Below are 42,106 nucleotides of genomic sequence, written 5' to 3' on the forward strand. Positions count from 1 at the left end.
TCATCAGCAGGTCGGCGACGGAGAAGCCCTTTTCGATGAGCTTCTTGCGCTTCAACAGGGCAAAATCCTCGCAGTCGCCTGCCTTGTCGGGATAGGCCCAGACCTCGTCACGCCCGTAGAGTTCGAGGTCGGTGATCGGCTTGACGTCGCGGTTGACGGAAGCGTTGATCTCGCGAACCATCTGCCAGCCGAATTCGGTCACGCGCGGCGGCAGCGTCGACTTCGATTTGATCGCGCACTCCGCCTTGTACTGCTGGCAGAATTCGTAGTGGCCGATCGGCTGCGATGTCACACCGCCCGTCTGCATCCAGAGCGACGGGCCGGCGAGCGCCGGAATGGCCGCGTTGGCGGAAAGGACCACAACGCCCAAGGCGCCCAGAATCCCCGAAATCCCCGAAGAAAGAGCCATGCGATGTCCCCTGGCGCGCCGGCGACATCCATGATCGCAGTCCCCTCGCGCAAATCTGCCTGTCTTGCTCGCACGACGTTCAGGTCTTCTCGCCCCGCCGCTTGTCGTTAACGAAGAATTAACGATGTTGCGGGGAGGGAGTCAATCTGCAGATCTGGGGATGTTCATGAATGGTTAATACGTGTGGTATTTTTGTAGTCGCCTTGGTTTTGCCGTGAGAATCAGCCTGCGACCATGTCGTCGAGCGCCTGGCGCAGGCGTTTGAGGTCGGCGGGGCGCGACAGCCGGTGGTCGCCGTCACGGATCAGCGTCAGGGTGACGTTGTCGGCCGGAAGATGCTCGACGAGCTTCAGCGCAAGGGCATGGGGCACGTCGGGATCGGCCATGCCCTGGAGAATATGAACCGGGCAGCCGGTCACGATCGTTCCCGTGAGCACGCGATTGTCGCGCCCGTCCTCGATGAGGGCGCGGGTGAAGACGTTCGGCTCGGGGCCATAGGGCGTCGGCTCCTCGAAAAATCCCTGTTCGGCCAGGGCGATCCGCTCGCGCTCGGTCAGCTGCGGCTCGATCAGCTCGGCGGTGAAGTCCGGCGCGGGCGCGATCAGCACCAGCCCCGCGATCCGCGCGCTCTGGCCCCGACGCCGCAGGTCCTCGATCGCCCGAAGCGCGATCCATCCCCCCATCGACGAGCCGACCAGGATCATCGGCCCGGAGACGCAGCGCTCGATCACGGCGAGGCTCTCCTCCAGCCAGCGCGAAATCGTCCCGTCGCGAAAGGCGCCCCCCGAACGGCCGTGTCCGGAATAGTCGAAACGCACGCAGCCGAGGCCGGCGTCTGCGGCATGGGCCTCGATCGCCACGGCCTTGGTGCCGGCCATGTCGGAGCGGTAGCCGCCGAGCCAGACGAGGGTCGGCCGTGCGGGATCCGGGGCGGGGAGGTGGGCGACCGCGATCTCTCGCGCCGCCTCGCCGCTGCCGACCGTGAGGCGGGAAAGGTTCGGCTTCGGGGCTGTGCTGCTCATCTTTGCTCCTGACGGGCGGTTTCCTCGATCGATTTCCTGCTAAAACAGATTCGCCGGAGCCCCGACAGATGGTGATTTCCGTGCAAAGCTGTGCTATTGATCCTATATTCGATCTCCAGCCATCACAGGGCGCCTTTGCTGCCGCCGGGCGGCAGCCCGCCCGGGGACTGCTGGAAACCGTCCGATCCGAAACAGTTCTAGGAGAACACGACCATTCGCAGACCGTTCAAAGCGGACGCTCCCGTCAAAGACGGGCCACGCTCCAACAAGGAAATCCGGGTTCCCCGGGTTCAGCTGATCGACGCCGAGGGTACCAACCAGGGCGTCGTCCCGACAGACCAGGCGCTCCGCATGGCGGAGGAAGCCGGTCTCGACCTCGTCGAAATCTCGCCGAACGCCGAGCCGCCGGTCTGCAAGATCCTCGACCTCGGGAAGCTCAAATATTCCAACCAGAAGAAGGCCGCCGAGGCCCGCAAGAAGCAGAAGGTCATCGAGATCAAGGAGATCAAGATGCGCCCGAACATCGACACCCACGACTACGAGGTGAAGATGAAGGCGATGAACCGCTTCTTCGACGAAGGCGACAAGGTGAAGGTGACGCTGAAGTTCCGCGGCCGCGAGATGGCCCACCAGGAACTCGGCCTGAAACTGCTGCTGCAGGTCAAGGAAGACACGACCGCGATTGCCAAGGTCGAGGCCGAGCCGAAGCTCGAAGGCCGGCAGATGATGATGGTGCTCGCGCCGAAGTGACGCGAGCCCTGTCGGCCGTCAAGGCTGACCGGCCGGCATGACGCTGGCTCTTAACCTCCCGGAATCCTGCGCCTGACGCGAAGGGTTCCGGATGGTGGCAGGCCCCGATGCCGCGCTGCTTGTGTGTCCTTTTGCCATGGGCGACCGAGCGGAACGACACAACAGTCGAATCAGGCGCGGGCGTTGAACCGAACGACCCTTCAGCGGCGCTGCGCACCTGAGGCCGCCCGGACGATCGCGATCGCAAGCCGTACCCGATCATCTGCGAGATCGGCTCGAAAACGGGCATCGCCGGTCTTCGGCGTATGTTCCAGGGACGAACGCCGCGCGAAGACCTCTTCGGTTCAGTGTATCCCAGCCGAGCGCGAACGGGCGACGTTTCGCCTCTCCGGGGGTCTGTGCCGCGGTCGTGCTCCCGCCTTTCTGCTGTCGGGCGCGTTCAGCGCCTCGTCGCGGAAGCCTTCCCGGTTTCGCTCGAGGCCTCCTCCCAAGACATGACGGCGGCTTCACCGCGAGTTGAATTCCCGTCACCCGGTCCGCAGGCTAGCTTGACGCCGAAGGGTGAAGCGCCTCCGGCGCGCCCTGTTGCAACTGTCCGCCTCTTGCGTTTCCGGGACGGGAGTGCAGCGCGGCGCACGGCCCGGACTGCTTCAGGAGAGGAATTTCCATGCGACTTCAGCGCCTGCTTCCGCTTGTCTTCGTTGCCGTCGCGTTTCTGACCGCCGCCGCCGCTGCGAGGGAGGGGCGGCAGCCCGATGCGGCATCGCCGGGGCTTTTCGAGCTGATCCCGAAGGATGCGGTGACGGATCATGTCCTGTCCACCGATGCCGGTCCCTTGCCCTACACCGCGACCGCCGGCACGATCGATCTTTACGGGCAGGATGGCAAGGTGGGCGCCAGGCTGTTCTACACCGCCTATGTCGCGAAGGACGGCAAAGGTCGGCGGCCGCTGACCTTTGCCTTCAACGGCGGCCCCGGCGCGGCGTCCGCCTACCTCCATCTCGGCATGGCGGGGCCGCGTGTCGTGGCGCTCGGACCGGGCCGTAACGACGGCACGACGCCCGAGCTTTCCGACAATCCGGACAGCTGGCTTGCCTTCACCGATCTCGTCTTCGTCGATCCGGTCGGGGCCGGCTGGAGCCGCGCGGCCGGCAGCGACGTGGCCGCACGCTTCTACGGCGTGCGCCAGGATGCCGAGAGCCTGGCGAAGTTCATCGCGCTCTATGTCCAGGAGAACGACAGGCTCGCATCGCCGAAATACCTGCTCGGCGAAAGCTATGGCGGCTTCCGGGCGGCCAAGCTCGCCGCGGCCTTGAAGAGCCAGCAGGGCATTCTCGTCTCCGGCGTGCTGATGGTGTCGCCGATGATCGACGGCCGCTACCTTCTGAGCGCCGACGCGGATCCGCTGACCGCCGCCCTCGTGCTGCCGTCGCTGGCGGCGGCGACGCTGGAGCGCGCCGGCCGCTTCTCGCGGGAGAGGGTGGCGGAGACCGAACATTTCGCCATGACCGACTATCTCGTCGCGCTCGCCGGGGCGCCGCCCTCCGGTCCCGCAGCCGGTGCCTTTTATACGCGGGTGGCGGAGGCGACCGGCCTGCCTGTCGCTGCGGTCGCGCAGAGCCGCGGCTTTGTCGCCTCGCTCTACGCCAAGCAGGCAGCGGCGGGCGCGGTGCTCAGCCCCTACGATGCCGGCCATGCGGCGCCGGATGCCTATCCCGAGCAGACGGACGCCCGCAACGACGACCCGGTTCTCGACGGCTACACCCGTGCCTACGGTGCCGCCTTCGCCGCCTATGCCCGCAACGAACTCGGCTTCAGGACCGGCCTCACCTACACGCTGCTGAACGGCGAGGCGAACCGGCGCTGGGACTGGGGCGGCCGGCGCGCGGAAGCCGCAGCCTCCGGCGATCTGCACGACCTTTTGTCGGTCACCCCCTCCTTCCGGCTTGCCATCTTCCACGGCTACAGCGACATCCTGACCCCCTACGGCGTCAGCCGCTATATCCTCGACCATCTCCCGCAGGCGCTCGCCGAAGGCCGGGTGTCGCTGTCGCTCCATCGCGGCGGGCACATGTTCTACACCGATCCCGTCGCGCGCCGCGAGGCGGCGGACGCCGCGCGCGCGTTCTTCGCAGGCGCCGGGGCGGACTGAAGCGGGAATTCCGGGCCCTTCCCGCCGCATCAACCTCGTGCGGTCAGGTCGTGCCGCGGGAGGGCGCTTCGGCACCGACGGCGCTCTCGACAAACCTTCGCGATGTCGGACGCGAAAGGCATCTTCGACTGCCGCGGCAAGAGGGTGCATCGGCGAGAATAAGATTGCCTTCGACCGGGAACATGCTGTTTTCGTCTTCCATGTGCCCCATGAGGAAGGTTTCGTGCACCCAGCGCCTTTCCGCGACGGAAAACGCCACCCCATCGGGCGCGATGATTTCTGCGACCGCCGTATCGACCGGGATGCGCTCGACCAGCGGAATCAGCGCGGTAATGCAGAGTGGATCGATCAGTGCGCGCGTCTTCGCCCGCCTCGGATGCAGCCGCCTAGAGCAAAAGGTGCACGGGCCAGGAAAGGCTGCAGATCCGTCGCGCCCATCTAAACCCGACATCGACAGCGGATCGCAATCGAGAAAAATATCAAGGACTGTGATAATTTGGTGGAGCTAAGCGGGATCGAACCGCTGACCTCTTGCATGCCATGCAAGCGCTCTCCCAGCTGAGCTATAGCCCCATAAGGGTCCGACCAAGGCCGGTTCCGGGACCGTCGGGAGCGTCTCGTTCCCGGCGGGTGGCGGCTTATTACTTCTGCCCGATGACAATGGCAAGCCGAAACTTTCCGCAGCCTGCAATTATTTTTATCCGGCGCCGCCAAGCCCCGCGCCCGTTTCGACTTTTCCCGGGCACGGGGCTTTTTCGATATATTTAGAAACGGTTAAACCTCGTCGTCGTCGTCGTTGACGCCGATGATGCCGGTCATGTCGTCGTCGTCCTCGTCCTCGTCGGCGGCGAGGAAGGTGTCGTCATCGTCGTCGCCGGCGATCTCGACATCGTCGTCGCCGAGATCCGGCAGGTCGTCGCCGCCCGCCGCGTCGTCGTCGGCATCCTCGAGCGAGACGAGCTCGACCTCGGTGTTCTCGGTGTCGACCTCGACGACATCCTCCTCCTCGGCCTGCTTTTCCAGCACCTTCGCCGCCGAGGTTTCCTCGAAGAAGGAGAGGGGATAGGACTTGCCGGTATAGGGCGAGACGATCGGGTCCTTGTTGAGATCGTAGAACTTGCGGCCCGTTTCCGGGTCGATGCGTTTCGTGCCGAGTTCGGGTTTTGCCACTGTCGAAGCCTCATGTCAGGGTGCTGCCGCGCCCACGTCGAGCGCCGATGTCGCGAGGTGGGCCGGACTTGAAAACCAGCGAACCCCCATAATCGTCTTGCCCGCGTCTGTCAAAGCCGAACTGGCGCGCGCTTTTTCGACCGGCCGCTGATGACCGTCCGGGGAGTTTGTGTTAGGAGCCGCGCGACTGTCGGCGGGCGCCCGGCGACGCCTCCTCGCCGGAGGCGCCCGGCGTCCGGCCGATGCCGCTCTCCTGGCATGGAAGGAACCTCTCGATGTCCCACGGCGCCGCCGCCAAACCCGCCCGGGCCCGCCGCTCGGAAAACCTTTCCGGCACCGTCCGCATCCCCGGCGACAAGTCGATCTCGCACCGCTCCTTCATGTTCGGCGGGCTTGCCAGCGGCGAGACCCGGATAACCGGCCTGCTCGAGGGCGAGGACGTGATCAACACCGGGAAGGCCATGCAGGCGATGGGCGCGAAGATCCGCAAGGAGGGCGACACCTGGATCATCGACGGCGTCGGCAACGGCGCGCTGCTCGCCCCCGAAGCGCCGCTCGATTTCGGCAATGCCGGCACCGGCTGCCGGCTGACGATGGGCCTTGTCGGCGTCTATGATTTCGACGCGACCTTCGTCGGCGACGCCTCGTTGACCAAACGGCCGATGGGCCGGGTGCTCGATCCGCTGAGGCAGATGGGCGTGCAGGTGACGGCTGCGGCCGGCGACCGGCTTCCCGTCACGCTGCGCGGGCCGAAGGCGGCGAACCCGATCACCTACCGGGTGCCGATGGCCTCCGCGCAGGTAAAGTCGGCCGTGCTGCTCGCCGGGCTGAACACGCCCGGCATCACCACCGTGATCGAACCGGTGATGACGCGTGACCATACCGAGAAGATGCTCGCGGGCTTCGGCGCCAACCTCACCGTGGAAACGGAACGGGACGGAACGCGCGTCATCCGGCTCGAAGGCCAGGGCCGCCTGAAGGGCCAGACGATCGACGTGCCGGGCGACCCGTCCTCCACCGCCTTCCCGCTGGTGGCGGCGCTGATCGTGCCCGGTTCGGACGTGACCATCCTCAACGTGCTGATGAACCCGACGCGCACCGGCCTCATCCTGACGCTGCAGGAAATGGGCGCGCAGATCGAGGTCGTCAATCCGCGCCTTGCCGGCGGCGAGGACGTGGCGGACCTGCGCGTCCGGTCCTCGGCGCTGAAGGGCGTCAGCGTGCCGGAGGAGCGCGCGCCGTCGATGATCGACGAATATCCCGTGCTCGCCGTCGCCGCCGCCTTTGCCGAGGGCGAGACGGTGATGAAGGGGCTCGAGGAATTGCGGGTGAAGGAATCCGACCGGCTTTCCGCCGTCGCCGCAGGGCTGACGCTGAACGGCGTCGACTGCGACGAGGGCGAAACCTCCCTCGTCGTGCGCGGCCGCCCGGGCGGCAAGGGCCTCGGCCATGCGTCGGGCGCCGCGGTCGCCACCCATCTCGACCACCGCATCGCGATGAGCTTCCTCGTCATGGGCCTGGCGTCCGAACATCCGGTGACGGTCGACGACGCGACGATGATCGCGACGAGCTTTCCGGAATTCATGGCGATGATGACGGGGCTCGGGGCAAAGATCGAGGCGCCCTGATGTATCAGCCGGCGCATTTCCGCGAGGACGATCTTGCCACGCAGCATGCGCTGATCCGAGCCCATCCGCTCGGCCTTCTGATCTCGGCGGGCGCAGCGGGGCTGCTGGCCAATCCCGTGCCCTTCGATCTCGATGCGGAAGCCTCGGAGAAGGGCGTGCTGCGGCTGCATCTCGCCCGGGCGAACCCGCAGTGGCGGGCGATTGCCGAGGGCGCGGACACGCTTGCCGTCTTCCAGGGCGCCGACGCCTACATCACTCCCTCCTGGTACCGAACGAAACAGGAGACGGGCAAGGTGGTTCCCACCTGGAACTATGCCATCGTCCAGGTCCGCGGCACGGCGCGGGTGATCGAGGATGCGGGCTGGCTCATGGACCAGGTCAGCGCGCTCACGCGCCGGCATGAGGAACGGCGAAGCGCGCCATGGTCGCTCGACGATGCGCCGCCGGACTTTCTCCGGGCGCAGCTCAGGGGCATTGTCGGCATCGAGATCGACATTCGCCGGATCGACGGCAAATGGAAGGTAAGCCAGAACCGCCCCGCCGCCGACCGCAACGGCGTTGCCGAGGGCCTCGGGGACGGCCAGGACGACATGGCCGCGCTCGTGCGTGCCTATGGCGGGCGGGAGGGCCGGCCATGACGACCGTTTCAAGAACCAGGACCACTGCATGACCTTCATCATCGCCATCGACGGACCGGCGGCGGCCGGCAAGGGGACGCTGTCGCGCCGGATCGCCGGCGATTACGGCTTCCACCATCTCGACACGGGGCTCACCTACCGGGCCACCGCCAAGGCGCTGCTCGACGCCGGCCTGCCGCTCGACGACGAGGCGCTTGCCGCGCGGATGGCCGCGAACCTCGACCTTTCCGGCCTCGACCGCGATGTCCTGTCGCGCCACGAGATCGGCGAGGCGGCCTCGAAGGTCGCGGTCATGTCGCCGGTGCGTCGGGCGCTGGTCGAGGCGCAGCGCGCCTTCTCGCGGCGTGACCCCGGCACCGTGCTTGACGGGCGCGACATCGGCACCGTCGTCTGCCCGGACGCACCCGTCAAGCTCTACGTTACCGCCGCACCCGAGGTGCGGGCGCGGCGACGCTTTGACGAGATCGTCGGAAGGGGCGGCGAGGCGGATTTCGACGCGATCTTCAGGGACGTCCAGATCCGTGACGCGCGCGACGCGGGCCGTGCCGACAGCCCCTTGAGGCCCGCCGACGACGCGCACTTGCTCGATACGTCGGAAATGGGTATAGAGGCCGCGTTTCAAGCGGCCAGGTCGATCATCGACAGGGTCCTGGATCGCTAGAGTTTGTCAGGGATAAGTGGAATCCGGTTATCCCCAAAAGACAAATGACGACAAAAAAGCTGACGGTCTGTCTGGTTCAGAATGAACGAGACAGACCCTAGGCCCGCATCCGGGTGGCGTTTCGCCGCCTTCGGGCCGCGAGACTGCCGAAATGCCTGAGATCCCGCCCTCGCGCCGGAATGCTCCCGATGATGACGGGAGCGGGCGGGAGATCAGGTCTGTCCAACGCGAACCCCCGGCGCGCGTGCCTTCGATCAAGGCACATCAGGAGAATTCATGTCCCAAGCCAATCCCACCCGCGACGATTTCGCAGCGCTTCTGCAGGAATCCTTTGCGAGCAACGATCTCGCCGAAGGCTATGTCGCCAAGGGCATCGTCACCGCCATCGAGAAGGACGTCGCCATCGTCGATGTCGGCCTCAAGGTCGAAGGCCGCGTGCCGCTGAAGGAATTCGGCGCCAAGGCCAAGGACGGCACGCTGAAGGTCGGCGACGAAGTCGAGGTCTATGTCGAGCGCATCGAGAACGCGCTCGGCGAAGCCGTGCTGTCGCGCGAGAAGGCGCGCCGCGAGGAAAGCTGGATCCGTCTGGAAGTGAAGTTCAATGCCGGCGAACGCGTCGAAGGCGTGATCTTCAACCAGGTCAAGGGTGGCTTCACCGTCGATCTCGACGGCGCCGTCGCCTTCCTGCCGCGCTCCCAGGTCGACATCCGTCCGATCCGCGACGTGACGCCGCTGATGCACAACCCGCAGCCTTTCGAAATTCTCAAGATGGACAAGCGCCGCGGCAACATCGTCGTCTCGCGCCGCACCGTTCTTGAAGAGAGCCGCGCCGAACAGCGTTCGGAAATCGTGCAGAACCTCGAAGAAGGCCAGGTCGTCGACGGTGTCGTCAAGAACATCACCGATTACGGTGCGTTCGTCGACCTCGGCGGCATCGACGGCCTGCTGCACGTTACCGACATGGCCTGGCGCCGCGTCAACCATCCGTCGGAAATCCTGAACATCGGCCAGTCGGTCAAGGTCCAGATCATCCGCATCAACCAGGAAACCCACCGCATCTCGCTCGGCATGAAGCAGCTCGAGTCGGATCCGTGGGATGGCATCGGCACCAAGTACCCGACCGGCAAGAAGATTTCCGGTACGGTCACGAACATCACCGACTACGGTGCCTTCGTCGAGCTGGAGCCGGGCATCGAAGGCCTGATCCACATCTCGGAAATGTCCTGGACCAAGAAGAACGTCCATCCCGGCAAGATCCTGTCGACGACGCAGGATGTCGACGTGGTCGTCCTTGAAGTCGATCCCGGCAAGCGCCGCATCTCGCTCGGCCTCAAGCAGACGCTCGAGAACCCGTGGCAGGCCTTCGCGCATGGTCATCCGGCCGGCACGGAAGTGGAAGGCGAAGTCAAGAACAAGACCGAGTTCGGCCTGTTCATTGGCCTCGACGGCGATGTCGACGGCATGGTGCACCTGTCGGATCTCGACTGGAACCGTCCGGGCGAGCAGGTCATCGAGGAATACAACAAGGGCGACGTCGTCAAGGCGGTCGTTCTCGATGTGGACGTCGACAAGGAGCGCATCTCGCTCGGCATCAAGCAGCTCGGCCGCGATTCGGTCGGCGATGCGGCCGCCTCCGGCGAACTGCGCAAGAACGCCGTCGTCTCGGCCGTCGTCACCGCCGTCAACGACGGTGGCATCGAGGTGAAGCTCGTCAACCACGAGGATATCTCGTCGTTCATCCGCCGCGCCGATCTCTCGCGTGACCGCGACGAGCAGCGCCCCGAGCGTTTCTCGATCGGCCAGACGGTCGATGCCCGCGTCACCAACTTCTCGAAGAAGGATCGCAAGATCCAGCTCTCGATCAAGGCTCTGGAGATCGCGGAAGAGAAGGAAGCCGTCGCGCAGTTCGGGTCTTCCGACTCGGGCGCCTCGCTCGGCGACATCCTTGGCGCGGCTCTGAAGAACCGCAACAACGACTGAGATCGCCTGATCCGAGATATAAAAAGGCCCGCGGAGAGCGATCTCCGCGGGCCTTTTCATATGAGGCTACGGGGTCTGTGCCTGGTCGAGCCTATGCCGCGCGGATCACACGTCCATCCGCGCCAAAACGGTGGATGCTGGCCTTGTCCGGCGACGCATAGACGGTCTCGTCCTCGCCGTAGCGATGCTCGCCGAAGAGGCGCACGGTCACCAGCCCCGCCTGTTCCGTTTCCAGATAGAGGATCGTGTCGGCGCCGAGATGTTCGGCATGGGCGACCTTGCCCTTCCAGTCGCCGCTGTCGCGCGACAGGGTGATATGTTCGGGCCGGATGCCGAGCGTCTTCGCGGGATCGCCGAGGCGGGCGCCCTCGATGAAATTCATTTGCGGACTGCCGATGAAGCCGGCGACGAAGAGGTTGGCCGGGCGGTTGTAAAGCTCCATCGGCGAGCCGACCTGCTCGATCGCGCCGGCCGAGAGCACGACGATCTTGTCGGCGAGCGTCATCGCCTCGACCTGGTCATGGGTGACGTAGATCATCGTCGCCTTCAGCCGCTTGTGCAGCCGTGCGATCTCGAGGCGCGTCTGTACCCGCAAGGCCGCGTCGAGGTTCGACAGCGGCTCGTCGAACAGGAACAGCTTTGGCTCGCGCACGATGGCGCGGCCGATGGCGACGCGCTGGCGCTGGCCGCCCGAGAGTTCCGAAGGGCGACGCGCGAGATAGGGTTCCAGCGACAGCATCGCCGAAGCCTTGGCGATCTTTTCCTCGATGACGGATTTTTCGACGCCGGCCTGCTTCAGCCCGAGACCCATATTGTCCTTGACCGTCAGGTGCGGATAGAGCGCGTAGGACTGGAAGACCATAGCGATGCCGCGTTTTGCCGGCGGCACATGGGCGACCTCCTGCCCGTCGATGCTCACGCTGCCGGAGGTGGCATCCTCGAGGCCGGCGATGACGCGCAAAAGCGTGGACTTGCCGCAGCCGGACGGGCCGACGAAGATGACGAACTCGCCGTCCTTCACGTCGAGGTCGATGCCCTTCAGCACCTGATGGGGGCCGAAAGCCTTGCGGATGGCGGTGAGGTTCAGCGATCCCACGATATCGTCCTTCTCAAAGCTTGACAGGGTGGCCGCTGCGCACGCTCTCGTCGGCGGCCAGGCAGATTTTCAGCGACTGGACGGCGTCGTCCATATGGCGGGCGAGATCGATGTCCTCGCGGATCGCCTTCAGCACATAGGCCTGCTCGCGGTCGCAGAGCTGCTGGTGGCCGGGCTCGCCGTCCATCGTCCTGTCCTCGTCCGGTGTGGTGAAACGGCCGTCCGGGCCGGTCGCGGCCCGATGGATGCGGATCACCGACGTCTTCGTGTGGGTGTCGATGTCGTCGGACTTGGCGTTCGCGTCCATGACGATCGAGACGGAGCCGTTCGGCGACATCACGTCCTTCACGAAGAAGGCGGTCTCCGACATCATCGGCCCCCAGCCGGCCTCGTACCAGCCGACCGAACCGTCGTCGAAGATCACCTGCAGGTGGCCGTAATTGTACATGTCCGGGGCGATCTCATTCGACAGGCGTAGGCCCATGCCGCGCACCTCGACCGGCTTCGCATCGGTGATCTGGCACATGACGTCGACATAATGCACGCCGCAATCGACGATCGGCGGCGTCGTGTTCATCAGCGATTTGTGCGTTTCCCAGGTCGGACCGCTCGACTGCTGGTTCAGGTTCATGCGGAAGACGTAGGGGCCGCCGAGCGCGCGGGCTTCCTCGATCAGCGTGATCCAGGACGGGTGGTGGCGGAGAATATAGCCGACGACGAGCTTGCGGTTGTTCGCCCTCGCGCAGGCGACGACGCGCTCGGCATCCGCCACCGTGGTCGCGAGCGGCTTCTCGACGAAGACGTGGCAGCCTGCCTCCATCGCCATCACGGCGAAATCGGCATGGCTGTCGGAATAGGTGTTGATCGAGCAGAGCTCCGGCTTCAGTTCGGCGAGCGCTTCCGGGAAACTGGGCAGGATCTCGTAGTGCGCCAAAGCGTCCGGTAGCGTGACCCTAGAGCGATTGACGAGGCCGACGATCTCGAAATCCGGATTGGCCTCATAGGCCAGCGCATGGCTGAGCCCCATATTGCCGAGGCCGGCGACAAGGACGCGGACCCTCTTGTTGTCCAGGGAACTGTTCATTTCACGGCTCCTGCGGTGATGCCGCGGATCAGTTGCCGCGAGAAGATCATGTAGAGGACGAGGACGGGGAAGATCGCCAGCGACAGGGCGGCGAGCACCGCGTTCCAGTTGGTGACGAACTGGCCGATGAAGATCTGGGCGCCGAGGGTGACGGTCTTGGTCGCCTCGCCGGGGGCGAGGATCAGCGGGAACCAGAGGTCGTTCCAGATCGGGATCATGGTGAAGACGGCGACGGTCGCCATGGCGGGGCGCACCAGCGGCAGCACGAGGCGGGCGAAGATCGCATATTCCGACAGTCCGTCGATGCGGCCGGCATTTTTGAGGTCGTCGGAGACGGTGCGCATGAATTCGGACAGGATGAAGACGGCGAGCGGCAGGCCCTGCGCCGTGTAGACGAGGATCAGCGCCGTCAGCGTGTTGACGAGGCCGGTCGCGACCATGCCCTGCAGGATGGCGACGGTGCCGAGACGGATCGGGATCATGATGCCGAGCGCCAGATAAAGGCCCATCAGCGTGTTGCCGCGAAAGCGGTATTCGGAGAGCGCGAAGGCGGCCATGGCGCCGAAGAGCAGCACGAGCGCGATCGACACGACGGTGACGATCAGGCTGTTCTGGAAATAGCCGAGGAAATCGCCCTGCTTCAGCACCGTGACGTAACCGACGAGGTCGAAGGTCGACGGCGTCGGCAGTTGCATCGGATTGCGGAAGATGGCGTTGCGCGACTTGAACGAGTTGATGATCGTCAGGAACACCGGGAAGAGGGCGATCAGCGTATAGGCGATCAGGGCGGCGTGAACCGCGCCGGTGCGCACCATGGATCCACGGGCTTGCGACATGGCGGTCTCCCTCAGAACTGGTAGCGGCGCATGCGGCGCTGGATGACGAAGAGATAGAGCGACACGCCCGAGAGGATGATGAGGAACATCACCGCCGCGATCGTCGCGCCCATCGAGCGGTCGCCGAGCTGGAGCTGGAAGCCGAAGAAGGTGCGGTAGAGCAGCGTGCCGAGGATGTCGGTCGAGCCGTCGGGGCCGGCAAGCGCCCCTTGAACGGTGTAGACCAGATCGAAGGCGTTGAAATTGCCGACGAAGGTGAGGATCGAGATGATGCCGATCGAGGGCAGGATCAGCGGCAGCTTGATCTTCCAGAACTGGCTCCAGCCGGTGACGCCGTCGCATTCGGCCGCCTCGATCACCTCGTCGGGGATATTGAGCAGCGCCGCGTAGATGAGCATCATCGGGATTCCGACATATTGCCAGACCGAGATCAGCGACACGGTGACGAGCGCCGATCCCGGCTTGCCGAGCCAGGGCGAAAACAGCGATTTCAGCCCGACGAGATCGAGGAGGTACGGCGAGACGCCCCAGATCGGCGAGAGGATCAGCTTCCAGATGAAGCCGACGATGACGAAGGAGAGCAGCGTCGGCAGGAAGATCGCCGTGCGGTAGAAGGCGGAGAAACGCAGCTTCGGGATCGACAGCATGGCGGCGAGCGCGATGCCGATCGGATTCTGTACGAGCATATGGATGACGAAGAAGATGCAGTTGTTGCGAAGCGCGTTCCAGAAGTCGGCCGACCAGCGCGGCGCGCCGAAGAGGGTGGCGAAATTGGCGAACCCGACGAAGGTCAGCTCGCCATCGACGGTGTTGTAGAACGACTGCCGGAGCGTCTCGATCAGCGGCAGGATCATCACCGCCGTGTACACGAAGACGGCCGGCGCGAGGAACACGACGATATGCCAGCGGAAGGGGCGCCTGATAGCAGTGGCAGCGGGTTCGGTGACGCTCATCATCTATTTCCGTTGTTTGGTTTGCGCCGCTCACGTGTCATCGCTGGACACTGTTATATGAAGACCAATATTTTCTTCAGCCAATTTCCTTATAATGTCACATCCCAGATCCATCTCGATCGATTTACCCGGATCAACAAATGTATGAATCAATAAAAAAGCAGAATCTAAGTTTTTTATTTCAGAAATCCGTCTGTATTTTAACCCAGCCTGAGAAAATATACTATCGATTAGCTCATTCACATCCCCACTGTTCAGCGACGATCTGAATGTCCACATACCTGTCTTTTTGGGACCGAACTGTTGCCCCCGCTTCGAAACGACGATCTCACCGGCTTTCCAGGAATCGCTCGGCGTCGTGCCAAGCACGTCGGTCACTTGCGATGGATCCAGATCATCGCCGAAGAAAAAGAGGGACGCCGAACCAATGAGGTCTTCCATACGCTTTTTCTTTCGCGACGAATGCTTCAACGCCAGCGAGATCCGAGCAGCCCATCACTGCATGCCGGTCACCAGCTTTTGCGTTGACCCCGGCCGAAGCATGCCAGGGCTCTGCGGTTTTTCCGCAGAGCCCATATGCACTCACTTCGCCGGCTTGTACCAGCTGTCGAGGCCCTTCTGCAGCTTCTCGGCTGCCACTTCCGGCGTGTCGGTGCCGTTGATGACGTTGGCCGATTCGACCCAGGTCTCGTTTTCGAGGTTCGGCGTGCCGCGCGACAGGATCTGGTAGGTCGAGCGGATGGTCGGCTTGCACTTCTCGCGCCAGGAGACGAATTCCTGCGCCAGCGGGTCCGACATCTTCACCGCCGTCGAATTGAGGCTGAAGAAGCCCGGCAGCGCATTGGCATAGATGTCGGCGAATTCCGGCGAGGCGACCCAGGTGAGGAAGGTCTTGGCCGCGTCCGCATTCGGGCTCTTGGCGTTGAGGCCGATGCCGATGTCGTTGTGGTCGGAGATATAGCAGGTGTCGCCGGCCGTCTTCACCGGCGGCGGGAAGGCGCCCATCTTGAACTGGGCCTGCGTGTTGAAGCCGGAGATTTCCCAGGAGCCGGCCGGGTAGATCGCAGCGCGGCCCAGGGTGAAGAGGTTCTGGCTGTCCGGGTAGGTCTGGGCTTCAAATCCGTCGCCGAGATAGTCCTTCCACTTGGCGAGCACCTTATAGGGCTCGACCCAGTCGGCGTCGGTCAGCTTCTGCTCGCCCTTGATCAGCGCCAGGCGGCCGTCCTCGCCCTTCCAGTAGGTCGGGCCGATGTTCTGGTAGCCCATGGTCGCGGCTTCCCAGAGGTCCTTCGTGCCCATGGCAAGCGGGATGTAATTGCCGTCGGCCTTGATCTTGTCGAGGGCTGCGAAGAACTCCGCTTCGGTCGTCGGCACGGTGATGCCGAGCTGGTCGAAGGCGTCCTTGTTGTAGATGAAGCCGTGGATGACCGACGCCATCGGCACGCAGAAGGTCGCGGAACCGTCGTCGGTGGTCCAGGCGGACTTGGCGACCGGGGAAAAGTTTTCCATGCCGGCAAGGCCGGTGAGGTCGGCGAGGTGTTTCTTGTTGTAGAGTTCCAGCGACGCGTCGAACGGGCGGCAGGTGATCAGGTCGCCGGCCGAGCCCGCGTCGAGCTTAGCGTTCAGCGCGGCGTTATATTCCGTCGGCGCGGAGGGCGAGAAGACCACCTTGATGTCGGGGTTCTTCGCCTCGAAGGCGGGGATCAGCTTCTCCTGCCAGATGGCGAGGTCGTCATTGCGCCAGCTTTCGATGGTCAGCGTCGTCTCGGCGCAGGCCATCCCGGCCGTGGCGAGCATGCTCGAAGCGAGCAGGAGCGCCTTCACTGCGGTGCGGGTCATGTCGTTCTCCCTTTTATCGGCGCCTGCCGGCGCACCTTGAACCCAAGATCGTCCTGTCGTCAGCGCCGCGCCGTACGGGCCGGCGCCACTGCCTCCAGCGCGCGGCGGAGATTCTGCCCGGCCGCGTCGAGGATCTTTTTGGCCTTTGTCGCATCGCCGGCCCCGGCGGCGATCAGCACGGCGAGCTTCACCGAGCCGGAGGCGGCGGCGAGATGGCGCTGCGCCTCGTCCCGCGTCACGCCGGCGATGTCGCCGACGATGCGCGCGGCGCGTCCGTGAAGCTTGCTGTTGTCGGCCCTCAGATTGACCATGTGGCCGTCATGCACATGGCCGAGCCGGATGCCGGCCATGGTGGACAGCATGTTGAGCGCGATCTTCTGCGCCGTGCCCGCGCCCATCCGCGTCGAGCCGGACACGACCTCGGGCGGCGTGTCGAGAAGGATCGCGACATCGGCGCCGTCGAAAAGGCGGGCACCCCGATTGTTGGCGATGGCGACGATGCGGGCCCCGGCGACACGGGCAGCGTCCGCGGCCGCCAGCGCATAGGGCGTTGCCCCGCTTGCAGACACCGAAATCAGCACGTCGCCCGCGCCGATCCCGGCCGTCGCGACGTCGCGCGCGGCGCGGTCTGCGTCGTCCTCGAAACCGCCGGCGAGATCCACCAGGCTTTCCGCCCCGCCGGCGAGCAGGATGACGACCTCGCCCCCCGTCAGGCCGTAGGTGCCGGGAAGCTCGAGCGCGTCGGCCATCGCCATCAGGCCGGAACTGCCAGCGCCGGCATAGGCGAGACGTCCGCCCCGCGACAGGGCCTCGGCCACCATGTGCGCCGCCGCGCCGATCGGGCCGATCGCCGCCTCGACCGCCCGCGCCGCCGCGATCTGGCCATTGAAGAGAAGCCGCAGCGCCGCCTCCGGCTCCAGCCGATCCGGCATCTGCGAATGATCGCGGCGCTCTTCGGTCTTGACGCTTGGCATGCCCATCTCCCTCTGTCGGAGATTAAGGCCAAAAAAATACCAATTGTCCAGAGGCAAATTAACATTCGTTGCCAGAAAGTGAATGTCGCAGGATTTTATCATTTAAAATCAGAGAATCTGCCATTTTGAAATTTTGCACGGATCGCCTCTTCATTAATGGTATTTTTTTGGTATTATCTTGGTGGAGGTGGTCATGGCTGAGCTTCTCATCGGAATCGACGGCGGCGGGACCGGCTGCCGCGCCGCCGTGGCGACGCAGGACGGCCGCGTGCTCGGGCAGGGGACGGGCGGCCCGGCCAATATCCTGACCGAGCCGGAGAGTTCGCTGACGCATCTCATCTCCGCCGCCGGCGCGGCACTCGCCGATGCGGGACTCGCGCCGGAACGGATATCCGAGGCCCGCGCCCTGCTCGGCCTTGCCGGAAGCAATGTCGGCGAGGCGGTGCATATGGTGAAGGCGCGCCTGCCCTTCCGGGACGCGTCGATCGAATCGGATGTACTGATCTCGCTCGAGGGCGCCCTGCCGGAAGGCGACGGCGCGGTCGCCGCCCTCGGCACGGGCACGGTCTATGCCGCGCGCCAGGGCGGAGAGGTGAGCTATCTCGGCGGCTGGGGCTTTGCCGTCGGCGACCTCGGCAGCGGCGCGCGCCTCGGCCAGGCGCTCCTGCAGGAAAGCCTGCTCGCCCATGACGGCATCCGTCCCGGCTCGCCCCTGACCGCCGCGGTGCTCGCCGAATTCGAGGGCGATCCGCGCGCGATCGTCGATTTCGCCCGAAAGGCGCGGCCCGTCGATTTCGGCCGCCACGCTCCGCGCCTGTTCGATTGTGCCGCGAAGGGCGATGCCGTGGCGCTCCGGATCGTCCGCGAGGGCGCCGCGAGTATCGACGCGGCGATCGACGTGCTCGTGCGGCGCGGCATCGGCCGGCTCTGCCTGCTCGGCGGCCTTGCCCGCGTCTATGAACCCTTCCTCGCCGGCAGGCACCGGCCGCTCTTCGTCGCGCCCGAGGCCGATGCGCTCGCCGGCGCGGTGCGCCTCGCCGTCAGGCGCTACGGCGCGCTTGCGGAGGCGGGCCGATGAGCGCCCATCTGGCCGCGATCCTGCCGAGGGAGGCGCTGGAGGCCGCGGGCTCCGGCCCGCTTTATCTGAAGCTCCGGCAGGTGATCGAGGAGGCGATCCGCTCCGGCAAGCTCGGCCACGGCGATGCGCTGCCGCCGGAGCGCGATCTCGCCGATCATGCCGGCATCAGCCGGGTGACGGTGCGCAAGGCGGTCGACGACATGGTGCGCGACGGGCTCCTCGTGCGCCGCCATGGCTCCGGCACCTTCGTCGTCAAGCCGGTGGCCCGCGTGCAGCAGTCGCTGTCGCGGCTGACCTCGTTTACCGAGGACATGGCGCGGCGCGGGCTGTCGACGCGGGCGCAGTGGATCGAGCGCGGCCTGTTCCACCCCTCGCCCGACGAGGTGATGGCGCTGGGTCTCAGCCCCGGCATGCTCGTCGCGCGTGTCGGGCGTCTGCGGATCGCCAACGACATGCCGCTCGCCATCGAGCGCGCCAGCATCTCCGCCGAGTTCCTGCCGGACCCGGCGCGGGTCGACACCTCGCTCTATGCCGAACTCGACAAGATCGGCGCGCGGCCCGTACGCGCCGTACAGCGGATTTCCGCCTGCAACCTGAAGGATCCGGATGCCGCCATGCTCGGCGTTCTCGCCGGCGTCGCTGGCCTCGCCATCGAACGGGTCTCCTACCTTTCCTCCGGCCGGGCCGTCGAGGTGACCCGCTCGCTCTATCGCGGCGACGCCTACGACTTCGTCGCCGAACTCACCCTGCCGGACCCTTGAGGCGACGGCGCGCCGAAACAACGAAGGACAGAAACATGACCACCCATATGCGACGCGAGATCGACGAGGTTCCGCAGGCCGCCGCCCGCTTTCTCGCGGGCTCGCGCGACGCAATCGCGGCCGCCGGCGCCGCCTTGCGCGAGAAGGATCCCGCCTTCCTCGTCACCATCGCGCGCGGCTCCTCCGATCATGCCGCCCTCTTCCTGAAATATGCAGTCGAGCTCACCGCCGGCCGGCCGGTCGCCTCGCTCGGCCCCTCGCTCGCCTCGATCTACGGCGCGAAGCTGGCGCTCGGCGGCGGCGCGGCGATCGCGGTCTCGCAATCCGGCAAGAGCCCGGATATCGTGGCGATGGCGCAATCGGCCACCGAATCCGGCGCGGTGACGATCGCGCTCACCAACACGCTTGCCTCGCCGATCGCCGAGCATTCCACCCATGCGCTCGACATCATGGCCGGGCCGGAACTCGCCGTCGCCGCGACCAAGTCCTTCGTCAACTCGATCGTCGCCGGCCTCGCCGTCCTCGGTGCCTGGACGCAGGACGCGGCGCTGATCAGGGCGGTCGAGGCATTGCCCGACCATTTCGGCAAGGCGGTGGTGCTCGACTGGGGGCAACTGGCCGAGGACCTCGAGGCGACGGGTGCCGGTTCGCTCTACGTGCTCGGCCGCGGACCGGCGCTGGCGATCGCGAACGAGGCTGCGCTGAAATTCAAGGAGACGTCCGGCATGCATGCCGAGGCCTTCTCCTCCGCCGAGGTGCTGCACGGGCCGGTGGCGCTGGTCGGGCGGGACTTTCCCGTGATCGCGCTCGCCGCGCGGGACGCGGCGGAGGCCTCGGTCTCGGAGATCGCCGAGGGGATCGCAGATAAGGGCACCCATGTCTTCCTCACCTCGGAAAAGGTCGGTTCCGCCCGGCCGCTTCCCTTCGTCGCGACCGGACATCCCGTCACCGACGCGCTGGCGCTGATCCTGCCCTTCTACGGTTTCGTCGAGGCCTGGGCGCGTCGGCGCGGCCTTGATCCGGATGCCCCGGAGAGCCTGAAGAAAGTGACGGAAACCCGATGAGCCGGCCGGTCGCGATCACGGGCGCCCGCATCTTCGACGGGTGGGACTGGCACGAGGGGTGCGCGCTCCTCGTCCGCGACGGCCGGGTGTCGGCCCTCCCGCCCGAGACCGCCGTGCCGGCCGATGCGGCGGTCGAGGCCGCAGGCGGGGCGCTTCTCGTGCCCGGCTTCATCGACCTTCAGGTGAACGGCGGCGGCGGCGTCCTTCTCAACGAGGACCGAAGCGTCGAAGGCCTGCGCCGCATCTGCGCCGCCCATGCCCGTTTCGGCACGACGGCGGCTCTGCCGACGCTGATCACCGACACGTTCGATGTCCGCGCCGAGGCGATCGCCGCCGGGTTCGACGCGCAGGCGGCGGGCGTGCCCGGCTTTCTCGGCCTGCATCTCGAAGGTCCGCATCTCTCGCTGGCGCGCAAGGGCGTCCACGATCCGGCGCTGATCCGGCCGATGGAGGCGCGCGACCTCGACGCGATGCTGGCGCTCGCCGGCCGCTTCCCCGCGCTGATGGTGACGGTGGCGCCGGAAAATGCGACGGTCGAGCAGGTCGCCGCCATGGCCGCCGCCGGCATCACCGTCAGCCTCGGCCATTCGGACACGACCTACGCGACGGCGGCTGCCTATGCGGCGGCGGGCGCGCGCACCGTCACCCATCTCTTCAACGCGATGAGCCCGCTCGGCCATCGCGAACCGGGCATGGTCGGCGCGGCGCTCGACATCGGCACGCTCTCTGCCGGCATCATCGCCGACGGCATCCATGTCGATCCCGTCTCGATGCGGGTCGCGCTGGAGGCCAAGGCCGGTCCGGGGCGGATCTTCCTCGTCACCGACGCCATGTCGCCGATCGGCACGGAGGAAAAAGGCTTCTTCCTCAACGGCCGCGAGATCTTCCGGAAGGACGGACGGCTGACGCTCGCTGACGGCACGCTCGCCGGCGCCGACATCGACATGCTCTCCTCCGTTCGCTTCGTCCACGAACGGCTCGGCTTGCCGCTCGGGGAGGCCCTGCGCATGGCGAGCCTCTACCCGGCCGAGGCGGTGGGGCTTGGCGCGCGCAAGGGGCGGCTCGGCCCCGGCACGGACGCCGACTTCGTCGTGCTGACCGAGGGGCTGGACATGGTCGCGACCTATATCGGCGGCGCCCGCGTCTGGAGCCCGTCCAGCCGAAGCGCGATCGCTTCGCCGTAGCGACCATCCGTGAGCGCGCCGTTCGATAACCCTTGAGTGGGAACGGCGCTCTCGACGCTTCATCCTGGCGCATGGCCCTGCTGATCGTCGCGTCCCTCCGGCCGGTTCATGCTCTGAAGACAAGACGATCGAGGATTTCACCTCCCGTGCCGACCGGAGCGCCCTATCGCGGCCGGAGGGCAAGCAACGCGCCCTTGAGCGCGCCGACCGCGGCCCGGCCGGTGCGCCGCGCGCCGGCCATCTCGAAGCCGAAGGCGGCAAGGCGCGGATCGCCCCCGACAGGCAGGGCGCAGGAGGCATGGATCTCCGTGACGGCAAGGCGCGGCAACAGCCGCGCAAGCGTGTCGACGCGGATGCCGGCGCCGGGCATGATCGAGATACGGCCCGCGGCCCGGGCGACCATCGCCTCCAATGCGTCGATGCCCTCGACCGCCGTCCTCTGGCCGCCGGAGGTGAGGATGCGCTCGAAGCCGAGGGCGACGGCGCTGTCGACGGCCTCGGAAAGGTCGGGAGAAAGATCGACGGCGCGGTGCAGCGTCCGCCCGAGAGGGCCGGCCTCCTGCGAAAGACGGGCGAGGACCGCCGTGTCGAGCCGACCGTCGGGCCGCGATGCGCCGAGGACCACGCCGGCGAGCCCGACGTCGCGCGCCGCTGCGATATCGTCGCTCATGACCGCCAGATCCGCGTCGCCATAGACGAAGCCGCCGCCGCGCGGCCGGATCATCGCATAGGCCGGCACCGGTGCCGCCGCCGCGCGCGCCATCAGCCCGCGCGAGGGGGTGAGCCCGCCGAGCGCCAGCGCCGAGCAGAGCTCGATCCGGTCGGCGCCGCCTGCGACCGCCGCCGCCAGCCCTTCGGCGTCGTCGACGCAGACTTCGAGGAGAACCGTGCTCATGCCGCGTCGAGCGCCATCAGCGCGGCACCGATCAGCCCAGGCTCGAGGCCCGCCGCGGCCGCCTGGCAGGTGCCGGGCACGACCAGCGGCCGTTCGAGGCGCCTGAGGATGCGGGCCCGCACGCAGGCGTCGAGCGCGGCGATCAGTGGCGCGGCATGCGACAGCCCGCCGCCGACCGGGACGATCGACGCCCCGGTGATGTTGACCGCCAGCGCCAGCGGCGAGGCGAGGAGATCGACGAGGATGTCGATGATGCGCGTGGCCCGGGCGTCGCCCGCCTGCCAGGCCGAAACGATCGCCTCGCTCGACAGATCGGCGGCATGAAGCATCCGGTGCAGACGCTCCATGCCGCGCGCGCCGCCGAGCGTGTCGACGCAGCGGCTCTGCCCGCAGGGACAGGCAAGGGAGGGGATCTCGACGGGGGGCGTGCCGGCGCTGGCCGCGACCGCCGGGCCATGGCCCCATTCGCCGGCGAAGCCGCCATCGCTGTTGACGAGGCGCCCGTCGACGACGAGCCCGCCGCCGACGCCGGTGCCGAGGATGATGCCGAAGACGATGCGATGGCCGCGGCCCGCGCCGAGGCCCGCCTCGGCGACGGCGAAGCAGTCTGCGTCGTTGGCGACGATCACCGGGATGCCGAGCCTTTCGCCGAGATCGGCGGCGAGCGGCCGCCCGTCGATGCAGGGAATGTTGGCGCAGGTCAGCCGGCCGGTTTCCGGATCGGTGACGCCCGCGATCGACAGAGCGACGCGGCGCACCCGCCCGCCCGCCGCGGCGACGAAACCAGCGAGGGCGGCGACGAAGGCGTCGAAATCATGCGCGGGTGTCGCCATGCGCCCGAGTGCGGCGATGCTGTCGCGGTCCTGCGCGGCGGCGGCGCGGATCGCCGTGCCGCCAATGTCGAAGCAGACGATCACGATCGCGTCTCCCGGATGGCGTTCGCCGGCCATAGCGCCGATCCGACCGCCGCGCAAGGATGGCCGCACCGAGGGAATATGCGCATCGCCGCAGGCTGCGGCACTTTAAACGGCGCGGCCTGCCCCCTAGATCGTCTCGGACCGGAAACCGGGCGATGCCCACCGAGACGGAGATACCATGATCCTCGATGCCGCCCGGCGCTCGCTCGCCAATCTGATCGCGCCGGAGACACGCCCGGTCGTGTGGAAGGTGATCGGCCTGACGCTGCTGATCCTCCTCGCCCTCTGGTTCGCGCTGCGCGAGACCTTCCTCCTCTTCGCGCTGCCTTGGATCGGCGGCTACCTGCCGGCGAATGCCGAGTGGAGCGGCTGGCTCACCTTCTTCCTTGGGCTTTTTGCCAGCATCGGCATCGCGCTCGCGTTGGCGATGCTGCTCGGGCCGGTTTCGGCGCTGACGGCGGGCTTCTTCCTCGACGACGTCGCCGAGACCGTGGAGCGGCGCGACTATCCCGGCGATCCGCCCGGCGCGGCGCTGCCGCTTGGCACCGCCATCCTCGGCACGCTCGGCTTCCTCGGCGTCGTCATCCTCGGCAACATCGTGGCGCTGTTCCTGCTGCTCATCCCCGGCGTCAATCTCGTCGCCTTCTTCCTCGTCAACGGCTACCTGCTCGGGCGGGAATTCTTCGAGTTCGCCGCGATGCGCCACAGGCCGCCAGCGCAGGCCCGCCTGTTCCGCGCCAGGCACCGGGGCACGGTCTTCCTCGCCGGGCTTCTGCTCGCCGCCTTTCTCGCCGTGCCGGTCCTCAACCTGCTGACGCCGCTGTTTGCCGCCGGTATGATGGTGCACCTGCACAGGGCGCTCTCGCAGCGCGACCCGCAATTTGCCGCCAGCCTGCCGAAAAGGGAGATCGCCGCGTGAGCGAGGACGACAACCGACTGACCCGCCTCGAGGAGCTCGCCGCCCACCAGGCGAAGACGATCGAGGAGCTTTCCGACCAGCTCGCCGGGCAGTGGCGGACGATCGAGCAGATGCGGGCGAAGCTCGACCGGCTGGCCGAGCGCTTTCTCGCGATGGAGGAGGCGGCGCTCGACGCGCCCCCGGCCAACCAGCGCCCGCCGCATTACTGAGCGCCGCCGGTCGAACCCATGAAAAAGCCGCCCCTCGCAGGGAAGGGCGGCCCGAATGCGCGGAACGGAACGACCGGAAGCCGTCAGTAGGGGCAGGCCTCGTCGGTCATGTAGTCGTGCACCTGGATGGTGCCGGCAATGATGTCGGCCTTGGCCTTGTCGACGGCGGCCTGCATCTCCGGCGTGATCAGCGCCTTGTTGTTGTCGTCGACCGCATAGCCGACGCCGTCCTCTTTCAGTCCCAGATTGGAGATGCCGAAGGCGAACGTGTCGTTCTTGGCCGAGGTGAAGGCGTCGTAGACGGCGACGTCGACGCGCTTCAGCATCGAGGTCAGCACCTTGCCGGGCTGCAGCATGTTCTGGTTGGAATCGACGCCGATGCCGAGCTTGCCCGCATCGGCCGCCGCCTGGAGAACGCCGACGCCGGTGCCGCCGGCCGCGTGATAGACGACGTCCGACCCCTGGTCGATCTGCGACTTGGCGATCTCGCCACCCTTGACCGGATCGTTCCAGGCGTCCGGCGTCGTGCCGGTGAAGGCTTCGAGCACCTTGATGTCGGGGCCTGCCGCCTTGGCGCCGCCGATATAGCCGCAGGAGAACTTGTGGATCAGCGGAATGTCCATGCCGCCGACGAAGCTGACGGTCTTGGTCTTGGAGGCGAGGCCGGCCAGAAGTCCGACGAGATACGAGCCTTCCTGTTCCTTGAAGACGACCGACTTCACGTTCGGCTTGTCGACGACCATGTCGATGATGGCGAACTTGATGTCCGGATATTCGGCCGAGACCTTTTCGAGCGCGGCGGCCCAGGAGAAGCCGGCCATGACGATCGGGTTGTTGCCGTCGCCGGCGAAGCGCCGCAGCGCCTGCTCGCGCTGCGCGTCGTTGGCGATCTCGAACTCGCGATAGGCGATGCCCGACTCGGCCTTGAACTTTTCCGCGCCGTTATAGGCCGCCTCGTTGAACGACTTGTCGAATTTTCCGCCGAGGTCGTAGATGATCGCCGGCTTGATGTCGGCGGCGAGCGCCGTGGCCGACATCATCGATGCGGCAAGGAGACCGAGAAGGGTTTTTTTCATTGTCGAGCCCTGTTGTTCCGTTTGATCTTCTTTGTCCTCCCGCGGGATCTCGTCTCACTGGAGATCGCGGCGCCACCGCGCGAGCGCGCACGGCCGGCGCCGGCATCCTTGCATGGTCCGGCTGAAAATTCACCCGGAAATTTCTCAAACGGTAAAACAGGAAACCTGCCTGAAAGCCGGCCACGATGCCGCATTTCATAGCTTTTTCAGCCTTGTCACGCACCGATCGGGCAGCTGACCCCGGTTCCGCGCAGGCCGCAATAGCCGTTCGGGTTTTTCGCCAGATATTGCTGGTGCTCGGCTTCCGCGAAATAGAACGGCCCGGCCGGAGCGATCTCTGTGGTGATGCGCCCCTTGTGGCCGCGCGCGGCAAGCGCGGCCTGGTAGCGCTCCCGCGCCGCCTCGGCGGCTGCCTGCTGCCCGGCGTCGCTGGTGTAGATCGCCGAGCGATAGGTCGTACCGATATCGTTGCCCTGGCGCATGCCCTGGGTCGGGTCATGCTCCTCGAAGAAGGTCTTGAGCAGGGTTTCGAGCGGGATCGCCGCCGGATCATAGACGACGAGCACCACTTCCGCGTGGCCGGTCAGGCCGGTGGTGGTCTCCTGATAGGTCGGATTCTTCGTCAGCCCGCCGGAATAGCCGACGGCGGTGACATAAACCCCCGGCAATTTCCAGAAGAGACGCTCGGCGCCCCAGAAGCAGCCCATGCCGAGCAGGATCGTCTCGAGTCCCTCGGGATAGGGGCCTTTCAGCGGCCGGTCGTTGACCGCGTGAGTGGGCGCGGTCGGAAGGGGGGCCTCGCGGCCGGGAAGCGCGCTTCCCGCATCCGGCATCACCGTCTTCTTGTTAAACATATCGCTCAGAAACATAAGCTACCTCCTGACGGACAGGGTTGGAACGGGACGAACGTGGCCGCCGGTCTAAGGCGCGGCGGGTACGCCCTTCGGCGCCCCCCGGTATCCGGCGATCCACAGGAGCAGGGACAGCCCCAGAAGCACGGCGAAGGCTGGCGCCTCGAAGGCCTGCCGCGCGGCCGGCTGCAGGAAGGAGGGCAGGCCGCCGGCCGGCCCTGCGAGACGCGCCGCCGGGTTGCCGCCGACGAACGACAGGAGATCGACAAGCGATGTCATCGCCGGCATCGACAGCGCGACCGAGCGGATGGCGTCGATCGTTCCGGCTGCAACCGCCGCCGCGAGCGCGACGAGGCTTGCAAGCCGCATCATGAAACGCATGGGGTGCCTTCCTCGACCGCACCGGCGCAGACCTGTCACGCCTGGCACCGAAGATAGGAAGTGATGACGACGATGACAATGGCGAAGGCGCGTTCTGGCGATCTGCGCGCGCCGTCGTCAAACCGTCAGATTCCGGTTGATCCCTGGCGCAACCTCGGTATATATCGCGCCCGTCAGCAGGGGATTTTCTCCTGGGCGAACGGCATGATCCGGCCTGCGGGCCCTACGAAATGCAGTCTCCCCGATAATCTGACGCCGGCCGCACGATGCGAACGGAAACGGACAGGTGGCCGAGTGGTTTAAGGCGCACGCCTGGAACGCGTGTGTACGTGAAAGCGTACCGAGGGTTCGAATCCCTCCCTGTCCGCCATTTCAGTCCCAAAGTGGGCACACCGATTCCCGCCGATTTCCCGCTAGAGACCGAAGTAAGGGCGCGCAGCAGTTCGCCCTTCGATCCTATGATGCGAACGTTGCCTTCTCCGACTTCGACGCGTTGGGCAAATGCGCGCAGATGATCCCGCCGGTAGCCGCCGCCCTCCTGCCTGAGCCGACGCCGCGCGGTCGTGGCGAACTTTCGTAAAACGGCCGGCGTCACCGCCATGCTGCCGGAGCTTTCGAGCATGGCCTGTGCTCGCTCGGAATCGACTTGCGCTTGGTCGCGTAGCGCCCGCAGGGCGACGACGCGCTCCTTCAAGGCCGGATCGTTCAGATCGGCCACGCCCGCTTCGATGGCCTCGTAGAGGCGTTTCAGGCGAAGCTCGGTCTCGGCCGCGCGCCGGTTCAACTCGGCGATATGCTCCCTGCGCCGATCCGCCCGCTCCTCGCGTCGATCGAGGATCGAGGCCAGGATCTCCTCCAGCCGCTCGGGCTGGAGCAGCCGGTTCTCAATATGGTCGCAGACGATGGCGTCGAGTTGCGGCATCGGGATCGAGCGGCCGGAGCAGCCGGTCTCGCCCTGCCGGGCCTTGATCGAGCAGGTGTAATAGCGATAGCGCCCGCCCTTGCCGGTGCGGAGTGTCATGGCTCCACCGCACTTCTCACAGAAGCAGATGCCTGTCAGCAGGGTCGGCCCGCTGACGACACGCGGCGGCGTGACCTTGGAGTTGCGGACCCGCAAATGCTCCTGCACGGCATCAAATGTCTCCTGATCGATCAGGCGCGGCACCGGGACGACGACGATTTCGCTGACCGGCTTCAGCACCTTGGACTTGGAGCGCTTGTTGAACTCATGCTCCCCGATATAGGTGCGTCGGGTCAGAATGCGGTGAAGCTGGCCGATGCCCCAACGCCCACCGTCGCGGGTGAAGATACGGTTGCGGTTGAGATGATTCACGATGGCCTTGACGCCCATCGGGCCTGAGCCGCCTTCGCCCTGGAGAGCGAGCCGATAGATCAGCCGCACCGTGTCTGCGTGCAACGGGTCGATCTCCAGCTTCTTCTTGGTCTTGGAGCCGCGTTGCTCGGCTGCGACGATGCGATAGCCGATCGGCGGAAGAGCGCCGTTCCAAAAGCCCTGTCGGGCATTCTCCTTCAGGGCGCGCATGACATGCTTGGCGTTCTCCTTCGACTGATATTCGTCGAAGAGCGCCATGATCCGCCGCATCATGTCGTGGATCGGATCGTCGCCCAGTTCCTGTGTGATGGACACGAGCCGGACGCCATTCTTGGCGAGCTTCCGGTAGTAATATTCCATGTCGAAGGCGTCGCGGAAGAAGCGCGAGAAGCTGTGAACCAGCACCACGTCAAACGGTGCGGGCTTGGACGTGCCCGCTTCGATCATGCGCTGGAACTCGGGCCGGCGATCGTTGGTGGCGGTATTGCCCGGCTCCACGAAGGTTTCGACAAGCTGATACCCGCGCGCCTCGCACCAGGCTTCGCCCTGCCGACGCTGGTCAGGGATCGACACATCATGCTCGGCCTGCCGCGCGGTGGAAACGCGCAGGTAAAGGGCGGCACGGGTGGCGACCAGCGGAGATTCTTTATTCATCGGCGGTCTCCTTCGGGCGTGAGGCTTTGCGCCGTGGATTGGCGAGCGCCAGTTCCAGCACGACGCGATCATGGATGAGTTTGGGAGCGAGTTTCTTGCCGCTACGCTCCATGCGGATAAGGCCGTAACCGACCATCGCTTTGAGCGTGCGTGAGAGGTTGGATTTTGCACGGCCGGTCAGTTCGGCCAGCGCATCGAGCGAATCCGGCTCCTGCTCAGCGATCAGGCACAGCATTTCGCGGTTGGGTGCCGACAAGACCTTGGAGAAGGATTCCGTCGAGATGAACCAGACTTTGGGATCGTCGGGCGACGGCTGTTCCTCGCCGCGCGCGATGCGTAGCGTCCGGGCCTTCATTTCCTCTGTATCGGCAATGCCGATCTTCAGCGTGGTCATGGCGCGCAGCCTCCGCAGGGGCACTCGCCGACCGACAAAGGACATCAGGCGGCGAAGCCGATATTCGCCATGACAGTTATCATAGTAATATAACTATTTCAAGGAAATTCGCTCTACTCTATCGAACCGGATCAGCCGGGCTTGCCGAACAGTTCGTCGATAATGTCGCCGAACCACGCCTCGAACAGGTCGATCTCGGCCTCAGTTACGGGCACGCGCTCGGGCCAATCGTCGGAGACGGTCCAGTGATCGACCGATGGCTGCGTGCCACGTCCTTTCGCGACCGGCGCTTCGGGGGATATCGGCATATCCTCATCGATGTAATCGTATAGGTCGTCGGGCAGGTTGCCGGAGACGGCACGCGTCCGACGCCGGTTCTTGGTGGCTTGGCGTCGAGACATGAACTCACCGTCCGGTTGGATATGCAGTCGTGGGTTCCCCGATCGGAATACGCGGCACTGCGCCGCCCCATCATCCTGCGGGGTTTGGCGACCGCGTGAAGTCGATATTATGCGATACCTTGATCGCCTCATGCGATCGGAGTGCCGGCCGATGGCGTCCCACGCCGCGCCTTGGCGAAGCCGCGATCGGTGGCGATGAAGCGTTCCAGCATGGGGACGATCAGGCGGACGGGATCGGTCGGCTGTTGCCCCGCCTCGCGGCCCAGGATTTCGGCATAGTCGATCAGGTCGCGGTGCAAGCTGGCGGGCAGCTCCAGCGTGACCTTTATGGGCTTGTCGTCGGCGATCGGGCCGAGCTTCAGCTTGGTCATGGCGTTCCCCCATAGGGTTCGAGCACAAGGTCGCGGGTGACGATGACGCGGACCGGGAAACCCGGCCGGATGGTCAGCGTCGGGGCGATCTGCAACTGGCGCTGGACGATCTGCTGTCCGGCCTGATTAATGGTGTCCTGCGCCCCGTCGCGGATCGCTCGCACAAGACGGTCATTGTCGTCAGTGGCGAGTTCGGTGCCGATACCGAGCAACGTCGAGAGCGCGGCGGCCTTGGCGAGATCCCACCAGTGGTAATCGACGCCATCCTCAAGCCCGGCATAGCCTTGCGTATCCGCGCCCGGCTGACGCTCCAGCACGATCGAGCGGCCGTTCGGGAAGATCAGGCGGTTCCAGACGAGCAGGATGCGGCGCTGGCCGAAGCCGACGCCGTTGTCATACTGGCCGATGATGCGCGTTCCCTGCGGGATCAGGAGGATGTGGCCGGTCGGGCTGTCATAGATGTTCTCTGTCACCTGCGCGGTGATCTGGCCGGGAAGATCGGAACGGATGCCGGTGATGAGCGCGGCGGAAATCACCGCGCCGGCCTGAAGCACATTCGGCGAAGCGGGCGCGGCAACGCGATCGGACGCGACGGTGCGTCTGTCGGGTGCCTGGTTGAGGAAGGCGAGCTGGCGGTCCTGCGCCGCGGGCGTGGCAGGCTGTGGCGCAAGGCCAAGGCTGGCAAGGTTCGGCGCAGCAGCCGTTGTGTCGGCCGTTGCCGTCGCGGCCGACGCAGCGGTGCGCGTCTCCGTCGAGGCGAACAGGCGAGCGGTCCTCGCCGCCTCCAGTTCCTGCAAGCGGCGTTGCTCCTCGGCGCTGAGGCCGGGCTGCACCGCCGGATTGGCGGGTGTGCCGGCGAGCGGCGACGTGACGGGCTGCCCCCGGTTCTGCGCGTCGAGGATCGGTCGGCCGAGATCGCCGGGAAGCGGTGGACCGAGCACCGGCCCGGTATAGTCGCGCGGCAGGCTATTGAGGCCGTCCGGCGTCGCCCGGTTGTCGGTCGATAGCAGTTCTGCGTTCTGACCGCCCCCCTGCGAGGTCTGAAGCGCGTAGATCAACGCGCCGCCGACGCCCAGGCTGGCGACGAGACCGAGACCGCCGAGCACCTTGCGCGACAGGCGGGTAACGCGCGGTGGCTCGGGACGCAGGCGCATTGGCGCGACCGGCTCGCCGGTCAGCGGGTGGGCATCATCGGAAGGTTCCGGCGCCTCGGGCTTGCGCCCTTCTTCCTTTTCGGGATCGACCTCGCTCACGATGCGGGCCTCCCGTCGGTGCGCGAGATGCGGACCCGCTTCTGATTGCGGTCGGTGCCGAAACGCAGCTCGGCGGCGGCGAACAGCCGGTCCACGATCATGTATTTGCCGCGCACGCGATAGTTCACCAGTTCCGAGGTATTGCCCTCCGCCCCGACGACGAAGAGCGGCGGCATCTCGCCCTGGCCGATGCCACGCGGGAACTCGATGAAGACCTGCCTTCCGTCGTCGAAGGCGCGCAGCGGCCGCCACGGCGCCCGGTCGCCGGAAATCTCGTAGCGGAAATTGACGTTGGCGAGATCGACGCCGCTGGCAACGGGCTGGACAGCCTGCGCGTCAGCGTTCTGGCGGCGGAGTGCGATGAGCTGGTCCTGCGGATACTGCCAGGATACCGACGCCATATAGGTGCGCTCGGTCGAACGCAGTTCCATATGGTAGGTGCGCAGATTGGTGTTGATGACGAGATTGGTCATCAAATCGGTGCGTGTCGGCTTCACGAGGATATGGACCTGCCGGGTAGCGCCCGTGCCGCTTTCGGTATCGCCGATGATCCAACGCACCGTGTCGCCAGCGGCGACCGGGCCGGAACCGACCAGCGTTTCGCCCGGCTGAAGCGCGATGTCGGTGATCTGCCCGACAGCGGTATAGACCTGATAGAGCGCGCCTTGCGTGAAGGGATAGACCTGCATCGAATTGATGAAGCCGTCGCGCACGGGCTGCACGCGGGCCTGCGCGTTGGCCTGATTGACCCTGGCCGTGGGGTCGACCGGCTCCGGCGTGCGGCGTGTGGTCTCGACAGGTTTCATCTGGCCGGGCAACGGCAACGGGCGCGGCAGCTCGACCACCGTGACCGGCGCAGGCGGATCGACCGTCTGCACGGCTGGCGCGGCATCGTCATAGGCGATCTCGGGCGGCGGGGTTGTCGTGGCGCAGCCCGCGAGCGCCGTGGTGCAGATGAGGAGAACCGGCAAAGCGGATTTACGGAAAGCCGGAAAGACGGGATTGCGTGCCGCCGGATGTCCGGCGGTCGGATAAGACGGCCGGATCATTGTCCAAGCTCCTTCGACCAGTTGATGGCGTTGACGTAGATGCCGAGCGGATTGGCCCGGAGTTTTTCGGGGTCGCGCGGGGGCTGCACGACGACGGTGAGGATGGCGGACCAGCGCTCGGTCGAGGCGAGCGAGCCGTCCTGATAGCGCCGCTCGATCCAGGCGACGCGGAACGAGTCTGGCGATGCGCGGATGACCGAGGAAACCTCAATGGCGATCTGCTGCTTGCCGACTTTGGTGAACGGGTCATTGGCGCGGGCATAGGCGTTGAGCGCCAGAGCCCCGGCCTGCGTCGTGAACTCGTAGGCGCGAAGCCAGTTCTGCCGCACGATGATGGCGTCGGCCGGGATCGCGCGGACCTGGTCGATGAACCGGGCCAGATGGAAAGCGATCTGTGGATCGGTCGGCTGGTAGTTAGCGACGGCGGGGGCGACGGCCTGTGCCTGGCCGAGTTTGTCGACCTGCACCACCCACGGCACGATCGATCCGCTGGTGGACTGCCAGACCAGCGCTGCGGACAGCCCCGCCGACAGGGCGAGCGAGCCGAAAGCCATGAAGCGCCAGTTGCGGGCCTGCACGCGGGCGGAACCGATGCGGTCGTCCCAGACCTGCGCCGCTCGTTGGTAGGGCGTCTCGGGCTGAGGGGATTTGCCGTAGTGGGTGGCGGGTCTTTTGAACATCAGCGGTCACTTTCAGAGAGATTGATGGATGAGCCGCCGCCGTGGCTGTCGCCGCTGCGCACGGAATGGGCGGCGGCCTGAATGCCGTGCGTGAATTGCTGCGAGCGCTTCATGCGCTTGGCCCATGCGGGCGGGCCTTCAGCAGTGGATGCGGACGGCGCGGAGGTGGACCCGGCTTCGCCGGCCTCTCCCCCGATGGTCCCGGCAGTCGAAGAGCCGCCCGTGACCTCGAAGGCGCCGCGAGCACCAGCCTGATAGCTTTGCTTCATGCTGTCGGCGGCTTTCGATGCCGCGCGCTTCAAGGGAGACGCGGCAGCTTGCGCGCCGGTCGAGGCGACGTTGCCGAGACCGGAGGCGACGGCGGATGCGCCCGACTGTCCGGCAGCGCCGAGGCTGTAGGCAGTCGAGGCTGCACCCGCGAGCGCCGCGCCGCCACGGGCGGCGGCGGCAGCGCCTCCGGCAAGTGCACCGGCCCCGCCAGCGGCAGCGCCAAGGGCAGCGCCGCCGGCCATGACCATGCCACCGGCGGCAAGGCCCGTTCCGATAGCTGCGCCGGCGCCGAGCTGCGGGCCGCCGGAGACAAGACCGTTAGCGATGCCGGGACCGAAGATGCCCAGGCCAAGCAGTGACAGCGCGGCGAGCACGATCGCCATGGCGTCGTCGATCGTCGGCGTCGCGCCGCCGAAGCCCGCTGTGAACTCGGAAAACAGCGTCGAGCCGATACCGATGATGACGGCGAGCACCAGAACCTTGATGCCCGATGAGATGACGTTGCCGAGCACCCGTTCGGCCATGAAGGCGGATTTGCCGAACAGGCCGAAGGGGATCAGCACGAAGCCCGCAAGCGTCGTCAGCTTGAACTCGATCAGGGTGACGAAAAGCTGGACGGCAAGGATGAAGAAGGCGAGCAGGATCAGCGCCCAGGCAAAAAGCAGGCACGCGATCTGGATGAAGTTCTCGAAAAACGAGACCCAGCCCATCAGGTCGGAGATGGATTCGAGCAATGGGCGACCGGCGTCGAGGCCGGTCTGCGCCACCTTGCCGGGGCGCAGCAGGTCGGCGACGGAAAAGCTGGTCCCGGACGCCTTCAGGCCGAGGCCGGCGAAGCTCTCGAAGACGATGCGGGCGAGATTGTTCCAGTTGCCGATGATGTAGGCGAAGACGCCGACGAACAGCGTCTTCTTGACCAGACGGGCGATGATGTCGTCATCGGCGCCCCACGACCAGAACAGCGCCGCCAGCACCACGTCGATGACGATCAGCGTCGTCGCGATGAACGCGACCTCGCCCGACAGCAGGCCGAAGCCGCCGTCGATATAGCGCGTGAAGACTTCGAGGAAATGATCGATGACGCCGGTGCCGCCCATGTCAGCGCGCTCCCTCATCAGGAGAAACGGGCGGCCTTGCAGGCTCGGGCGGTGTGACCGGCTGCATCTCCTTGACGATCGAATCTTCAGCCGGAGCCGATGGCCACAATATCGTCGGAGCGTCCGGTGCATCCGGCGTCTGCGCACCCTGCTTCAGGAAGCGGTCGCGGTTCTCGGCCCATATGCCGAGGCAAGCGGGATCGCGGATGGCGGCCTCGCCCATGTCCCGGCAACGGCGAAGGCGTTGGCGCAGGTCGCCAGTGTCGCCGCGTTGGCGTGCCTGGGGGCCGACCTCAGCAGGTTCGGGCTGGCGCGTGAACTCGATCACGGCGGCGGTGATGGCGACGCCGACGAAGACGATGGTGCCGAGCCGGGCAAGCATCTTGCCGTCCATGGGCGTCGCCTCCCTCAATTACCGCTGCTCGGGAACATCCGGGCATTGCCCGGCTGGTAGCCCGTGCCCTGCGTCAGGAAGCGGCGGCGCTGCTCGCGCCCCTGTTCCGCGGCGGCTGCCCGTTCAGCGTCGGTAAGTGCCTGCGCCCGGCCGTTGGCGGCGACGACGGCGGTGAGATCGGCAAGTTGCTGAGCCTGAAGCGCGAGGAGCTGGTTGCCGGCCTGTGTAGCCTGAAGTGCGCCGGTCGCGCCCTGGCTCGCCCCCACCAGCCGCGACATCTCCGTGCGGTTGGTGTCGATATTGCCGACGACGGTGGCCTGCACCTTCATCGCATCCTGAAGGCTACCGACCGTGTTTTGCCAGCGGGAGCGAGCATCGGAGACAAGCTGCTGGTCCGACGCAGACAACGAGATGTTCCCATATTTCTGCTGGAATATCTGGTCGATCTGCTGAACGTCGTAGGCGATGTTCTGCGCCTGATTGAGCAATTGCTGGGTGCGCTGGACCGACTGCTGAATCTGCTGGAGCGACGAGATCGGCAGGTTCGCCAGATTGCGAGCCTGATTGATGAGCATCTGCGCTTCGTTCTGAAGCGAGGTGATCTGATTGGTGATCTGCTGAAGGCTCCGGGCGGCCGTCAGCACATTCTGCACATAGTTCGTCGGGTCATAGACGATCCATTGCGCCTGTGCGGGCGCGGGCAGCATCGGGGCGAACGCGACGGGGGCGATGAGCAGCGCGGCAGCAAGCCGCGCCACGCGGGAACGGCGCAGTTTCATGGCAGTTTCTCCAGGTTGGTGAGGTCGGGGATGAGGTCGGCGGCCCAATCGACGCCGCGATGGCGTAGCCAGGCGTCGAGAAAGCGATCCGGGCCGTGTTCGGCGAGGATCTGGGCGATGATGGTCTGATCGGATTTGCCGGACGCGGCGCAGAGCGACAGCGCCACGTCGCTGAGGCCGAGGTCGAACAGGCGATTGCCGCGTCGGGACTGGCAGTAATAGTCGCGCTTGGGCATCGCCCGCGCGAGGATTTCGATCTGACGATCGTTGAGGCCGAAGCGGCGGTAGATGGTGGTGATCTGCGGCTCGATCGCGCGCTCGTTCGGCAGGAGGAGCCGGGTGTGGCAGCTTTCGATGATGGCAGCCGCAATCACGCTGCCGTCGATGTCCGAGAGGCTTTGCGTGGCGAAGATGACGCTGGCGTTCTTCTTGCGCAGCGTCTTCAGCCATTCGCGGAGCTGGCCGGCGAAACCCTCGTCGTCGAGCGCGAGCCAGCCCTCATCGACGATGATGAGCGTCGGCGATCCGTCGAGCCGGTCTTCAATCCGGTGGAACAGATAGGCCAGCACGGCGGGTGCGGCGTCCGTGCCGATCAGCCCTTCTGTCTCGAACGCCTGAACGGTGGCCGTGCCGAGATGTTCGCTCTCGGCGTCGAGCAACCGGCCCCAGGCCCCGCCGATGCAATAGGGCCGAAGCGCCTGCTTCAGGTCGTTGGACTGGAGCAGGACGCACAAGCCAGTGATAGTGCGCTCGCCCACCGGCGCGGAGGCCAGCGAAGTCAGCGCCGTCCAGATGTGCTCCTTCACTTCGGGCGTGATGATGACGCCTTCGCGCAGGAGAATGGCGACGATCCAGTCCCCGGCCCACGCGCGTTCGCTCGTCTCCTCGATGCGGGCGAGCGGCTGGAGGCTGACGGACGTGTCCGAGCCGTCCGTCAGCCCGCCGCCGAGATCGTGCCAGTCGCCCTGCATGGCGAGTGCTGCGGCGCGGATCGAGCCGCCGAAGTCGAAGGCGAAGACCTGGGCGCCTCTGTAGCGGCGGAACTGAAGCGCCATGAGCGCCAGCAGCACCGACTTGCCCGCGCCGGTCGGGCCGACGACAAGCGTATGCCCGACATCGCCGACGTGAAGGGAAAACCGGAACGGGGTCGAGCCTTCGGTTTTGCCGAAGAGCAGTGGGGGCGCTGCAAAATGCTCGTCCCGTTCCGGCCCCGCCCACACCGCCGAAAGCGGAATCATGTGGGCGAGATTGAGCGTGGAGATCGGCGGCTGCCGGACGTTGGCATAGACATGCCCCGGCAACGATCCGAGCCAGGCATCCACGGCGTTGATGGTCTCTGCCATCGCCGTGAAGTCGCGGCCCTGAATGACCTTCTCCACGAGGCGTAGTTTCTCGTCGGCGATGCGCGGATCGGCGTCCCACACCGTAACGGTGGCGGTGACATAGGCGATGCCTGCATAGTCCGCGCCGAGTTCCTGAAGTGCGAGATCGGCATCCGCTGCCTTGTTCGACGCATCCGTGTCCACCAGCGCGGATTGCTCGTTGGTCATCACCTCCTTGAGGATCGCGGCGATGGACTTGCGCTTGGCGAACCATTGCCGCCTGATCTTCGTCAGCAGCTTGGTCGCGTCGGTCTTGTCGAGCAGGATTGCGCGGGTGGCCCAACGGTACGGAAAGGCGAGCCGGTTCAGTTCGTCGAGCAGGCCCGGCGTTGTCGCGGTCGGAAATCCGGTGATGGTCAGCACACGCAGATGCTGATCGCCCAGGCGCGGCTCCAGCCCGCCGGTCAGCGGCTGATCGGCGAGCAGCGCATCGAGATAGATCGGGGTTTCGGGGACGCGGACACGGTGCCGGTGCGTGGACACGCAGCCATGCAGATAGGTCAGCGTCTCGCCATCATCGAGCCAGCGGCATTCCGGCATGAAAGCTTCGATCAGGCGGAGCAGCCGGTCGGTTCGGTCGGCGAAGGCGTTGCACAGCTCGTTCGGATCGATGCCGGCTTTCTCGCGTCCCTCGTAGAGCCAGGTTTCCGCACGGGCAGCGTCTTCGGCAGGCGGCAGATAGGTGAAGGTCAGGAAGTAGCTGGACTCGAAATGCGCGCCCGCTTCCTCGAAATCTGCCTTGCGCTCGGCATCGACCAATGCGGACGCCGCATCGGGAAACGTGCTGACGGGGTAGATCGCGGCCGGATGGCGCTGCGCTTCCACGAAGATCGCCCAACCGGAGCCAAGGCGGCGGAAGGCGTTGTTGAGACGACCGGCGACGGCGACCAGTTCGGCGGGCACAGCCGAATCGAGATCGGGGCCGCGAAACCGTACCGTGCGCTGGAAGCTGCCGTCCTTATTGAGCACGATGCCGGGGCCGACAAGGGCTGCCCAGGGCAGGAAGTCGGCAAGGCGGCTGTTGCGATTGCGATATTCGGCGAGGTTCATCATCGGTGCGCTCCCCCTCAGACCGTGAGATGTGCGGGGATGCGCAGATGGCGGCGGCCGACATCGACAAAGAGCGGGTCGCGCTTTGCCGCCCAGACGGCCGCGAAATGCCCGATCGCCCAGATGGCGAGACCCACCAGCCAGAGGCGCAGGCCCAGGCCGACCGCGCCTGCCAGCGTGCCGTTCATGATGGCGATGGCGCGCGGAGCGCCGCCGAGCAGGATCGGCTCGGTCAGCGCCCGGTGGACCGGCACGGTGAAGCCGGGAACCTCGCTCCCCTGTTCGACGACGCCCGCCATCAGACCAGCGCTCCGCCGCCGAACGAGAAGAACGACAGGAAGAAGCTCGACGCGGCGAACGCGATCGAGAGGCCGAAGACGATCTGGATCAGACGGCGGAAGCCGCCCGACGTGTCACCGAAGGCCAGTGCGAGGCCCGTGGTGATGATGACGATCACGGCGATGATCTTGGCGACCGGGCCTTCGATCGACTGGAGGATGGATTGCAGCGGGGCTTCCCACGGCATGGACGAGCCGGAGGCATGGGCGGGCGCGGCCATCATCAGGCTCACGACGGCGACGGAAGCCGTCATGGTGAGGTGATGGAGCAATTGAGACGGGCGCCCATCAGCGAGATGTATGGCGCGCAGACGTTCGATCATGGATGGTCTCCTTCGGGGCTGAGGGCTTGGGCTGAGGAAGTCGCAGCGCCGTCGCCCTCGATGACGGCGGGCGCGACGCGGTAATCGCCGTCCGGGTCAAGGCCCTCGACGCGGGCGAGTTCAGTGAGCCGGCGCGCGGAGCCGCGTCCGGTGAGGACGGCAACGAGGTCGATGGTCTCGGCGATCAGCGCGCGCGGAACGGTGACGACAGCTTCCTGGATGAGCTGTTCCATCCGGCGAAGCGCGCCGATGGCGCTGCCGGCATGGATGGTGCCGACGCCGCCGGGATGGCCGGTGCCCCATGCCTTCAGGAGATCGAGCGCTTCCGCGCCACGCACCTCGCCGACCGGGATGCGGTCGGGGCGCAGGCGTAAGGATGAGTGGACGAGATCCGACAGGGACGCCACGCCGTCCTTCCTCCGCATGGCGACAAGGTTGGGCGCGGCGCATTGCAGCTCGCGCGTGTCCTCGATGATGACGACGCGGTCGGAGGTCTTCGCCACCTCGGCCAGGAGCGCGTTGGTCAGTGTGGTCTTGCCGGTGGAGGTGCCGCCCGCCACGAGGATGTTGGCGCGGGACATGACGCCCTCGCGTAGCGCCTCGGCTTGGGTAGCCGTCATGATCCCGGCCCGGACGTAATCGTCGAGCGTGAACACGGCGACGGCGGGTTTACGGATGGCGAAGGCCGGGGCTGCGACGACGGGTGGCAGCAGGCCCTCGAAGCGCTCCCCTGTCTCCGGCAGCTCGGCCGAGACGCGCGGGCTACCGGCGTGGACCTCGGCGCCGACATGATGGGCGACGAGGCGCACGATGCGTTCGCCGTCGGCGGGCGACAGTCTCTCGCCGGTGTCGGACAGCCCTTCGGAAAGTCGGTCAATCCAGATGCGGCCATCCGGGTTCAGCATCACCTCGACGATCGCGGCGTCTTCGAGAAACCGTGCGATGGCCGGGCCGAGCGCGGTGCGCAGCATTCGCGCGCCGCGTGCCAAACTTTCCGAATGGTGATGTGAAACGGCCATCTGATCCCCGTGTTCGCCGGGGAGACATCAGACGGTCCCCGGACGGGGATGATTAAAAGAGCCGGAAATTAGGCTGATTCAACAAGTATCTAACACCCGGCGGCCATAGCGAAGAAACGGCGGCAATCGGCGGGATTGATTATTGGACGCCGCACACCAGAGGCGTCCGCTATTCTGTATCGCCTGCTCCATTGCGTCGCGAGTCGATGTCACGCGACAGGTCTTTCAGGAACCGATCGCCGGTTGCGAGCTTCCGGCCGAGCGTTTGTAGAAAGCCGTCGAACCGCTCCGTGCCTTTGGCACGCGCCGATGCCTGTGCGCTGTCGGGCAACGGCGGCGTGACGGTCAGCCAGAAGCGGATGAACAGCGAGAGCGTTTCTCCGAGAATGGCGAGGTCTTCGTCCATGCCCTCGATCTGGCGGCCTATCCGGTCCATGCGACGGGCGAACACGGCTTCCAGCCGCTCCGAGGCGTCGGCAGACAGGAACGACGCGACAGCGGCTTCGATCACGGCGGATTTGGAAATGTTGCGCCGGAGGGCCAGAGCCTCGACCTTCTTCAGGAGGTCGGGGTCGAAATAGACGTTCATGCGGGTCTTCGTCTGCATGGCCGTCCCCTTCACAATTCTATGCCATCGGCAGGGTCCATCGACGCCTGCCGGGCGACCGATGTGACCTGCTGGCGGAGGCTGCGCGCCTTGGCGGCATCCACGTCCGGTTCATCGTCGAGTATGTCGAACTCCCCGACTGGCGCGTGATCCGGCGGCGCGATCTCCTCATGCTCCGGCAATTCCGGCTCGCGGCGGATGCCTGCATTGGCCGGATCGGTGTTTGTGCTGCCAGCATTTCCCGGTGCTACCCCAGCCGATGCAGCCGGGATCGCCAGCGCCGACCAATCATCGGCCGGTGGCTTTGCGACGCCCTTTGCTGCTTCCAGTTTTGGCGGCGGCAACAGGCGCTCGCGGAAGCGCCCATCTTCGTAGTAGCGCGCCTTCTTGGCTCGGATGGGCGGCACGCCCGCGACTAGCAGCAATTCGTCGGCGGGCGGAAGCTGCATCACCTCTCCAGGGGTGAGAAGCGGCCGCGCCGTCTCCTGCCGCGACACCATGAGGTGGCCGAGCCAGGGCGACAGCCGGTGCCCGGCATAGTTGGTGGAATCGCGCATCTCGGTGGCGGTTCCGAGGGCGTCGGACACGCGCTTGGCGGTGCGCTCGTCATTGGTGGCGAAGGCGACACGCACATGGCAATTGTCGAGCACGCTGTTGTTCGCGCCATACGCCTTCTCGATCTGGTTGAGGCTCTGCGCGATCAGGAAACTCTTGATGCCGTAGCCCGCCATGAAGGCAAGCGCGCTCTCGAAGAAGTCGAGCCGGCCGAGGGCTGGAAACTCGTCGAGCATCAGCAGGAGACGATGCCGGTTGGCGGAGGTCTTCAGGTCTTCGGTCAGCCGCCGCCCGACCTGATTGAGCAGTAACCGGATCAGCGGCTTGGTGCGGTTGATGTCGGAGGGCGGGACAACGAGATAGAGGCTGACCGGCCGTTCCGCCGCCACCAGATCGGCGATGCGCCAGTCGCACCGCGCCGTCACCTTCGCCACCACGGGATCGCGATAGAGGCCGAGGAACGACATGGCGGTCGAAAGCACGCCCGACCGCTCGTTGTCGCTCTTGTTCAGAAGCTCGCGCGCCGACGACGCGATGACCGGATGAACGCCGGCTTCGCCCAGATGCGGCGTGTTCATCATGGCACGCAGCGTCGCCTCGACGGGCCGCTTTGGATCGGAGAGGAAATTGGCAACGCCGGCGAGCGTCTTGTCCGCTTCAGCATAGAGAACATGAAGGATCGCGCCGACAAGTAGGCTGTGGCTGGTCTTTTCCCAATGGTTGCGCTTGTCGAGCGCGCCTTCGGGATCAACGAGGATGTCGGCGATGTTCTGCACGTCGCGGACTTCCTTGTCGCCGCGCCGTACCTCAAGAAGCGGATTATAGGCCGATGACGTGGGATCGGTCGGATCGAACAGCAGCACGCGGCCGTGCTTCGACCGGAAACCGGCGGTCAGGCCCCAGTTTTCACCCTTGATATCGTGAATGATGGTGCTGCCCGGCCAGGTCAGCAGCGTCGGCACAACCAGGCCGACGCCCTTGCCCGATCTGGTCGGGGCGAAGCAAAGCACATGCTCGGGACCGTCGTGACGGAGATAGTCGCGGTCGACCCGACCGAGCAGGACGCCATCAGGGTCGAGCAGACCGGCGGCCTTGATCTCGTCGGGTTCCGCCCAACGTGCCGATCCATAGGTGGCGACATTCTTCGCCTGTCGCGCCCGAAGGACAGACATGCCGATCGCGACGACGATGGCGATGAAGCCGCCCGAAGCCCCGATGATCGCCCCTTCAACGAAGACCTTCGGCGCGTAGGCATCGTAGAAATACCACCACCAAAAGAACGCTGGCGGATAGTAGATCGGCCAGCCCGCCACCATGAACCATGGCTCGCCGAGCTGCGCCTGAAAGCCGAGTTGCCACGCTGTCCATTGCGTTGCGGCCCAGGTCGTCAACAAAATGATGATGGAAACGAGGGCGATCTGCCCCCAAAGAATCTGACCTCCGCGCATACAGGCTCCGATCGGCAAAAGAGACGGAGCCGATCAAAGAATAGCCGTTCCGGCCAGAAGCAACAGATAATCCGATGCGTCGGGGTTTCGGATACTATGGCGAAGTGTCCGACATCAGCGCCTGTGAGACAAAATTGGTTGAGTTGAGAAGAGAGGATTTTCGGCTCATCGTAGCTCTATCG

The 42,106-nt window shown here is 66.0% G+C and carries 43 protein-coding genes, 2 tRNA genes and 1 pseudogene (1 of these 46 cut by a window edge); 13 read left to right on the forward strand and 33 right to left on the reverse strand.

Annotated elements, in window-relative coordinates; translation table 11 throughout:
* Together ACEVQ6_RS16530 and ACEVQ6_RS16535 are read right to left on the reverse strand one after the other, a co-directional pair.
* Nucleotides 1-409, reverse strand: the 5' portion of a protein-coding gene (locus ACEVQ6_RS16530; RefSeq protein WP_374890126.1) for a transglutaminase-like cysteine peptidase. 212 nt of this gene lie to the left of the window's left edge; the window shows 409 of its 621 coding nt (coding positions 1-409); the start codon lies at nucleotides 407-409; its stop codon lies off the left edge, out of view.
* A 221-nt stretch (nucleotides 410-630) separates the two neighbouring features.
* Nucleotides 631-1,431 (reverse strand): alpha/beta hydrolase, encoded by an 801-nt coding sequence (locus ACEVQ6_RS16535; protein WP_374890127.1) that lies wholly within the window; start codon nucleotides 1,429-1,431, stop codon nucleotides 631-633.
* A gap of 213 nt (nucleotides 1,432-1,644) precedes the next feature.
* Here ACEVQ6_RS16535 and infC point away from each other — a divergent pair, with 213 nt between their 5' ends.
* Nucleotides 1,645-2,181: a translation initiation factor IF-3 gene (gene infC, locus ACEVQ6_RS16540; RefSeq protein ID WP_374890173.1), complete on the forward strand. Its 537-nt coding sequence runs from the start codon at nucleotides 1,645-1,647 to the stop codon at nucleotides 2,179-2,181.
* A gap of 667 nt (nucleotides 2,182-2,848) precedes the next feature.
* Nucleotides 2,849-4,333, forward strand: a complete 1,485-nt coding sequence (locus tag ACEVQ6_RS16545; protein WP_374890128.1) for a S10 family peptidase — start codon at nucleotides 2,849-2,851, stop codon at nucleotides 4,331-4,333.
* Between the two features lie 43 nt (nucleotides 4,334-4,376).
* Here ACEVQ6_RS16545 and ACEVQ6_RS16550 read toward each other — a convergent pair whose 3' ends face one another.
* From ACEVQ6_RS16550 to ACEVQ6_RS16560, 3 genes are all read right to left on the reverse strand, one after another.
* Nucleotides 4,377-4,784 carry a hypothetical protein gene (locus ACEVQ6_RS16550; RefSeq protein ID WP_374890129.1) on the reverse strand — a complete coding sequence of 136 codons (408 nt, stop codon included), beginning with the start codon at nucleotides 4,782-4,784 and terminating at the stop codon, nucleotides 4,377-4,379.
* Between the two features lie 46 nt (nucleotides 4,785-4,830).
* A tRNA-Ala gene (locus ACEVQ6_RS16555) sits at nucleotides 4,831-4,906 on the reverse strand.
* Between the two features lie 201 nt (nucleotides 4,907-5,107).
* Nucleotides 5,108-5,503 carry a TIGR02300 family protein gene (locus ACEVQ6_RS16560; RefSeq protein ID WP_374890130.1) on the reverse strand — a complete coding sequence of 132 codons (396 nt, stop codon included), beginning with the start codon at nucleotides 5,501-5,503 and terminating at the stop codon, nucleotides 5,108-5,110.
* A 275-nt stretch (nucleotides 5,504-5,778) separates the two neighbouring features.
* Between ACEVQ6_RS16560 and aroA the strand changes: the two genes are divergently transcribed.
* From aroA to rpsA, 4 genes are all read left to right on the forward strand, one after another.
* Nucleotides 5,779-7,131, forward strand: a complete 1,353-nt coding sequence (aroA, locus tag ACEVQ6_RS16565) for a 3-phosphoshikimate 1-carboxyvinyltransferase (RefSeq protein WP_374890131.1) — start codon at nucleotides 5,779-5,781, stop codon at nucleotides 7,129-7,131.
* Nucleotides 7,131-7,769, forward strand: coding sequence for an FMN-binding negative transcriptional regulator (locus ACEVQ6_RS16570; RefSeq protein WP_374890132.1), 639 nt, complete (start codon nucleotides 7,131-7,133; stop codon nucleotides 7,767-7,769). Before aroA ends, ACEVQ6_RS16570 begins: the two co-directional genes overlap by 1 nt.
* Nucleotides 7,770-7,797: 28 nt before the next feature.
* Complete coding sequence (gene cmk / locus ACEVQ6_RS16575) at nucleotides 7,798-8,430, forward strand: (d)CMP kinase (protein WP_374890133.1); 633 nt, start codon at nucleotides 7,798-7,800, stop codon at nucleotides 8,428-8,430.
* 276 nt (nucleotides 8,431-8,706) lie between these two features.
* Nucleotides 8,707-10,410, forward strand: a complete 1,704-nt coding sequence (gene rpsA / locus ACEVQ6_RS16580; RefSeq protein ID WP_374890134.1) for a 30S ribosomal protein S1 — start codon at nucleotides 8,707-8,709, stop codon at nucleotides 10,408-10,410.
* A gap of 91 nt (nucleotides 10,411-10,501) precedes the next feature.
* Here the strand turns inward: rpsA and ACEVQ6_RS16585 are convergent, their stop codons facing one another.
* The 7 genes from ACEVQ6_RS16585 to ACEVQ6_RS16615 all read right to left on the reverse strand — a co-directional run bounded on the left by ACEVQ6_RS16585 (nucleotide 10,502) and on the right by ACEVQ6_RS16615 (nucleotide 17,192).
* Nucleotides 10,502-11,506 (reverse strand): ABC transporter ATP-binding protein, encoded by a 1,005-nt coding sequence (locus ACEVQ6_RS16585; protein ID WP_374890135.1) that lies wholly within the window; start codon nucleotides 11,504-11,506, stop codon nucleotides 10,502-10,504.
* A gap of 13 nt (nucleotides 11,507-11,519) precedes the next feature.
* The gene (locus tag ACEVQ6_RS16590; RefSeq protein WP_374890136.1) at nucleotides 11,520-12,590 is read right to left on the reverse strand and encodes a Gfo/Idh/MocA family protein; all 1,071 of its coding nucleotides are present in this window, start codon (nucleotides 12,588-12,590) and stop codon (nucleotides 11,520-11,522) included.
* A complete protein-coding gene (locus ACEVQ6_RS16595) occupies nucleotides 12,587-13,426 on the reverse strand; it encodes a carbohydrate ABC transporter permease (protein ID WP_374890137.1) in 840 nt (279 codons plus the stop codon). Before ACEVQ6_RS16595 ends, ACEVQ6_RS16590 begins: the two co-directional genes overlap by 4 nt.
* An 11-nt stretch (nucleotides 13,427-13,437) precedes the next feature.
* Entirely contained in the window at nucleotides 13,438-14,379 is a 942-nt protein-coding gene (locus ACEVQ6_RS16600) for a carbohydrate ABC transporter permease (RefSeq protein ID WP_374890138.1), read from the reverse strand.
* Nucleotides 14,380-14,409: 30 nt separating this feature from the next.
* On the reverse strand, nucleotides 14,410-14,820 hold the full coding sequence (locus ACEVQ6_RS16605; protein ID WP_374890139.1) for a DUF4279 domain-containing protein: 411 nt from the start codon (nucleotides 14,818-14,820) through the stop codon (nucleotides 14,410-14,412).
* A 141-nt stretch (nucleotides 14,821-14,961) separates the two neighbouring features.
* Entirely contained in the window at nucleotides 14,962-16,218 is a 1,257-nt protein-coding gene (locus tag ACEVQ6_RS16610) for an ABC transporter substrate-binding protein (RefSeq protein WP_374890140.1), read from the reverse strand.
* A 59-nt stretch (nucleotides 16,219-16,277) separates the two neighbouring features.
* The gene (locus ACEVQ6_RS16615) at nucleotides 16,278-17,192 is read right to left on the reverse strand and encodes an N-acetylmuramic acid 6-phosphate etherase (RefSeq protein ID WP_374890141.1); all 915 of its coding nucleotides are present in this window, start codon (nucleotides 17,190-17,192) and stop codon (nucleotides 16,278-16,280) included.
* A gap of 193 nt (nucleotides 17,193-17,385) precedes the next feature.
* Between ACEVQ6_RS16615 and ACEVQ6_RS16620 the strand changes: the two genes are divergently transcribed.
* The 4 genes from ACEVQ6_RS16620 to nagA are packed head-to-tail and all read left to right on the forward strand — an operon-like array spanning nucleotide 17,386 to nucleotide 21,279.
* Nucleotides 17,386-18,270 (forward strand): BadF/BadG/BcrA/BcrD ATPase family protein, encoded by an 885-nt coding sequence (locus tag ACEVQ6_RS16620; RefSeq protein WP_374890142.1) that lies wholly within the window; start codon nucleotides 17,386-17,388, stop codon nucleotides 18,268-18,270.
* Nucleotides 18,267-19,031, forward strand: a complete 765-nt coding sequence (locus tag ACEVQ6_RS16625; RefSeq protein ID WP_374890143.1) for a GntR family transcriptional regulator — start codon at nucleotides 18,267-18,269, stop codon at nucleotides 19,029-19,031. The genes ACEVQ6_RS16620 and ACEVQ6_RS16625 overlap by 4 nt, the downstream gene beginning before the upstream one ends.
* Nucleotides 19,032-19,066: 35 nt before the next feature.
* Nucleotides 19,067-20,095, forward strand: a complete 1,029-nt coding sequence (locus tag ACEVQ6_RS16630; protein ID WP_374890144.1) for an SIS domain-containing protein — start codon at nucleotides 19,067-19,069, stop codon at nucleotides 20,093-20,095.
* Nucleotides 20,092-21,279, forward strand: a complete 1,188-nt coding sequence (nagA, locus tag ACEVQ6_RS16635) for an N-acetylglucosamine-6-phosphate deacetylase (RefSeq protein WP_374890145.1) — start codon at nucleotides 20,092-20,094, stop codon at nucleotides 21,277-21,279. The genes ACEVQ6_RS16630 and nagA overlap by 4 nt, the downstream gene beginning before the upstream one ends.
* 163 nt (nucleotides 21,280-21,442) lie before the next feature.
* Here nagA and ACEVQ6_RS16640 read toward each other — a convergent pair whose 3' ends face one another.
* A complete protein-coding gene (locus ACEVQ6_RS16640) occupies nucleotides 21,443-22,174 on the reverse strand; it encodes a copper homeostasis protein CutC (RefSeq protein WP_374890146.1) in 732 nt (243 codons plus the stop codon).
* Complete coding sequence (locus ACEVQ6_RS16645) at nucleotides 22,171-23,091, reverse strand: ROK family protein (protein ID WP_374890174.1); 921 nt, start codon at nucleotides 23,089-23,091, stop codon at nucleotides 22,171-22,173. Before ACEVQ6_RS16645 ends, ACEVQ6_RS16640 begins: the two co-directional genes overlap by 4 nt.
* Nucleotides 23,092-23,269: 178 nt before the next feature.
* On the opposite strand from ACEVQ6_RS16645, the gene ACEVQ6_RS16650 reads away from it, so the two are divergent.
* Together ACEVQ6_RS16650 and ACEVQ6_RS16655 are read left to right on the forward strand one after the other, a co-directional pair.
* On the forward strand, nucleotides 23,270-24,010 hold the full coding sequence (locus ACEVQ6_RS16650) for a sulfate transporter family protein (protein ID WP_374890147.1): 741 nt from the start codon (nucleotides 23,270-23,272) through the stop codon (nucleotides 24,008-24,010).
* On the forward strand, nucleotides 24,007-24,219 hold the full coding sequence (locus ACEVQ6_RS16655; protein ID WP_374890148.1) for a SlyX family protein: 213 nt from the start codon (nucleotides 24,007-24,009) through the stop codon (nucleotides 24,217-24,219). Before ACEVQ6_RS16650 ends, ACEVQ6_RS16655 begins: the two co-directional genes overlap by 4 nt.
* 83 nt (nucleotides 24,220-24,302) lie before the next feature.
* Here the strand turns inward: ACEVQ6_RS16655 and ACEVQ6_RS16660 are convergent, their stop codons facing one another.
* The 3 genes from ACEVQ6_RS16660 to ACEVQ6_RS16670 all read right to left on the reverse strand — a co-directional run bounded on the left by ACEVQ6_RS16660 (nucleotide 24,303) and on the right by ACEVQ6_RS16670 (nucleotide 26,527).
* Nucleotides 24,303-25,295: a BMP family lipoprotein gene (locus tag ACEVQ6_RS16660; RefSeq protein WP_374890149.1), complete on the reverse strand. Its 993-nt coding sequence runs from the start codon at nucleotides 25,293-25,295 to the stop codon at nucleotides 24,303-24,305.
* A gap of 215 nt (nucleotides 25,296-25,510) precedes the next feature.
* Nucleotides 25,511-26,164 (reverse strand): peptide-methionine (S)-S-oxide reductase MsrA, encoded by a 654-nt coding sequence (gene msrA / locus ACEVQ6_RS16665; protein WP_374890150.1) that lies wholly within the window; start codon nucleotides 26,162-26,164, stop codon nucleotides 25,511-25,513.
* Nucleotides 26,165-26,215: 51 nt separating this feature from the next.
* The gene (locus tag ACEVQ6_RS16670) at nucleotides 26,216-26,527 is read right to left on the reverse strand and encodes a hypothetical protein (protein ID WP_374890151.1); all 312 of its coding nucleotides are present in this window, start codon (nucleotides 26,525-26,527) and stop codon (nucleotides 26,216-26,218) included.
* A gap of 280 nt (nucleotides 26,528-26,807) precedes the next feature.
* Here ACEVQ6_RS16670 and ACEVQ6_RS16675 point away from each other — a divergent pair.
* Nucleotides 26,808-26,897 (forward strand) — tRNA-Ser (locus ACEVQ6_RS16675).
* Nucleotides 26,898-27,473: 576 nt separating this feature from the next.
* Here ACEVQ6_RS16675 and ACEVQ6_RS16680 read toward each other — a convergent pair.
* From ACEVQ6_RS16680 to ACEVQ6_RS16755, 16 genes and pseudogenes are all read right to left on the reverse strand, one after another.
* Nucleotides 27,474-28,586 (reverse strand): annotated as a pseudogene (locus tag ACEVQ6_RS16680) (recombinase family protein); the annotation flags it as partial.
* Nucleotides 28,507-28,908: an HVO_A0114 family putative DNA-binding protein gene (locus ACEVQ6_RS16685; RefSeq protein ID WP_374890152.1), complete on the reverse strand. Its 402-nt coding sequence runs from the start codon at nucleotides 28,906-28,908 to the stop codon at nucleotides 28,507-28,509. The gene ACEVQ6_RS16685 and the pseudogene ACEVQ6_RS16680, both read right to left, overlap by 80 nt.
* Before the next feature lie 131 nt (nucleotides 28,909-29,039).
* Nucleotides 29,040-29,309, reverse strand: a complete 270-nt coding sequence (locus tag ACEVQ6_RS16690) for a hypothetical protein (protein WP_374890153.1) — start codon at nucleotides 29,307-29,309, stop codon at nucleotides 29,040-29,042.
* Nucleotides 29,310-29,437: 128 nt separating this feature from the next.
* Nucleotides 29,438-29,680: a DUF2274 domain-containing protein gene (locus tag ACEVQ6_RS16695; protein ID WP_374890154.1), complete on the reverse strand. Its 243-nt coding sequence runs from the start codon at nucleotides 29,678-29,680 to the stop codon at nucleotides 29,438-29,440.
* Entirely contained in the window at nucleotides 29,677-30,933 is a 1,257-nt protein-coding gene (locus ACEVQ6_RS16700; RefSeq protein WP_374890155.1) for a TrbI/VirB10 family protein, read from the reverse strand. Before ACEVQ6_RS16700 ends, ACEVQ6_RS16695 begins: the two co-directional genes overlap by 4 nt.
* Entirely contained in the window at nucleotides 30,930-31,982 is a 1,053-nt protein-coding gene (gene trbG / locus ACEVQ6_RS16705; protein WP_374890156.1) for a P-type conjugative transfer protein TrbG, read from the reverse strand. Before trbG ends, ACEVQ6_RS16700 begins: the two co-directional genes overlap by 4 nt.
* Nucleotides 31,979-32,662 carry a conjugal transfer protein TrbF gene (gene trbF / locus ACEVQ6_RS16710; RefSeq protein ID WP_374890157.1) on the reverse strand — a complete coding sequence of 228 codons (684 nt, stop codon included), beginning with the start codon at nucleotides 32,660-32,662 and terminating at the stop codon, nucleotides 31,979-31,981. The genes trbG and trbF overlap by 4 nt, the downstream gene beginning before the upstream one ends.
* On the reverse strand, nucleotides 32,662-34,029 hold the full coding sequence (gene trbL / locus ACEVQ6_RS16715; protein ID WP_374890158.1) for a P-type conjugative transfer protein TrbL: 1,368 nt from the start codon (nucleotides 34,027-34,029) through the stop codon (nucleotides 32,662-32,664). Before trbL ends, trbF begins: the two co-directional genes overlap by 1 nt.
* Before the next feature lies 1 nt (nucleotide 34,030).
* Nucleotides 34,031-34,423: a putative entry exclusion protein TrbK-alt gene (gene trbK-alt / locus ACEVQ6_RS16720; RefSeq protein WP_374890159.1), complete on the reverse strand. Its 393-nt coding sequence runs from the start codon at nucleotides 34,421-34,423 to the stop codon at nucleotides 34,031-34,033.
* Nucleotides 34,424-34,437: 14 nt separating this feature from the next.
* Nucleotides 34,438-35,202 carry a P-type conjugative transfer protein TrbJ gene (gene trbJ, locus ACEVQ6_RS16725; protein ID WP_374890160.1) on the reverse strand — a complete coding sequence of 255 codons (765 nt, stop codon included), beginning with the start codon at nucleotides 35,200-35,202 and terminating at the stop codon, nucleotides 34,438-34,440.
* Nucleotides 35,199-37,637 (reverse strand): conjugal transfer protein TrbE, encoded by a 2,439-nt coding sequence (gene trbE / locus ACEVQ6_RS16730; RefSeq protein ID WP_374890161.1) that lies wholly within the window; start codon nucleotides 37,635-37,637, stop codon nucleotides 35,199-35,201. Before trbE ends, trbJ begins: the two co-directional genes overlap by 4 nt.
* Before the next feature lie 14 nt (nucleotides 37,638-37,651).
* On the reverse strand, nucleotides 37,652-37,933 hold the full coding sequence (locus ACEVQ6_RS16735; protein WP_242932163.1) for a VirB3 family type IV secretion system protein: 282 nt from the start codon (nucleotides 37,931-37,933) through the stop codon (nucleotides 37,652-37,654).
* The gene (locus ACEVQ6_RS16740; protein WP_058390520.1) at nucleotides 37,933-38,226 is read right to left on the reverse strand and encodes a TrbC/VirB2 family protein; all 294 of its coding nucleotides are present in this window, start codon (nucleotides 38,224-38,226) and stop codon (nucleotides 37,933-37,935) included. Before ACEVQ6_RS16740 ends, ACEVQ6_RS16735 begins: the two co-directional genes overlap by 1 nt.
* Nucleotides 38,227-38,291: 65 nt before the next feature.
* Entirely contained in the window at nucleotides 38,292-39,314 is a 1,023-nt protein-coding gene (gene trbB, locus ACEVQ6_RS16745) for a P-type conjugative transfer ATPase TrbB (RefSeq protein ID WP_374890162.1), read from the reverse strand.
* A 169-nt stretch (nucleotides 39,315-39,483) separates the two neighbouring features.
* Nucleotides 39,484-39,921, reverse strand: coding sequence for a ribbon-helix-helix domain-containing protein (locus tag ACEVQ6_RS16750; RefSeq protein ID WP_374890163.1), 438 nt, complete (start codon nucleotides 39,919-39,921; stop codon nucleotides 39,484-39,486).
* An 11-nt stretch (nucleotides 39,922-39,932) separates the two neighbouring features.
* Nucleotides 39,933-41,924, reverse strand: a complete 1,992-nt coding sequence (locus ACEVQ6_RS16755; RefSeq protein ID WP_374890164.1) for a conjugal transfer protein TraG — start codon at nucleotides 41,922-41,924, stop codon at nucleotides 39,933-39,935.
* Nucleotides 41,925-42,106: the final 182 nt, after the last annotated feature.

This window comes from Ensifer soli, from assembly GCF_041928815.1.
GTDB lineage: Bacteria > Pseudomonadota > Alphaproteobacteria > Rhizobiales > Rhizobiaceae > JBHFEI01.

Excerpts from the sequence above, each read along its gene's own strand:
- ACEVQ6_RS16535 (WP_374890127.1), bottom strand. The coding sequence starts at position 1,431 with ATGAGCAGCACAGCCCCGAAGCCGAACCTTTCCCGCCTCACGGTCGGC.
- ACEVQ6_RS16545 (WP_374890128.1), top strand. The coding sequence starts at position 2,849 with ATGCGACTTCAGCGCCTGCTTCCGCTTGTCTTCGTTGCCGTCGCGTTT.
- ACEVQ6_RS16550 (WP_374890129.1), bottom strand. The coding sequence starts at position 4,784 with ATGTCGGGTTTAGATGGGCGCGACGGATCTGCAGCCTTTCCTGGCCCG.
- aroA (WP_374890131.1), top strand. The coding sequence starts at position 5,779 with ATGTCCCACGGCGCCGCCGCCAAACCCGCCCGGGCCCGCCGCTCGGAA.
- ACEVQ6_RS16570 (WP_374890132.1), top strand. The coding sequence starts at position 7,131 with ATGTATCAGCCGGCGCATTTCCGCGAGGACGATCTTGCCACGCAGCAT.
- cmk (WP_374890133.1), top strand. The coding sequence starts at position 7,798 with ATGACCTTCATCATCGCCATCGACGGACCGGCGGCGGCCGGCAAGGGG.
- rpsA (WP_374890134.1), top strand. The coding sequence starts at position 8,707 with ATGTCCCAAGCCAATCCCACCCGCGACGATTTCGCAGCGCTTCTGCAG.
- ACEVQ6_RS16590 (WP_374890136.1), bottom strand. The coding sequence starts at position 12,590 with ATGAACAGTTCCCTGGACAACAAGAGGGTCCGCGTCCTTGTCGCCGGC.
- ACEVQ6_RS16595 (WP_374890137.1), bottom strand. The coding sequence starts at position 13,426 with ATGTCGCAAGCCCGTGGATCCATGGTGCGCACCGGCGCGGTTCACGCC.
- ACEVQ6_RS16600 (WP_374890138.1), bottom strand. The coding sequence starts at position 14,379 with ATGAGCGTCACCGAACCCGCTGCCACTGCTATCAGGCGCCCCTTCCGC.
- ACEVQ6_RS16605 (WP_374890139.1), bottom strand. The coding sequence starts at position 14,820 with ATGGAAGACCTCATTGGTTCGGCGTCCCTCTTTTTCTTCGGCGATGAT.
- ACEVQ6_RS16610 (WP_374890140.1), bottom strand. The coding sequence starts at position 16,218 with ATGACCCGCACCGCAGTGAAGGCGCTCCTGCTCGCTTCGAGCATGCTC.
- ACEVQ6_RS16615 (WP_374890141.1), bottom strand. The coding sequence starts at position 17,192 with ATGCCAAGCGTCAAGACCGAAGAGCGCCGCGATCATTCGCAGATGCCG.
- ACEVQ6_RS16620 (WP_374890142.1), top strand. The coding sequence starts at position 17,386 with ATGGCTGAGCTTCTCATCGGAATCGACGGCGGCGGGACCGGCTGCCGC.
- ACEVQ6_RS16625 (WP_374890143.1), top strand. The coding sequence starts at position 18,267 with ATGAGCGCCCATCTGGCCGCGATCCTGCCGAGGGAGGCGCTGGAGGCC.
- ACEVQ6_RS16630 (WP_374890144.1), top strand. The coding sequence starts at position 19,067 with ATGACCACCCATATGCGACGCGAGATCGACGAGGTTCCGCAGGCCGCC.
- nagA (WP_374890145.1), top strand. The coding sequence starts at position 20,092 with ATGAGCCGGCCGGTCGCGATCACGGGCGCCCGCATCTTCGACGGGTGG.
- ACEVQ6_RS16640 (WP_374890146.1), bottom strand. The coding sequence starts at position 22,174 with ATGAGCACGGTTCTCCTCGAAGTCTGCGTCGACGACGCCGAAGGGCTG.
- ACEVQ6_RS16650 (WP_374890147.1), top strand. The coding sequence starts at position 23,270 with ATGATCCTCGATGCCGCCCGGCGCTCGCTCGCCAATCTGATCGCGCCG.
- ACEVQ6_RS16660 (WP_374890149.1), bottom strand. The coding sequence starts at position 25,295 with ATGAAAAAAACCCTTCTCGGTCTCCTTGCCGCATCGATGATGTCGGCC.
- msrA (WP_374890150.1), bottom strand. The coding sequence starts at position 26,164 with ATGTTTCTGAGCGATATGTTTAACAAGAAGACGGTGATGCCGGATGCG.
- ACEVQ6_RS16670 (WP_374890151.1), bottom strand. The coding sequence starts at position 26,527 with ATGCGTTTCATGATGCGGCTTGCAAGCCTCGTCGCGCTCGCGGCGGCG.
- ACEVQ6_RS16685 (WP_374890152.1), bottom strand. The coding sequence starts at position 28,908 with ATGACCACGCTGAAGATCGGCATTGCCGATACAGAGGAAATGAAGGCC.
- ACEVQ6_RS16690 (WP_374890153.1), bottom strand. The coding sequence starts at position 29,309 with ATGTCTCGACGCCAAGCCACCAAGAACCGGCGTCGGACGCGTGCCGTC.
- ACEVQ6_RS16695 (WP_374890154.1), bottom strand. The coding sequence starts at position 29,680 with ATGACCAAGCTGAAGCTCGGCCCGATCGCCGACGACAAGCCCATAAAG.
- trbG (WP_374890156.1), bottom strand. The coding sequence starts at position 31,982 with ATGATCCGGCCGTCTTATCCGACCGCCGGACATCCGGCGGCACGCAAT.
- trbF (WP_374890157.1), bottom strand. The coding sequence starts at position 32,662 with ATGTTCAAAAGACCCGCCACCCACTACGGCAAATCCCCTCAGCCCGAG.
- trbL (WP_374890158.1), bottom strand. The coding sequence starts at position 34,029 with ATGGGCGGCACCGGCGTCATCGATCATTTCCTCGAAGTCTTCACGCGC.
- trbK-alt (WP_374890159.1), bottom strand. The coding sequence starts at position 34,423 with ATGGACGGCAAGATGCTTGCCCGGCTCGGCACCATCGTCTTCGTCGGC.
- trbJ (WP_374890160.1), bottom strand. The coding sequence starts at position 35,202 with ATGAAACTGCGCCGTTCCCGCGTGGCGCGGCTTGCTGCCGCGCTGCTC.
- trbE (WP_374890161.1), bottom strand. The coding sequence starts at position 37,637 with ATGATGAACCTCGCCGAATATCGCAATCGCAACAGCCGCCTTGCCGAC.
- ACEVQ6_RS16735 (WP_242932163.1), bottom strand. The coding sequence starts at position 37,933 with ATGGCGGGCGTCGTCGAACAGGGGAGCGAGGTTCCCGGCTTCACCGTG.
- ACEVQ6_RS16740 (WP_058390520.1), bottom strand. The coding sequence starts at position 38,226 with ATGACGGCTTCCGTCGCCGTCGTGAGCCTGATGATGGCCGCGCCCGCC.
- trbB (WP_374890162.1), bottom strand. The coding sequence starts at position 39,314 with ATGGCCGTTTCACATCACCATTCGGAAAGTTTGGCACGCGGCGCGCGA.
- ACEVQ6_RS16750 (WP_374890163.1), bottom strand. The coding sequence starts at position 39,921 with ATGCAGACGAAGACCCGCATGAACGTCTATTTCGACCCCGACCTCCTG.
- ACEVQ6_RS16755 (WP_374890164.1), bottom strand. The coding sequence starts at position 41,924 with ATGCGCGGAGGTCAGATTCTTTGGGGGCAGATCGCCCTCGTTTCCATC.